The sequence below is a fragment of the Streptomyces odontomachicola genome (genome assembly GCF_039605595.1).
GTDB lineage: Bacteria > Actinomycetota > Actinomycetes > Streptomycetales > Streptomycetaceae > Streptomyces.
This window is the reverse complement of the sequence record NZ_JBCFOK010000001.1, coordinates 110,396-163,848: the sequence shown is the minus strand read 5'-3', so window position 1 is coordinate 163,848 and position 53,453 is coordinate 110,396. Positions and strand designations below refer to the sequence as shown.

Sequence of the window (53,453 nt, the reverse complement as noted above, 5' to 3'; positions counted from 1 at the left end):
CATGCTGTCCGGCATCCTGCAGCCGCTCGCCCGCGACATGGGCGTCTCGATCCCGCAGGCCGGGATGCTGATCTCCGCCTTCGCGATCGGCATGGTGGTGGGCGCCCCGCTGCTGGCCGCCGCCACGCTGCGGCTGCCGCGCCGCACCACGCTGATCGCGCTGCTCGCCGTCTTCGGCCTCTCCCAGGTCGCGGGCGCGGTGGCCCCCACGTACGGCGTCCTGTTCGTCTCCCGGGTGGTGGGCGCGCTCGCCTGCGCCGGGTTCTGGGCGGTCGGCGCCGCCGTCGCCGTCTCGCTGGTGCCGGTGACCGCGCGGGCCCGCGCGATGGCCGTGATGGTTGGCGGGCTGAGCGTCGCCAACATCGCGGGCGTGCCGGCCGGGTCCTTCCTGGGGCAGCACGCCGGGTGGCGGGCCGCGTTCTGGGCAGTGGCCGCGCTGTCCGCGATCGCGCTGGTCGGCGTCGTCACGCTGGTGCCCCGCACCCGGCCCGCGACCGGCGAGGACGCGCCCAGCCTGCGGCGCGAGGTACGGATCTACGCCGACAAGCAGGTGTGGCTGGCGCTGCTCACCATCGCGCTGAACGCGGGCGCCGTGTTCGCCGTCTTCTCCTACCTCGGCCCGCTGCTCACCAAGACGGCCGGGCTGCCGGAGAGCTGGGTGCCGACCGTGCTGGGGCTCTTCGGCCTCGGCGGGCTGATCGGCACCGCGATCGGCGGCCGCATCGCGGACGCGCACCTCTTCGGGACGATGTACGGGGGCATCGCGGCGTCCACCGTGGTGCTGGCGCTGCTGGCCGTCTTCACCTCGTACGCGCCCGCCGCGATCGCGCTGTCGCTGATGCTCGGGGTGACCGCCTTCACGACGGCGCCCGCGCTCAACGCGCGGATGTTCAACGTCGCGAGCGCCGCACCGACCCTCGCGGGCGCCACGACCACCGCGTCCTTCAACATCGGCAACACGGTGGGCCCGTGGCTCGGCGGCCTCGTGATCAGCGCGCACTGGGGGTACGGGGCGGTGGCCCTGACCGGGGCGGTGCTGGCGGGGCTCGGTGTGTGTGCGACGGCTGTGGCTTCGCGGGTGCAGCGCCGCGAGGCGCGCTCGCGACTCGTGGCCGGATCACATCCTGAGCCCGCCCATGTGAACGGCTGAGGGCCTGCGGCCCGGGCCCCGTCCCGCTGTGGTGGGGCGGGTGCCCGGGGCTGCGGTCCGCTGTGCCCACCCGTTCCGCCCCGCGGAACGATTGCCCACAGCTAATTGGATTTCAGTGGCGCTTCCCACGGCGCCGCAGGCCCGCCTCGTTCAGCCTGCGGACCAGTTCCTTGCTGCCCACCGGGACCGCTCCCGCCGCCAGGGCGTCCTCGTAGCGCGTGCTCGGTACGTCGTAGTGGTCGCCGTCGAAGGCGCGGGGCGGGCAGCCGACCGTCGCGGCGAACTCGTGCAGTTCCGCGAAGGACACGTCGCTGACCAGGTGTGACCACATCCGGCCGTGGCCGGGCCACTCGGGCGGGTCGATGTAGACGGTCATCGGTCAGATCCCCAGACCCTCAGAGCCGCTGTCCGAGTGCCCCCACCGGCGCCACCGAGGTGCTGGTCTTGGCGCACACCCAGTGCGGGTCCTCGCCCAGCTCGGGCTGGACGTCCAGCGCGTGCGGGTCCGAGCCCACGCACACCGGGCACAGCGGCCACCTCCCGTACCGGTCGAGAAGCGCGTCCTGCACGTCCTGGGCGATCAGCCCGTCCACGAAGGCGATGCCGTCCGGCCACTCGCCCACCCACCACCTGCGGTGGGTGACCGCCTCCTCGACGAGCGAGACCACGTCGGCGCGGCTCACATCGGTCGCCTGGAGATCGGCGAGCACGAGCGCACGCGCCGCGTGAAGTGCCTGCTCAAGCTGGTCCATATGTCAATTGCACCAGACGCGCGGGGCTTTCGGGGCCGCAGGGCACAGCCGGGGCCCGGCCACCGCGCACTCCGCCCCGCCTCTGCCCCGCCCCGGCCCCGCCCCGGCGGGTTCGGGACTTCCGAGGTCTTGACGCGCCCCCACCGCGAAAATAGCTTTCAGATGTGAGCAGCAATCTGAAGGAAACTTTCTCCAGCGAGGCGAGCGAGACGGCCGAGGCTGGAGAAGCAGGGGATTCCGAAAGCGGACACCACGGGCCCGGACCCCACGCGAGCGCCGCACACGGGGGCGGCGCTCGCTCCGCACGCGCCCACACCCCGCCCGCCCCCGGCGCCCTCGCCGCGAAAGTCCGTACGCTCGCGCCGTCCATGACCCGCTCCATGTACCGCGTCGCGGAGACCGTCGCGGGCGACCCCGCGGGCTGCGCCCAGCTCACCGTCACCGCGCTCGCCGAACGCACCGGCACCAGCGAGGCCACCGTCGTCCGCACCTCCCGGCTGCTCGGCTACCCCGGCTACCGCGACCTGCGCCTCGCCCTCGCCGGGCTCGCCGCGCAGCAGGCCAGCGGCGCCGCGCCCGCCGTCACCGCCGACATCGCCGTGGACGACCCGCTCGCCGACGTCGTCGCCAAGCTCGCGCACGACGAGCAGCAGACCCTCGCCGACACCGCCGCGGGCCTGGACACCGGCCAGCTCGAGGCCGCGGTCGCCGCGCTCACCTCGGCACGCCGCACCGATGTGTACGGGGTCGCCGCCTCGCACATCGTGGGCCAGGACCTCGCGCAGAAGCTGCTCCGCATCGGCCTCGTGGCCCACGCGCACGCCGACCCGCACCTCGCGGTGACCAACGCCGTGCAGCTCTGCCCCGGCGACGTGGCCGTGGCCATCACGCACTCCGGGCGCACCGAGGACGTCATCGAACCGCTCCGCGTCGCCTTCGACCACGGCGCCACCACCATCGCGCTGACAGGCCGCCCGGACGGCGAGATCGCGCAGTACGCGGACATCCTGCTGGCCACCTCCACGGCGCGCGAGAGCGAGCTGCGCCCCGCCGCCATGTCCAGCCGCACCAGCCAACTCCTGGTGGTGGACTGCCTGTTCGTGGGGGTGGCGCAGCGCACGTACGACCGCGCGGCGCCCGCGCTCTCCGCCTCGTACGAGGCACTGGCACACCGCCACAACCCCCGCTCCCGCTGACGACTCGCACCCCTCCCCGCACCTCCTCACCCCCCTCATCCCTCGTACGACAGGAAGCGCACATCCCCATGGCCATGCCCTCATCCGACGGCGACGGCGCGCTGCGCGCGCAGCTCGAGACCCTGACCACCGAGGCGTTCCGCAGCGAACTCGCCGAGATCGACCGGCTGCCGACCGCCGAGATCGCCCGGATCATGAACGGCGAGGACGCCACCGTTCCCGCCGCCGTGTCCGGGCAGCTTCCGCGGATCGCCGCGGCCGTGGACGCGATCGCCGGGCGGATGGCGCGCGGCGGGCGGCTGATCTACGCGGGCGCCGGTACGGCCGGACGGCTCGGCGTGCTGGACGCCAGCGAGTGCCCGCCCACCTTCAACACCGCTCCCGGGCAGGTCACGGGGCTGATCGCGGGCGGCCCCGACGCCATGGTCAGCTCCGTCGAGGGCGCCGAGGACAGCGCCGAGCTGGCCGCATCCGACCTGGACGCCATGGGCCTGACCGCCGAGGACACGGTGGTCGGCGTCTCCGCCTCGGGCCGCACCCCGTACGCGGTCGGCGCGGTCGAACACGGGCGCCGCGCGGGCGCGCTCACCGTCGGCCTGGCCTGCAACGCGGGGTCGCCGCTGGCCGCGGCCTCGGAGCACCCCATCGAGGTCGTGGTGGGGCCAGAGCTCCTCACCGGTTCCACGCGGCTCAAGTCCGGCACCGCGCAGAAGCTGGTGCTGAACATGCTCTCCACCATCACCATGATCCGGCTCGGCAAGACGTACGGGAACCTGATGGTGGACGTGCGGGCCTCGAACGAGAAGCTGCGGGCCCGCTCCCGCCGCATCGTCGCGCTCGCCACCGGCGCCGACGAGGAGACCGTCGAGCGCGCGCTGCGCGAGGCGGACGGCGAGGTGAAGAACGCCATCCTCGTCATCCTCGGCGAGGTGGACGGCCCGACCGCGGCCCGCCTCCTGGAACGCGAACACGGCCACCTCCGCGCGGCCCTGGCCACGGCCCCGGCCGACACGGCCTGAGCTCCCTCTCCCGTACGACCTCTCCGTACGGGATCCGCACCCTCATCGACGACTCAACGAAGAGCGACGCACATGAGCACCAACGGCAACAGCAGCGGCAGTGACCGCAGCAATCAGAACCGCGAGATCGCCGAGGCGATCCTCCCCCTCGTCGGCGGCCCGGAGAACGTCACCTCCGTCGACCACTGCATGACCCGGATGCGCCTCGGCCTCGCCGACCGCTCCCTCGTACAGGAGGCGGCGCTGCGCGCGCTGCCGGACGTGATGGGCGTGGTCGAGGACGACACGTACCAGATCGTGCTGGGCCCGGGGAAAGTCGCCCGCGTGACACCGGAGTTCGCGGCGCTGACGACGGGGGCGCCCGGTGCCGATGCGTCCCCCGCCGAGGAGACCACCCACCCCAAGACGGCCGAGGAGCTGGCCGCCGAGGGCGAAGCGATCCGCGCGGCCCGCAAGCAGAAGAACGCGACCCCGGTGAAGCTCATGCTGCGCCGCATCGCGAACATCTTCGTCCCCCTCATCCCCGCGCTGATCGGCTGCGGCATCGTCGCGGGCATCAACGGCCTGCTCACCAACGCCGGCTGGCTCCCCGGACTGTCCCCCGCGCTGGGCGCGGTCGCCTCCGGATTCATGACGCTGATCCCGGTGTTCGTCGGCTACAACACCGCGAAGGAGTTCGGCGGCACGCCCGTGCTGGGCGGCGCGGTCGCGGGCGTCATCGTCTTCGCCGGCGTCGAACAGGTCACCGTCTTCGGCCAGAAGCTCGCGCCGGGGCAGGGGGGCGTGCTGGGCGCGCTGTTCGCCGCGCTGCTCGCGGTGTACGTGGAGAAGTGGTGCCGCAGGTGGGTGCCCGAGGCCGTCGACGTCCTGGTCACCCCGACCCTGACCGTCCTGGTCTCCGGACTGGTCACCCTCTACGGCCTGATGTACGTGTGCGGCGAGCTGTCCACCGGCATCGGCCACCTCGCCAACTGGCTGCTCCAGCACGGCGGAGCGGGCGCCGGATTCGTCCTCGGCGGCCTCTTCCTCCCCCTCGTGATGCTCGGCCTGCACCAGGCCCTGATCCCGATCCACACCACGCTGATCGAGCAGGACGGCTTCACCGTGCTGCTGCCGATCCTCGCCATGGCGGGCGCGGGCCAGGTCGGCGCGGCCATCGCGATCCTGCTGAAGGTGCGCCGCAACGCCTCCCTCCGCAAGACGATCCGCTCGGCGCTCCCCGCCGGCTTCCTGGGCATCGGCGAACCCCTGATCTACGGCGTCTCCCTCCCCCTCGGCCGCCCCTTCATCACCGCCTGCGTGGGCGGCGCGTTCGGCGGCGGCGTGGTCGGCGCCTTCTACCAGCTCGGCACCTCGGTCGGCGCCACCGCCATCGGCCCCTCGGGCTGGGCCCTCTTCCCCCTCCTCAAGGGCAACCAGCCCCTGGGCCAGGTGGCCACGGTCTACGGCCTGGGCCTCCTCGCCGGCTACGCGACAGGCTTCCTCGCCACCTACTTCTTCGGCTTCAACAGACAGATGCTGGCCGAGCTGAACGCGCCGGAAGAGGAGCCTGCGGAGGAGCCCCAGGAGGACCCGGCCCCGCCGCCCGAGGACAAGCCGCACGCGTTGGCCAAGCCGTAGACAGTGCCCGCCACTCGTTCTGGTGAAGGCCGCACCGAGTGCGCGAGGGTGCTGCGCCCACCCGACAAAGATCCCGCCCATGGAATCCGAGCACGAAGCGCTCGTGCACAAGCAGTCCTGCTCACGCGAAGGCGGCTACACGGCCGACGACTTGGACCAGCTCCCCGGCCTCCGCGCGCACACGGAGCTGATCGACGGGAGCCTCGTCCCCAGACAGCCGCAGAACATGTTCCACATGCGCACCGTCACCGCGCTGGAACAGCACCTCATCCGCCGCACCCCAGCAGAGCTGGAAGTCATCCGCGAAATGACGGTGACCCTCGACCGCCGCAACCGCCCCGAGCCGGACCTCATGCTGGTGCGGGCCGACGCCGACACGGGGCTCGACCAGACCACGTACCACCCCGAGGACGTCCTCCTGGCCGTCGAGGTCGCATCCCCCGACTCCGTCGCACGGGACCGCGGCGCCAAGCCTCAGAAATACGCCGCGGCAGGCATCCGGCACTTCTGGCGCGTGGAGAACGACGAGGGTCGCCCCATCGTCTACGTCTACGAGCTGGACCCCGCCAAGAACGAGTACGTCCCCACCGGCATCCACCACGACCAGCTCAAGCTCACCGAGCCGTTCCCGATCGACGTCGACCTGAACGAGATCCGCGCGGGCCGCGCCCGCTAATCGCCATACAACGCCGAGGGCGGCGCCCCCTCGCGGGGAGCGCCGCCCTCGGTTCGACTGCTGGCGCAGTCCGTACGGAATCCGTACGGCAGCGGATCAGAAGTCCATGCCGCCCATGCCGCCGGCGGCACCGGCGTCGGCGCCAGCGGCGGCCTTCTCCGGCTTGTCGGCGATGACGGCCTCGGTGGTGAGGAAGAGCGCCGCGATGGAGGCGGCGTTCTGCAGCGCGGAGCGCGTCACCTTGGCCGGGTCGATGATGCCTTCCTTGACCAGGTCCACGTACTCGCCGGAGGCGGCGTTGAGGCCGTGGCCCGGGGTCAGGTTGCGCACCTTCTCGACGATGACGCCGCCCTCGAGGCCGGCGTTCACGGCGATCTGCTTGAGCGGGGCCTCCAGCGCGAACTTCACGGCCTGCGCACCGGTCGCCTCGTCGCCCTCGAGCTCCAGCTTCTCGAACGCGGAGGACGCCTGCAGCAGGGCCACGCCACCGCCGGCGACGATGCCCTCCTCGACGGCCGCCTTCGCGTTGCGCACGGCGTCCTCGATGCGGTGCTTGCGCTCCTTGAGCTCGACCTCGGTGGCGGCACCGGCCTTGATGACGGCCACGCCGCCGGCCAGCTTCGCCAGGCGCTCCTGGAGCTTCTCGCGGTCGTAGTCCGAGTCGCTGTTCTCGATCTCGGCGCGGATCTGGTTGACCCGGCCCTGGACCTGCTCGCTGTCACCGGCACCGTCGACGATGGTGGTCTCGTCCTTGGTGATGACGACCTTGCGGGCGCGGCCCAGCAGCTCAAGACCGGCGTTCTCCAGCTTGAGGCCGACCTCCTCGGAGATGACCTGGCCGCCGGTGAGGATGGCGATGTCGCCGAGCATGGCCTTGCGGCGGTCGCCGAAGCCCGGGGCCTTCACGGCGACGGACTTGAAGGTGCCGCGGATCTTGTTCACCACGAGGGTGGACAGGGCCTCGCCCTCGACGTCCTCCGAGATGATCAGCAGCGGCTTGCCCGACTGCATGACCTTCTCCAGCAGCGGAAGGAGGTCCTTCACGTTGCTGATCTTGGAGTTGACGATGAGGATGTACGGGTCCTCGAGCTCCGCCTCCATGCGCTCCATGTCGGTGGCGAAGTAGGCGGAGATGTAGCCCTTGTCGAAGCGCATGCCCTCGGTGAGCTCCAGCTCGAGCCCGAAGGTCTGCGACTCCTCGACGGTGATGACGCCTTCCTTGCCGACCTTGTCCATGGCCTCGGCGATCAGCTCGCCGATCTGCGAGTCGGCGGCGGAGATGGAGGCGGTGGAGGCGATCTGCTCCTTGGTCTCCACGTCCTTGGCCTGCTCCAGCAGCGCGCCGGAGACGGCCTCGGTGGCCTTCTCGATGCCGCGCTTCAGCGCCATCGGGTTGGCACCGGCGGCGACGTTCCGCAGGCCCTCCTTGACCAGCGCCTGCGCCAGGACGGTCGCGGTCGTCGTGCCGTCACCGGCGACGTCGTCCGTCTTCTTCGCGACCTCCTTGACCAGCTCGGCGCCGATCTTCTCGTACTCGCCCTCGAGCTCGATCTCCTTGGCGATGGAGACACCGTCGTTGGTGATGGTGGGGGCGCCCCACTTCTTCTCCAGCACGACGTTGCGGCCCTTGGGCCCGAGGGTGACCTTTACGGCGTCGGCGAGCTGGTTCATACCGCGCTCAAGGCCGCGCCGCGCCTCCTCGTCGAACGCGATGATCTTGGCCATGTGAAGTGGTCCTCCCGGACTGGGGGTGGATTACTCCGGACCGCGCTGGCGCCCGCGACGGACGGCCTCCGGACCTGGCGGTTCCTTCCCCACCGGGTCCAGCGGGCCTCACCGACCCGGTCCTTCCCTGGCACTCTCCGGTGGAGACTGCCAACGCCAATGATTAGCACTCGACCCCTATGAGTGCAAGGTGCTCACCTTTCCGAGAGATGTGCGCCCGGCCCCTCCTCCGACCCCCGCCCGGCGCGTGGCCACCGCCAGGGGCGGTGGTCGGGCGACGGGCGGGCGCAAGGCCCTTCGCGCGAGGGAGTGCTACGGCCCAGCCAATCCGCGAGCCCCCGCCCCGAGTTGCCCCGCACAACGCTGAGGGGGCGCCCCCGCCGCAGCGGAAGCGCCCCCTCGTGACGTTGCGAAGATCAACCGGTCACGCGGACCATGTCCGCCTGCGGTCCCTTCTGACCCTGCGAGATCTCGAACTCGACCCGCTGTCCTTCGTCCAGGGTGCGGTACCCGTCCATCTGGATCGCGCTGTAGTGGACGAACACGTCCGCACCACCGTCGACCGCGATGAAGCCGTACCCCTTCTCCGCGTTGAACCACTTGACGGTGCCCTGAGCCATTCCTAACTCCCCTATTACTGGCCCTTGCACGAGCCCGCACTTCACGAACCCGGGTCAGACCTCACTTCCGGACAAGCGGAGGCGTGCGCCGGAACCTGTCGACCGCGGCTGAATGTATCTGCACGACCGCCCTCTGCAACAGGTCAATCGGACGAGAATTCTGGGCACGGCCGATCGGCGATATGACCTCAAGTGCCGCTAAAACAGGGCAAGTCGGGTCAGACAAAGAGGAACAGAAGGGGCATAAGCCGCACCAATTTTGCGCACAACTTGTCCGCATCTCATATGCGTTCGATACGCGCGTGGGGCGGATGCGACGGAAGCGACATCAAACCTTATCGCTTCCCGGAACGCGGAATCGCCTCCTCCGGTGCTGCCGGAGGAGGCGATTCGAAGATTTTCGATCTGTTGACGATTCAGCGGAATTTCGGCCCGCGCGAAGCCCTTGACCGGCGCGTACCCGCGAATCGTTCGGTTATCGGCGCGACGAGGCGCCGGCGACGGCGACGGCCTCAGCAGCCGCCGGCGACCGCCGGGATGATCGAGACGCCGGCGCCGTCAGGCGTGGGGGTCTCCAGGCCCTGCTCGAAGCGGACGTCGTCGTCGTTCACGTACACGTTGACGAAGCGGCGCAGCTTGCCCTCGTCGTCCAGGACGCGGGCGCCGATGCCGGTGTGGTTCTTGTCCAGGTCCGTCAGCACCTCGGAGAGCGTGCCGCCCTCGGCGGTCACCTCGGCACGGCCGTCGGTGTAGGTGCGCAGGATGGTCGGGATGCGGACGTTGACGCTCATGGGGCTACTGCCTTCCGTGGTGCGGGTGCGGAGGGTTCGGGAGGAATGCGGCGTACGGGGATGCGGTGTACGGGGATGCGGTGTACGGAGATGCGGCGTGCGTACGCGGCGTACGTATCAGCGCGCGCGGCTCAGGCGAGGCCCGCCGCGCGGAACGCGTCCAGGTTCGGGCGGATCACGGCCGAGGGCCCGGTCGTCGGCGCGACCGCGTCCAGGGTCTTGAGCCCGTCGCCGGTGTTGAGGACGACGGTGGTCAACGACGGGTCCAGCGCGCCCTCTTCGATCAGCTTCTTCGTCACGCCGACGGTCACGCCGCCCGCGGTCTCGGCGAAGATGCCCTCGGTGCGGGCCAGCAGCTTGATCGCGTCGACGACCTGCGCGTCGGTCACGTCCTCCACCGCGCCGCCGGTGCGCCGGGCGATGTCCAGGACGTACGGGCCGTCCGCCGGGTTGCCGATGGCGAGCGACTTGGCGATGGTGTCCGGCTTCTGCGGCTTGACCACGTCGTGCCCGGCCTTGAAGGCGGCCGACACCGGCGAGCAGCCCTCGGCCTGGGCGCCGAAGATCTTGTACGGCTTGTCCTCGACGAGCCCGAGCGCGATCAGCTCCTTGAGACCCTTGTCGATCTTCGTGAGCTGGGAGCCCGAGGCGATCGGGATGACGAGCTGGTCCGGCAGCCGCCAGCCGAGCTGCTCGCAGATCTCGTACGCGAGGGTCTTGGAGCCCTCCGCGTAGTACGGGCGGAGGTTCACGTTCACGAAGCCCCAGCCCTCGCCGAGCGGGTCGCCGATGAGCTCCGAGCAGAAGCGGTTCACATCGTCGTACGTGCCCTCGATGCCGACCAGGTCGCCGCCGTACACCGCGGCCATCACGACCTTGCCCTGCTCCAGGTCGTGCGGGATGAACACGCAGGACCGCAGCCCCGCGCGGGCCGCGGCCGCGCCGACCGCGCCGGCCAGGTTGCCGGTTGAGGAGCAGGAGAGCGTGGTGAAGCCGAAGGCGCGGGCCGCCTCGACGGCGATCGCCACGACGCGGTCCTTGAAGGAGTGCGTCGGGTTGCCGGAGTCGTCCTTGACGTGCAGCTCGCCGGTCACGCCGAGCTCGCGCGCGAGGTGGTCGGCCTTGACCAGCTTGGTGAAGCCGGGGTTGATGTTGGGCTTCGAGGCCACGTCCTCGGGGACGGGCAGCAGCGGGGCGTACCGCCAGATGTTGTCGGGGCCCTCCGAGATCCGCTTGCGGAGGGCTTCGGGATCGCCGCCGGGAAGGTCGTACGAGATCTCCAGCGGCCCGAAACACTCGATGCAGGCGAAGACGGGGCCGAGCGGGAAGCGCTCCCCGCACTCGCGGCAGGACAGGGCGGCGGCGGGGCCGAGACGGACGGCGTCGGCGTTACGGTTGCCCTGTTCAGGAGCTTGCACAGCCATGAAGGCGAGGCCCTTTCTCCTCATCTTTCCCATGGCGTATCTCGCCATGAGACGGAATTGGCACCTTCCCGAGTCAGGGACCTCGCGATGACACGAACCTGACTGGAGGGTTGCCGGGGCTTCAACGGGCCGTTCCCTCTGCCCCTCTGGATGAGCTGTATGAAGTTTTCCGCGGTCGGCCTGCGGCCCTGAGCGGGCCGGACGCAAAGCGACCCCGACATGCGGTCGCCATCCGCGTTGTTCAAGACTGTAACCGACGCCACCGACTCTTGAGATAGTCGTCCGAACCGCGAGATGGATCACATGGGGAGCATGATTGGGCAGCCTGGGCCTGAGCAGGCCCTGCGGGCAGCGCAGCACGACGTGCGGGCGGCCGTTCCGGCCGCGGAGCACGACGTGCTGCCGGAAGTGGCGGAGTGGCTGGAGCGGCGCTCCTTCCCGGCGGACCGCCAACTCCCCCTGGAACGGCTGCTGTCCGCGAAACGCAGCACGGGCAGCAGCGTCAGCGTGGTGCTCCCCGCGCTCAACGAGGAACGCACCGTCGGCGAGATCGTCACCGTCATCCGGCGCGAGCTGATGAGCGAGGAGGCGCCGCTCGTCGACGAGCTCGTCGTCCTCGACTCCGGCTCGCACGACCGTACGGGCGAGGTCGCGGCGGCCGCCGGGGCGCGGGTCGTGCACCGTGACGAGGTGCTGCCGCGGATACCCGCGCTGCCGGGCAAGGGCGAGGTGCTGTGGCGCTCGCTGCTCGCCACCAGCGGCGACGTGGTCTGCTTCGTCGACGCCGACCTCGTCGACTTCTCCGCCTCCTTCGTCACCGGCATCGTCGGCCCGCTGCTGACCGATCCGCGGTTGCAGCTCGTCAAGGCCATGTACGACCGGCCGATGGGCTCCGACCCGGCGGGCGGCGGCCGGGTCACCGAGCTGATGGCCCGGCCCCTGCTCAACATGCACTGGCCGCAGCTCGCCGGCTTCGTGCAGCCGCTCGGCGGCGAGTACGCGGCCCGCCGCTCGCTCCTGGAGCGGCTGCCGTTCCCTGTGGGGTACGGGGTCGAGATCGGGCTCCTCATCGACGCGCTCCAGCTGTGCGGGCTCGACGCCCTGGCGCAGGCGGACGTGGGCGTACGCCGGCACCGTCACCAGAGCGGGCAGGCACTCGGCCGGATGGCGGCGGCCATCTACCGCACCGCGCAACTCCGCCTCTCCCGCGGCCACTTGGTGCGAGCGGCCCTGACCCAGTACACCCGAGCCGACTCCGGCACAGGCTTCACCCCCCACACCCACCCCGTGGACACGGAGGAGCGGCCGCCGATGGGGGAGATCGCGGAGTATGTACGGAGCAGGGCGGCGTAGCTTTTGCGCCGGCAGCTCCTTTTCCGCCCCCGCCTCCCCGCACGAGCTGTGGGCATTCGTTCCGTCGGGGCGAGGGGGGTACCTCCCTACTCGGAGCGAAGTCGAAGAGCTTGGGGGAGGGTGGGCACAGCGGACCGCAGCCCCCGCACCCGCGCCACCACGCACCCAACGGGGCCCGGGGCGCAGCCCCGGAAGCAGGGGCAGCCAGAGGCCACCCCGTAGCGCAAGGTGACCGAAGCAAGGCGGGGCTCCACGTTTCGCCACCCGGCGCGAGGGCTACGCTCCGAACCATGGTCCAGGAACTCGCCCGCGTCCTCGTCGCCTCGAACCGCGGCCCGGTGACCTACACCCCCGCCGACGACGGCACCCTGACCGCGAAACGCGGCGGCGGCGGCCTCGTCTCGGGCCTCTCGGCGATCGGCACGGACGCGGGCGCCCTGTGGGTGTGCGCCGCACTCGGCGAAGGCGACCGCGAGGCGGCCCGCCGGGCCGCGGCCCGGCAGCCGGACCGCCTCCCCCCGGAGGACACCGGCGACCAGCCGGTCCGCATGCTGGACATCCCCGAGCACACCTTCACGGCCGCGTACAACGGCATCGCCAACTCGGTCCTGTGGTTCGTCCACCACCTGCTGTACCAGACCCCCCTCGAGCCGTCCTTCGACGCCGGTTTCGAGGACATGTGGGCCTCGTACGAGCGCTACAACGCCGCCTTCGCCGCCGCCCTCGCCGAGGAGGCGGCGGAAGGCGCGGCCGTACTGGTGCAGGACTACCACCTCACGCTGGTGCCAGGGATGCTCCGCGAACGCCGCCCCGACCTGCGCATCGGCCACTTCTCGCACACCCCGTGGGCGCCCGCCGACTACTACCGGATGCTGCCCGACGCCGTGGCGGCCGAGGTGCTGCGGGGGATCCTCGGCGCGGACCGCGCCGCGTTCCTCACCCGCCGCTGGGCCGCGGCCTTCGCGGAGTGCTGCGAACGGGTGCTGGGCGCGGAAGTCGCGTACGGCGAGAGCGAGTTGACCGTCACGCACGAGGGCCGCAGCACCCGCCTCGGCGTGCACGGGCTCGGCGCCGACGCGGACTTCCTGCGCGAACGGTCCCGCCGCGAGGACGTGGACGAGCGGATGGCGCAGCTCCGCGAGCAGATCGGCACGGGTGCGGACGGGTCACGGCGCCGTACCGTCGTACGCGTCGACCGCACCGAGCTCTCCAAGAACATCGTGCGCGGCCTGCACGCCTACCGGCGCCTGCTCGCCGACCGCCCGGAATGGCACGGCGAGGTCGTCCACCTGGCCTTCGCCTACCCGTCCCGGCAGGACCTGGCCGTATACCGCGACTACACCGAGCAGGTCTCGCGCGTCGCCGAGGAGATCAACGCGGCCTTCGGCACCCCGGACTGGACCCCGGTCGTGCTGCATGTGAAGGACGACTTCGCGCGCTCGCTGGCCGCCTACCGGATGGCGGACGTGGCGCTGGTCAACCCGATCAGGGACGGCATGAACCTGGTCGCCAAGGAGGTCCCGGTCGTCTCCGACGAGGGCTGCGCCCTGGTGCTCTCCCGCGAGGCGGGCGCCTACGCCGAACTCGGCGAGGACGCCCTGGTGGTCAACCCCTACGACGTGACCGCCACAGCCGAGGCCCTCCACACGGCCCTCACCATGGAGCGGGACGACCGCGCGGAACGCACAAAGCGCCTGACAGCAGCGGCAACAGCACTCCCCCCGGAACGCTGGTTCCTGGACCAGCTACGGGCGCTGGGAGGGTGAGGGAGCGGGGTCGAAGGAGAGTGATCGGCCCTTGGGGGCCCTCCCCCTCCCCTACCCCTCCACCCCCTCCGCCACCCCCGCCAGCAGCTCGACCACGCCCGCCGGACCGTCGACCACCAGGTCTGCTCGGGCCGCGAGTTCGGTCACCTCGTCCGAGCCGCTGCATACCAGCAGGCCCCGTACTCCCTCTCCTCTCAGGTGTTCCACCGCGTCGAAGGCGGCGAGGTCGCCGAGGTCGTCGCCCGCGTACAGGACGGTCTCGGCTCCCGTCTCGCGCAGGAAGCCCTCCAGCGCCGCGCCCTTGTCCACACCCGGCGGGCGCAGCTCCAGCACCATGCGGCCGGGCTCGATGACCAGCCCGTGCCGTGCGGCGAACGCGGTGAGCGGCTCCCTCAGCAGGTCGAAGGCCGCCTGGGGCCGCTCGGCGCGCCGGGTGTGCACGGCGACCGCACGCCCCTTGTCCTCCGTCCAGGTGCCGGGCGGCGCACCCAAGTCCGTGAGGAGCGAGGGGAGTTCGGCCCTCGCGGCGGCCACCCCCGGCGGCTCCCCGGGCGCCCGCACCTCCCCGCTCGCCGCGTCCCAGCGCTCGGCCCCGTACGCGCCCAGCACCGTCAGGTGGTCCAGTCCCGGCGCGCCCGCGAAGCCTCCGTACCGCACGGCGGCGTCGGCGGGGCGGCCGGTGATCACCGCGACGGCCCGGAGCCGGGGCGCGAGCCGGGACAGGACGGGGACGGCGTCCGGGTGGGCGCGGGCCTGCTCGGGGTCGGCGACGATCGGGGCGAGGGTGCCGTCGAAGTCCACGGCGACGGCGGCCCGTTCGGGCGCGTGCAGGAGGGCGTCGAGTGCGGCCCGGCCGGCCGCGGTGCGGGGTGTGGGAAGGGCCATGCGGTGACCCTACCCACGCCCCGCCGCTGCCGGACGGGTCAGCGTATGCGGCGGCGCTCCTCGCGGCGTGCGCGCAGCCTGTTGACCGTGACGGGGTCGTGGGCGAGGGCGTACGGATCGTCGAGGAGGGCGTTGAGCACCTGGTAGTAACGGGTGGGCGAGAGGTCGAGCTGCTCGCGTATGGCGCGCTCCTTGGCGCCGGGGCCCGTCCAGGCGCCGCGCTCCAGCGCCAGGACGCGCGTATCGCGCTCGGAGAGGCCGCGGACCGGGATCGGTGCGGGCTCCGCTTCACGTACCTCAGTCATGACAACAACGTACTGGGGGCCACTGACAATCCGGCCCGTAAGGCCGTGACCTGCGGTGATGGGACTGCCAGTGGCCCGGGGAGCAGGCTGCGGGGTCAGCGGGAGGAGGACTCCTCCGCCTCGGCCTTGCGCTGGAGGGAGCCGAGCACGTTGGCGGGGTCGTCGGTGACGGCCTTGCCGATGTTCTCCTTGATGTCGGCGCTGACGTGCGCCCAGGAGACCTTGCCCGCCGGGTAGAACTCGGCGCTGGAGAGCTGGTCGAGGAAGCGCCACAGCTTCTTGTGGCTGCTGTCCTGGCGCATGCGGCGGCTGGCCGAGGTGGTGACCGGCAGCATGTCGTAGCGGTCGGCGAAGGCGTAGTGGTTCTTCTCGTCGTAGACGAAGTTGAGGAACTTCGCTATCTCCTTGCGCCGGCCGTTCTGCTTGAAGGCCATCAGCCAGTCGGCGACGCCCATGGTCGCCTTCGCCGTGCCGTCCTTGCCGGGCAGCTCGGCTGTGCCGTAGTCCACCCCGCCGCGCTTGGCCTGCTGCATCAGCGTGGGGTGGCCGTTGAGCATGCCGACCTCGCCGCGGCTGAACGCGTCGAAGAGGGTCTGCCGGTCGGTGCCGCCCGGGTCGGGGTTGGTCAGCTTCGCGCCGACCAGGTCGTCCTTGAGCCAGCGGAACGCCTCGACGTTCTCCTCGGAGTCGATGGTGTAGGTGCCGACCTCGTCCGCGTAGCCGCCGCCCGCGCTGAGCATCCACATCATGGTCTCGGCCGGCGCCTCCTCGGGCCCGAGCGGAAGCCCGTACGGGATCTTCACTCCGGACGACTTGAGGGCCTTGGCGGCCGACTTGAGGTCGCTCCAGCTCTTCGGCGGGTCGCTGGGGTCGAGCCCGGCCTTCGCGAAGAGCGTCTTGTTGAAGAAGAGAAGGCGGGTGCTGGCCGCGAACGGCAGCCCGTACTGGACCCTGATGACCTCGCCCGCCTCGGCGAGACCGGGGATGAAGTCGGCCTGGGTGGGGATGGAGAGGACGTCGCTGGCCGGGTAGAGCTTGTCCTGGCTGGCGTAGTTGGCGTACGCGCCGATCTGCGCGATGTCCGGGGCCTTGCCGTCCCGCACCAGGTCGGCGACCTTCTTGTCGACGTCGTTCCAGCTGTAGACCTCGACGTCCACCGTGATGCCGGGGTTCTTCTTCGTGAACGCGCGCGAGACCTGCTCCCAGTAGTCCCTTGAGCTGTTGTCACCGCCGGGGTCGCCGTAGTCGGCCGCGATCAGTTTGAGTGCGCCCTCGCCGGTGCCCGCCCCGGTGCCGCAGCCCGAAGCGGCCAGCCCGGCGGCCCCCGCAACTCCCGTCGCCAGCCCCAGAAAACGCCGACGCTCCACTGGTTTACCCCTTACGCCCGTTCAAGTCCTGACTGCACCGTGGTCACACTCACTCCCGACGGCCCGCACAGGACCCCCAATACCGGAACGTGAGTCTCCCCCCAATACCCCACAAGGTCTACACCACGGGCGGTGGCGATGCGGAAACGGGCCGCCGCGGAAACGAGCCCGTTCCGGACGCTCCGGCACGAACGGGGAAAGCCGGACCGGACCCGGCACAATGCCGCGAGTGGACTAGACCTCTTCCGGGTTCTCGCGGACACTTGGCGGTGTGAGTCGCCGTGAAGCCGAACCAACCCAGCGCTATGTCATCGCCCTCGACGTGGGCGGCACGGGCATGAAGGCCGCCCTGATCGGCCCGGACAACGAGCTGCTGTACGAGGACCGCCGCGCCACCGACCGCGAGCGCGGCCCGGACGCCGTCGCCGAGGGGATCCTCGGCTTCGCCGCCGAGCTGCGGGACCACGGGGCGCACAAGTTCGGCGCAGCGCCCGAGGCCGTCGGCGTCGCGGTGCCCGGCATCGTCGACGACGCCAACGGCGTGGCCGTCTACTCCGCGAACATCGGCTGGCGCGACCTCCCGCTGCGCGCCCTGCTCCAGGAGCGGCTGGGCGCGGGGCTCCCGGTGGCGCTCGGCCACGACGTACGCACCGGCGGTCTGGCCGAGGGGCGGATCGGCGCGGGCGACGGCGTGGACCGGTTCCTGTTCGTGCCCCTGGGCACCGGCATCGCCGGGGCGATCGGCATCGACGGGAGGGTCGAGCCGGGGGCGCACGGCAGCGCGGGCGAGATCGGGCACATCACGGTGCGCCCGCAGGACGGGCCCGAGTGCCGCTGCGGGCAGCGCGGCTGCCTGGAGATGCTGGCCTCGGCCGCGGCGGTCGGGCGCGCGTGGGCCGCGGCCTCGGGGGACGCCACGATGACCGCGGCCGACTGCGCCGAGGCCGTAGGGGCGGGCGACCCCGCGGCGCTGGCCGTGTGGCACGACGCGGTGGACGCCCTCGCGGCGGGGCTGGTCACCGCGCTGACCCTGCTCGACCCCCGTACGCTGATCGTCGGCGGCGGGCTGGCCGAGGCGGGCGACCTGCTCTTCGTGCCGCTGCGCGAGGCGGTCCGCGAGCGGGTCACCTTCCAGCAACTCCCCACGATCGTTCCCGCGGCGCTGGGCGATGCCGCGGGCTGCCTGGGCGCGGGACTTCTCGCCTGGGATCTTCTCTCCGCGGAGGTTTCGAGCCGATGAGCCCTACCGGCACTGTTCCGACCACCGGCGGCAAGGGGCCGCAGAGCGCGCGCACCGTGCTGGCCGGCGCCAGCGTGGTGCTGCCCACCGGGGTGGCCGAGGGGCGCAGGCTGACCGTGGAGGGCGCGCGCATCGCGGAGGACTCCCCCGCGCACGAGGCGGTGGACACCCTCGACCTGTCCGGGCACTGGGTGGTGCCCGGCTTCGTCGACATGCACGTGCACGGCGGCGGCGGCGCGTCCTTCTCCGCGGGTACGGCCGACGAGGCCATGAAGGTCATCGACACCCACCGGCGGCACGGCACCACCACCATGGCCGCCTCCACCGTCACCGGCGAACTCTCCGAACTCGCCCACCAGGCGGGCGTCCTGAGCGAGCTCGCCGAGCAGGGCGAGCTGGCCGGCGTGCACTTCGAGGGCCCCTTCATCTCGCAGCACCGGTGCGGCGCGCACGAGCCGACCCTGCTGCGCGACCCCGACCCGGCCGACGTACGCAAGCTGATCGACGCGGCGCGCGGCTCGGCGGTCATGATGACCCTCGCGCCCGAACTGCCGGGCGGGCTCGACTCGGTGCGGCTGCTGGCCGAGCACGGGGTGCTCGCCGCTGTGGGGCACACGGACTCCTCGTACGACCTGACGCTGGAGGCCGTCGAGGCGGGGGCGACGGTCGCGACGCACCTGTTCAACGCGATGCCCGCGCTCGGACACCGGGCCCCGGGTCCCGTCGTGGCGCTGCTGGAGGACGAGCGGGTGACCGTCGAGCTGATCAACGACGGGACCCATCTGCACCCCGCCGTGGTCGAGTTGGCCTTCCACCGCGCGGGACCCGGGCGGGTCGCGTTCATCACCGACGCGATGGGCGCGGCCGGCATGGGCGACGGCCGCTATCCGCTCGGCCCGATGGAGGTCGACGTGAAGGACGGCGTCGCGCGGCTCGTCGAGGGCGGCTCCATCGCGGGCTCGACGCTGACCCTGGACACCGCGTTCCGCCGGGCGGTCACCGTGGACGGGCTGCCGGTCGCCGACGCGGTGCGCGCCCTGTCCCTGAACCCGGCGCGGCTGCTCGGCGTCGACGACCGCGTCGGTTCGCTGGAGCCGGGCAAGGACGCCGATCTGGTCGTGCTGGACGGCGAGTTCACACTGCGCGGGGTCATGCGCAAGGGCGAGTGGGTGGTCCGCCCCTAGGAGGCCGGACGAGGGCCGGGCATCCCGTACGGGGTGGTCCCGGCATCCCGTACGGGGGTGATCCCGGTATCCCGTACGGGGTCGGCCCGGATGTCCCGTACGGGCCGGCCCGGGCGATCCGTACGGGGGCGCCCCTCAGGCCCCGTACGCGGTTACCCCGGGTCGCCAGCGCGCGGCGCCGATGGCATGATCGCTCGCGCAGTTGTCTACGGGGCGAGCATGTCAAACCAGGGGGTGGCTCCCGGTGATCCTCACCGTCACGCTCAACTCCGCGCTCGACCTGACCTATCGGGTGGCGGGACTGGCCGTGCACGGCTCGAACCGTGTCGAAGAGGCCTCCGAGCGCCCCGGCGGCAAGGGCCTCAACGTGGCCAGGGTGCTGGCCGGGCTCGGGCACGACGCCGTGGTCACGGGTCTGGTGGGCGGCGGCACGGGAGCGGCGCTGCGGGCGATGCTCGCCGCCGAGGGCTCCGTGACGGACGCGCTGGTCAGCGTCGACGGCGCCACCCGGCGCACGGTCGGCGTCGTGGACACCGCGACAGGCGACACCACGCAGCTCAACGAGCCGGGCCCGCACGTCACTTCGCACGAGTGGGAAGCGCTGCTGGAGCGGTACGCGGACCTGCTGCCCGGCGCCGACGCGGTCGCGCTGTGCGGCAGCCTCCCGCCGGGAGTGCCGGTGGGCGCGTACGCCCGCCTCGTACGGGATGCCAGGGACGCCGGCGTGCCTGTGCTGCTGGACACCAGCGGCGAACCCCTGCGGCGCGGCCTCGCGGCGCGCCCCGACGTGGTCAAGCCGAACGCGGAGGAGCTGGCCGGGGTCACCGGCATCACGGGGAGCACGGCCCCGCTGCGCGCGGCGCGTGCGGCGCAGCGGCGCGGGGCGCGCGCCGTCGTCGCCTCGCTGGGCGCGCAGGGGCTCATCGCCGTGACACAGGAGGGCAGTTGGCGTGCCGTGCCGCCGGAGTCGCTGTCGGGGAATCCCACCGGCGCGGGCGACTCGGCGGTCGCCGGACTGCTGTCGGGCCTGGTGGAGGACCTGCCCTGGCCCGACAGGCTGGCCCGCGCCGTGGCGCTGTCGGCGGCGACCGTACGGGCGCCGGCCGCGGGCGAGTTCGACCCGGAGACCTATGACGCGGTGCTGCCGCGGGTGAAGGTGAACGAGCAGCTGCCCTAGGGGGCTAGGGAGCTAGGGCCCTAAGGGGCCTCCCCTAGGGGGCCGGCTCGTCAGGGGTCGGCTCGTCAGCCGCCGTTGGGCGGACCGATCCAGACCTGGTCGAGGTTGACGTCGCACTTGTCGCCGTCGCCGCAGGAGAGCTTGAGGGTGTTCACGCCCTTGTTGAGCTGCACCAGGGACCAGGAGTTCTGCCAGCCCTTCCAGTCACCGTCGGACGTGTTCATGTAGTTCTTCATGTCCATCCCGGTCTGGTGCGGCCGGCCGTTCACAGCGAGCGAGAGGTGCATGTCCTTGCCGGGGGTGGCGTACTGCGTGTACAGCCGGTACTGGCCTGGCTTGTCGACCTTGACGGTCCAGGTGGCCGCGGCGCCGGGCTTGTTGAAGCCGGTCACATAGGTGCCGCCTGCGGCCTTCGCGCCCGGCTCGTCCGAGGCGGTGGTGGGGCCGCCCGCCAGGCGCAGCTTGGCGGCGTCCTCCTTCGGGAGGGCCTTCGGGTCCTGCTTCGCCTGGTCCTTGGAGCTCTGCTGCTGGGTCTGCTTCGGGGACTTGCTGGGCTCTCCGCCCGCCTTGTCCTGCGCGTTGCCGTCGTTGTTGAAGACCACGGCGGTGCCTATGCCTATGACCACCGCTGCTACGACCGCCAGCGCGCCGATCAGCAGCCCGTTGTGATTGCGGCCGCCGCCCCGGCGTCCGCCACCGCCGTGGCCGCCGTGCGCGCCGTGGCCGTTGGGCGGCGGCGCGGGCGGGCCCTGGCGCGCGGCGGCGCGGCCGCCGGGCATGGTCTCGGGCGCCGCGTAGTGCGCGTTGGGCTGCGGGCGCTCGCCGTACTGCTGCCCGCCGTACTGCCGCTCACCGACGGCGCGGACCTGGTTGTACGAGCGACGGGGGACGTTGGCGTGCTGCTGCTGTGCCGTCGAGCCGTCCCCGCCGTCCTGGCGGTAGAGGTAGGCGAACGGGTCGTCGCCCTCGGGCGCGTCCGTGCCGTTGTTCTCGGCGGTCATCCCCTGTCACTCCTTACTGCGTCAGGTATCCGGCCGAGCCTACCTCTCTATCAGGGGGCGGTAGCCAACGCCGAAATGATCAGGGGCGGTACACGGTGTGAAACCCGCCATGGCGCATCACGGCGGCATCACGGGGGCATTACGGGCGGCCGGTCAGCCCGCCCGCCGCGCGCTCTTGGACCGTGACCGCTTCTCCACGTACATCCGCTGGTCGGCGGACTGCAGCACCTCTTCGGCCGTCATGCCGCAGCACGCCCAGCCGATGCCGAAGCTCGCTCCGACCCGCACCGCGCGCCCGTCCACCCGGATCGGCGGGATGATCGCGTTCCGCAGGCGTACGGCGAGGTCCTGGGCGTCAGCCGGGCCGAGCCCGTCGGCCAGCACCACGAACTCGTCGCCCCCGAGCCGCGCCACCGTGTCGTTGTCCCGTACGCCGTCCGAAAGCCGACGGGCCACCTCGACCAGCACCGCGTCGCCGCAGTGGTGCCCGAAGCGGTCGTTGATCGACTTGAAGCCGTCCAGATCGCAGAAGAGGACAGCGAGCCCCTTCTCGCCCTGCCCGCCCTCCGGGGGTACGGCGTGTACGTGGTGGTCGTACGGGGTCTTGCCGGGGCCGAGGGGGCCGGGGGCGCCGCGCCGCGGGCCCAGCGCGTCGATGCCGGCGGGGCCGTCGAGCAGGTCGAGGCCCTCCACCTCGTCGGCGCCGTAACCGTGCCCGTCGACGCCGTATCCGTGGCCGTGCCCGTTCGCCTCCAGCACGTCGCCGGCGACCGGGCCGGGGTTGGCGCACAGCCGGGCGTTCAGCCGGGCGCGGAGCTCGGCGCTGTTGGGCAGCCCGGTCAGCGAGTCGTGGCTGGCGCGGTGCGCGAGGGCCAGCTCGTGCCGCTTGCGCTCCTCGATGTCCTCGACGTGGGTGAGCAGGAAGCGCGGCCCGTCCGCCGCGTCCGCCACCACGGAGTTGCGCAGCGAGACCCACACATAGGAGCCGTCCCTGCGCGCGAGCCGCAGCTCGGCCTGGCCGCCCTCGGCCGAGGTGCGCAGCAGCGTGCCGATGTCCTCGGGGTGCACCAGGTCGGAGAACGAATACCGGCGCATCGCGGAGGCGGGGCGGCCCAGCAGCCTGCACAGCGCGTCGTTCGCGCGTATGAGGCGGCCGTGCTGGTCGCCGCCCATCTCCGCGACGGCCATGCCGCTCGGCGCGTACTCGAACGCCTGCCGGAAGCTCTCCTCGCTGGCCCGCAGCGCTGACTGCTCGCGCTCCAGGCGTACGAGGGCGCGCTGCATGTTGGAGCGCAGCCGCGCGTTGCTGATCGCGATGGCGGCCTGGAACGAATACATCTGCAGGGCCTCGCGGCCCCAGGCGCCGGGGCGGCGGCCGTTGCGCGGGCGGTCCACCGAGAGCACGCCGAGCAGCTCGCCGTCGGAGGCGTAGAGCGGAGCGAAGAGGCGGTCCATCGGGTGCCACTCGTCGGCGAAGCGGGGCGCGGGTCCGGTGGGCCGCCACTGCGGCACATCGTCGTCGTCCAGGACCCAGCCCTCGGTGTACGGGATGAAGCGCAGCTCACCCCACTTCTCCCCCATCGCGAGGCGGCGGTCCCAGGAGGCGCGCGAGCCGACCCGGCCGGAGAGCATCGCCTCGGCGCCCGCGCTCCCGGCGACGGCGGAGACCACCAGATCGCCGTCGGGGCGTACCAGGTGGACGGCTGCCATCTCGAATCCCAGCCCTTGCACGACGCCGTTGGCGACGGTCTGCAGGGTGTCGGCGAGGCTGCGGGCGGTGTTCAGCTCGGCGACGACGCCGTGCAGCTGACGCAGACTGGCGAGGCGGACATAGGGCTCCGACTCGGTTTCCATCGCCCTCCCCCTGAGCCGTGATTCTTCAACTCCAGGTATGCGTGGTTACCCCTGGTTCGTGGGTGTGCAGGACGCCGTCGTCCGACTGCCAACGGCCACTGAATCACAGCGAGCTGTTCACTCGGTACACAGGGTCAACAATTCATGCCGTCTGTGACTCAAGTCACAAGCTCACATGGTGAGTTGGTGTTCCCTTCCGGTTTCCGGAGTGTTCATTCCGGGGATTGGGGTTCTTCTGCGTTCTTGCAGGTCCGAGCGCCGGGGCCCGAACCCGCCCCGCGCTCCGGATGCGGGCGCGCGCGAGCCGACGGCGGGCGCCCCCGAGTCACGCACGAGCGCCCCTGAGTCCCGTAGGGGTACGAGTGCCCCATGAGCCTCTTGCGGAGTGCGGGTCCCCCGCGTCCCGTACGGGGTTCCGTACGGGACCCGAGTGCCCTTACGGGGCGCCCCTGACTCCCCCGCGGGCGCCCCCGAGCTCTCCCCCGCGGGCGTCCCCGACGTGGGTCCGAAGTCCTACGCGGGTGGTCCCGGAGCCCGATGCGGGCGCGGAACGGCGGCCGTTAGCGTCTTCGCCGTGTCCAACGCAACGCAGCAGCCCGCACCGTCTCCGTACGCCCCGGACCCCGTCTCCGCCCCGGTCCCGGCGCCGGCCCCGGCGCCCTCGCCGTCGCCCGGAGAGCCCGCACCGGAGGCGCGCGCCCCGATGCCCCATGCTGGAGGGGTGAGCGAGGACGAGTTCCGGGCGGCGATGGCACGCCTGGCAGCGGGCGTGGTGCTGGTGTCGTCGTACGACGAGGAGGAGGGCACGGGCGGCGAGCCGGTCGGCATGACCGCGACCGCCTTCGTCTCCGTCTCCCTGGAGCCCCCGCTCGTGATGGTCAGCCTCCGCGAGGGCTCCCGCATGGACGAGCTGCTGGAGCGCCAACCGCTGTGGGCCGCCTCGCTGTTGACCGACGGGCAGCGCCAGACCGCGGGCCGGTTCTCGATGAAGGGGCGGCTCAGCGACCGGCTGCTGTTCTCCGAGCTCCCGCACACGGTGGGCGAGCAGACCGGCGCCCCGCTGGTGGACGGCGCCCTCGCGACCCTGGAGTGCCGCACAGAGCAGCGGGTGCGGGCCGGCGACCACAACCTGATCATCGGGCGCGTGCTGAGCGCCGCGCTGCCGCACAAGGACGACGCGGGGCCGCTGCTGTACTTCCGTGGGCGGTACCGGACGCTGGGCTGAGGGCCGCTGCGCGGGGGTGGGGCCGCGCGGGGCGCCGGACGGCTGGGGCCGCACGGGGCGCCGGGCGCCGCGTTTCGTACGCGGTCCGCGAGGAGCGGGCGCGGGGTCAGTCCCAGTCGCGGCCCGTGCGGCCCCGCTTGATCTGTCCGCGGTGGCGCTTGCTCTGCAGCCTGCGCTCGTTGACCCCGCGCGGAACCTTCTTCTTGCGGCGCGGCCGGGGCGGCGGCGCCGTCGCCTCGGCCAGCAGCGAGGCCATCCGCACCGCGGCGGTCTCCCTGTTGCGCCACTGCGAACGGTGCTCCGACGCACGCACCGTCAGCACCCCGTCGCCGGTCAGCCGGCCCGCGAGGCGCTCCAGCGCGCGCTCGCGCCACACCTCGGGCAGCGCCTGCGTACGGGCCAGGTCGAAGCGCAGCTCGACCTGGCTGTCGCTGGTGTTGACGTGCTGGCCGCCGGGGCCCGAGGAGCGGGAGAAGCGCCACTCCAGCTCGGCCTCCGGCAGGGAGACCGCACCGCGGATGACGTAGGGACCGGACATGTGTCCATGGTCGCGCGCCGCCCCGCCGCACGTCACGGGGTTTTCGCCGGTACGGGGCCGAAGCGGGGGCGGTACGGGGCAGGGAGCGGGGCACCCCTTCGGGTGGCTCGGTAAAGAACGTAAAGAAAGGCACCCGTCACTGGAACCTCCCGCGCCCTCACCCGCGTTGAGGAGGGTGGAGGATACGGACACCCTCACCAGAACCTCACGAGAGAAGGGCATCCCCATGGCTGTCAGCCTGTCCAAGGGCGGCAACGTCTCGCTCACCAAGGAGGCACCGGGCCTCACCGCCGTCACGGTCGGCCTCGGCTGGGACGTCCGCACGACCACGGGCACGGACTTCGACCTGGACGCCAGCGCCATCGCGGTGAACCCCGGCGGCAAGGTCTACTCCGACCAGCACTTCATCTTCTTCAACAACAAGCAGTCGCCGGACCAGTCGATCGTCCACACCGGCGACAACGTCACGGGTGAGGGCGAGGGCGACGACGAGCAGATCAAGGTCAACCTGGCCGGCCTGCCCGCCGACGTGGACAAGATCGTCTTCCCGGTCTCGATCTACGACGCCGAGTCCCGCAGCCAGAACTTCGGCCAGGTACGCAACGCCTTCATCCGCATCGTGAACCAGGCGGACGAGAGCGAGATCGCCCGCTACGACCTCAGCGAGGACGCCGCCACCGAGACCGCCATGGTCTTCGGCGAGCTGTACCGCAGCGGTCAGGAGTGGAAGTTCCGCGCCGTGGGCCAGGGTTACGCCTCGGGCCTGGTCGGCATCGCGCAGGACTTCGGCGTCAACGTCTGACGCAGCGCCGCGTACGCACGGCGTTCCGGCACGGCGTAGGCCGCCGTGCCGAGGCGCCCTGCGCCCTTCCGTGACCCGGCCGCCCCGTCCGCATCCAGCGGGCCGGGCGGCCGGTCCGCGCGGCCCCGCCCCCACGCCGCCGCACCGTCACGCCCCGCCGCGGCAGGCCCACCGCCGCCGCGCCCTCGCTCCGCCGTCGCCACCGTCCCACCGGTCGTCGCCGCCGTCCCACCGGTCACTGCCGTCCCGGCGGCCGTGGCACCATCGGGGCGTGCTCGACATCGGCTATTCGCTCTCCCACCGCTTCCCCGACCCGCCGCAGACGGACTACCGCACGGCGGACGTACGGGCGCTGCGGCACGACCTCTTCTGCGGAGACGTGTATCTGGCCGACACCGAGGAGGACCGCGAGCTGTCCACCGCCTGGGGATGGCTCCCGGTGCTCGACTTCGCCTGGGCGCTCTGCGACATCGCCGAGCAGGTGGACCAGGACCCGCGCGGGAGCCGCTCCCCGGGACCGCAGCGCGCCGAGCTCGACTTCACCGAGAGCGACAGGCTGCTGCGCTTCGAGCGCCGCTTCGGCTGGGTGGACATCACCGCAGACTGGTCGCCGGCCGACGAGCCCCCGCTCTCTTTCCCGCACGACGTGCTGCGCAGGGAGGCCAGGGACTTCCTGCACGACCTGATCGCCGACCTCACGGACATGCACGAGGGGCTGGCCGACAACCCGGTGCTGTGGACCCTGCGCAGCCGCCACCCGCGCGTGTAGGCGTGCAGGGGTACAGGCAGACGTGCAGGCCCGTGCAGGCGTGCGGGCGCACAGGCCCCTGTAAGCGTGCAGGCGCGCAGCCCCTCGCCGGCTCCGCCCCGCGCTCCGTCCCGCCCCGCCCCGCCTCAGTCGCTCACCCGCACCCCCAATTCCGCCGCGAACACCGGTGCCAGCTCCATGAGTTGGGCCGCGCTGATCACCGCGCCTGAGAGCCTGCCGGCCCCCGAAGCGATGCCCAGCTCCGTCGCTCCGCGCAGGTCCACGTCCTTCAGCCCGGCCTGCTCCAGCCGCACGCCGCGCAGCACGCACCCCTCGAAGGACACCCGCTCCAGCGTGGCCCCCGCGAAGTCCGGCTCGACCAGCACGCAGCCCTCGAACGCCACGTCCTTGAGCACCGCCTGACGGAAGTTGGGCACATCGAGCTTGCCCCCGCGCACCCGCACCCTGGTCAGCCGCGCCCCGTGCAGCGCGGCGCCGCCCAGCCGCGCGTCGGCCAGCTCCACGTCCCGCAGCTCGCCCGAGGACAGGTCGGTGCCGACGCCGTGCACCCGCTCCAGCACCGTGCCGATCAGCCGGGACCGCCCCAGGCCCGTGCCGTCGAGCCCGCAGTCGTACAGACCGCACTCCAGGAAGCGCGAGCCCGCCCCGTCCGCGCCCGCGAAGTCCAGCCCCTCGAAGGCCACTCCGTCGTGGTCGCCGTCCGGGCCGAGCCCCGCCGCACCGCTCCCTCCCGCGTAAGGACGCAGCTCGGCCAGGGCCGTCTCCGGCAGCCGCACCCGCGGCATGGCTCTCTTCCCCGCCGTGTTCACCATGGACCTCATGGTGCACGGCGCCACTGACAATGCCTCTCCGTACATTCTCAGCGGTTAGGTTGCCCCCATGGCCACGAAGCGGAAGCGATTGCTCATCGGGCTCGCGGCACTCTGCGTGCTGGGCGGCGCGGCGGCCCTGCTGGTCACCCAGCTGCTGGGCGGCAACGGCCGGGGCGAGGCGCTGGTGATCACGGAGGGGCAGCGGGCGTCCCAGGTGTACGAGGACGCCGACGAGGTGCTGAACGTCCCGAAGGGCAGCACGGAGAAGGCGGTACAGAAGGCCGCGAAGCGGGGCGAGTTGAAGCTGCCGGAGGCGGCGGACGGCGACCCCGAGGGCTTCCTGTATCCGGCCACCTATCCGGTGGACGACAAGACCACTCCGAAGTCGCTGGTCAGCCGCATGGTGAGCACCGCGAAGGAGCGCTTCGCGCGGTACGGGGACGACTCGTACGACACCGTCAAGATCGCCAGCATCGTGCAGGGCGAGGCCGACAACCCCGAGGACATGGGCAAGGTCGCGCGGGTGATCCAGAACCGCATCCAGCAGGGCCAGCTCCTGCAGATGGACTCCACCATCAACTACGCGCTGGGCCGCTCCACCCTGAACACCACGCACGCCGACACCCGGCTGGACAGCCCGTACAACACGTACCGGCACAAGGGGCTCCCGCCCACGCCCATCAACAACCCCGGCGAGGAGGCCCTGAAGGCGGCGGCCGATCCCCCTAAGGGCGACTGGCTCTTCTTCGTGACGGTGAAGCCCGGCGACACCCGCTTCACCAGCAGCTACAAGCAGCACATGAAGTGGGTCGACGAGTTCAACAAGAACCAGCGAGGGTCCGGGTCCGGCTCCTGAGCGCCGGCTGAACCCACCGCCCCTAGGGAGCTCCATCACCTAGGGGCGGTGGGGGTTCGGGGGCCCGAGGCCCTTACGGGACCTAGGGGCCGTAGGGGACCTAGGGGTGCTCAGACCCCTAGGTGACCTAGGGCCCCTACTGCCCCTACGGGTCCTACCTGCGCGCCGCGATCTCCGCCTTGTCCGCCGTGTGCTGGAGCCCGGACAGTACGGAGGACGGCTTGCCGCCCGGGAGTACGGCCTTGCCGATCCGCTCCCGCACGGCCGGCTTCACGGTGTCCCACGAACTCCGGCTCACCGGCTGGAACTCGGCGTCCCCCATGTCGTCGATGAACTTCCACAGCTCGCGCTGCTCCCGGTCGTCCCGCAGCTTCTCCAGCGTGGAGGTGCGCACCGGGAGCGTGCCCTGTCCCCCTAGGTACCCCATCGGGGACTTCATGTCGGCGTACAGGGCGGTCAGGAACTTGCCCGCGTCCTTGCGCCGCCCGCCGCTGCGGAACGCCATCATCCAGTCGTTCAGCCCGACCGGCGCGGCAGGACCGCCGCGCCGCGCGGGGAACGGCCCGTGCCCGTAGGGGACATGCGCCGCGTGCGCGGTCCCCAGCAGTACGGGGTGCGCCAGCAGCATCCCCACCTGGCCGCGCAGGAAGCCCCCGTACGCCTGGGTGCGGGTGAGCTTGGCGGGGTCGGGGCCCGCGAGGCCCGGCTCGACCAGCTCGTCGCGCAGCCACTCCAGCGTCCGTACGTTGGCCGGGCTCCGGAAGTCGTAGCCCCCGCTGCTCACATAGCCGCCCTCGCCCGCCGTCATCCAGGCCAGCGCCTCGTCCTCGGCGGCCTCGGGGCCGAGCTGCAACCCGTAAGGGATGCGCACGCCGGAGGACTTGAGGGCGCGGGCCGCCGAGGCGAGCTCCTTCCAGCTCCCGGGCGGCCCCGGTATCCCGGCCTTCGCGAACAGCTTCCGGTTGTAGAACAGCCGCGGCACGCTGGCCAGGCAGGGGATCCCGTACTGGGTGAAGCTGACCTCCCCCGCCCGCGCGAAGGAGGCGATGAAGTCCGCCTGGGCCGGGATGCTGAACAGCTCGGGCGCGCTGTAGAGCCGGTGCTCCTCGGCGTAGTCGGCGAAGCTGTTGGACTGCGCGATGTCCGGCGCCCTGCCGTCCCGCACCCGCTGCGACAGCACCTTGTCGATCTTGCTGAAGCTGACGAACTCCAGGTCGACGGCGATGTCGGGGTGCTTCTTCTCGAAGCGCGCCGCGAACTCCTTCCACTGCCGCACGATCGAGGCGCCGACGCTCTTGTCGTAGCTCGCCGCCAGCACCTTCAGCGGTTCGCCGTCGCCCGCCTCCGCGCCGCAGCCGCCGAGCCCGAACGCCGCGGCGCCGGCCGTCCCGGCAGCACCGGCCGCACCTTGCAGAAACCGCCGCCGACGCACCGGTCCGTCCCCTCTCTCGCTCCGCTTCCTCACGACGCCCACCGGCTTCCGTGACCACGTCAAAAGGCACCGTACGCCTCAGGTGGCACATTGTGCCAAGCAGGCATACCCTGCTGCACATGCCCGGCACCAGCACCTCTCCCTCCCTCACCGAGCGGCGCAAGGCCGAGACCCGGCTGGAGATCGCACGGACGGCCGCGGCCCTGTTCATCGAGCACGGCCTGCGGGCCACCCGCGCCGAGGACGTCGCCCGCGAGGCGGGCGTCGCGCCGCGCACCTTCTACCGCTACTTCGCGACCAAGGAGGAGGCCGTCGCACCGGTCTTCTCCGTCGGCGTACGGCGCTGGGTCGATGCCGTAAGGGACGCCCCCTACGGGCTCACGGTCCCCGAGGCCCTGACCCACGCGGCCCGCGCCGCGCTCTCCGCCGACGACGAAGAGAACGCCCGGGCCATGGGCTGCGTACGGCAGTTGCTGCGGCAGGCGGAGGAGGCGCCCGCGCTGCGCTCGGTGTGGAACGACGCGCACTACGAGTCCGAGGTGGCGCTCGCCGGGGTCCTGGCCGAACGCACCGGCCACGACCCGGAAGGGCTCCCCCTGAGACTCGCCGCCGGCACCGCCAACACCGCGGTGCGCATCGCGGTGGAGAGCTGGGCCGCCGCCCCCGACGCCCCGGCCGACGGCCCCGAGGGCCCAGCGGCGCTGGTGGCGCGCACCATCGAATCCCTCAGCACCCCTCCCTGGAGCCTCATATGAACTCGCTGACCGGCAAGACGGTCCTGATCACGGGCGCGGCGCGCGGCATCGGCGCGGAGACAGCGCGGCGGGCCGTGACCGCCGGCGCGCAGGTCGTCCTCACCGACGTGCTCGACGAGACCGGCCAGGCCCTCGCCGCCGAACTCGGCGACAGCGCGCGCTTCGCCCACCACGACGTCACCTCGGAGGAGGACTGGCGGCGGGTCGTGGAGTACGCGGTCGCCGAGTTCGGCGCGCTGCACGGCCTGGTCAACAACGCGGGCATCGCCATGGGCCAGCCCCTGGAGACGGTCTCCGTCGAGGACTTCCGCCGCGTCGTCGACATCAACCTCAACGGCGTGTTCATCGGCCTCAAGGCCGTGCTGCCCGCGCTGCGCCGGGCCGGCGCCGGATCGATCGTGAACATCTCCTCGGCCGCCGGCCTGATGGGCCTCGCGATGACCGCCGGGTACGGCGCGTCCAAGTGGGGCGTGCGCGGCCTCTCCAAGATCGCCGCGGTCGAGCTCGGCGAGGAGCGCATCAGGGTCAACTCCGTGCACCCCGGCATGACATACACGGACATGACCGCCCAGGTCGGCATCCAGAAGGGCGAGGGCAACTTCCCCGGCGCCCCGATGGCCCGCGTCGGCGAGCCGCACGAGATCGCCGACGCCGTGTGCTTCCTGCTCTCCGACTCCGCCGCGTACGTCACGGGCGCCGAGCTCGCCGTCGACGGCGGCTGGACAACGGGCCCCACCGTGAAGTCCGTGGTGGGCGGCTGAACTTCGGCGCCCCGGCCCCTCTACTCTGTACGGGCCAGATTGCCGAGCAGCCGGAGGAAGGCTTCCGTGGCCGACATAGACGCAGCACGCAAGACGTTCGAGAAGTTCGACCGGAACGGCGACGGTTACGTCACCCCGGTCGAGTTCCAGCAGGCCATGGTGGAACTGGGCGACCGCCACTACACCGTCGCGCTGGCCGAGGCGATCCTCAAGACCCGCGACGACAACGGCGACGGCGTCCTGTCCTTCGACGAGTTCTACCAACGGGCCCAGGAAGTCTGAGCCCCCTGCCCCTGGCAACAGCGGCCCCCGAGTTCCCTCGGGGGCCGCTGTGCGCCCACCCCGAGAAACCCCCACCCCGCCCCGTACGGGCACCCCGCACCGCACAACGATGCCCCGTTCCAAGCACCTCGGAACGGGGCATCACTGCTATGACCTGGAGCCGCCTGTCGGATTCGAACCGACGGCCTTCTGTTTACAAGTCGGAGAATGATCATGATGACGACTGACGCCGACTGACCACAGGTGCCGTTCCCGCTGGTCAGAGGCGGTGTCCCGGATGCGTCGTGGTGGCCGATGGTGGCCTGTCACGGCGCATCCGGGCTCACTTCGGGCTCACGTCGAGCTCACTGAAAGCCCTTGCTCACCTGCAATAACGGCTTACGCCGCCTTCGGCGGCTGCCAGCGCTGGACCCATCCGCGGCCGACGACGCGGTCGAGGTAGTCGTTCATGCCGGCGCAGAACTCTTCGGTGGCGTGGTCGCGGTGGACGAGCCAGACGAAGGACCCCGCGCGCTCGACGGGCACGCACAGCGCGCCGAGGGGCAGTTCGTCCTCGGCGACCCGCTCCCACCGCACGCACGCCTTGCCACAGGGGTCGGTCTGGCTGGCGAGGTCTTCCGCTTCGGGGTCCCAGCGCTGCACCCACAGGCCGGTTCCGAGGATGTGCGCGTGCAACTCGTTGAGCTCGCGGCACAGTTCGTCGGTGATGTGCCCCGGCCGGACGCGTACGACCACATATCCCGGCTCGTCCGCGCTGTGCACGGCGACGCCGTCGGGCCAGCATCCGTGGTCGATCTCGAAGTGCGTCCCGGTGGACTCGTACACCTCCATGGCAGGCGCCCCCTCAGCTTCGCCCCATACGGTCAAGTGTTCGAACAGGGGGCCACTCTCGGCCACACGCCCCCGTTGCCTGCCCCATCATGCACACCAAGCGCCTCTGTGACCAGCAGGTACGCTCGTCACCCCGCGTGGGACTCTTCTCGATCTAATGCACCGGACCATGTGTCGACGATGCCTTGGAGCCTCCGCTGATCCTCGGGGGACATCTGCCGGTAGCGCCGCACGAGCACGCGCACGTCATCCTCTTCACCCCAGACGGAGGCGAGCCCAAAGAACTGGCTTCCCGCAGCATCCTGCAAACGCCCAAGCGGGCAGTCGAGCCCGGCGGCGAGCGCGCGCAGCTCGGCGAGTTTCGGGGGCTTGATGTCGCCCTTTTCCAGGTTGGCGAGGGTGCTGCGCTTCCACAGGGAGCCCTCGTCGGGGTTGTCCGGGTCGAGGCAGCGGTCGGCGAGCTCGCGCAGGCTCAGGCCGAGTTCCGCGCGCCTTTCGCGCAGCAGGTCGCTGAGTTCTGTCGCGTGGTCGGCGGTCATGACCGTTCGTCCCTCCTGGCCGTGGGTGGCGAGCGCGCGTCCGCCCGAGCGGTCGACTGTGTGGCGATATCACCTGGACAGTGCGTCCAGATTTCTGGGCATGCTACGCGACCCGGCCGGGTCGCGTAGCCAGGCAGAACAGATTGGCTAAAAATATGGACAGCATGATCACGGGCTTGCCATGCTGTCGCTGTCCAATTATTTGGCCAACTGCCTCGGGGGGCGACGCATGGCTGTTCCTCTGTACCGATACCGGCTGGTGAGCCCGGATCTGCTGCGGCGCCTGATGGAGCGCACCGGCACCGGCTCCCGCATCAGCATCCGTGATCTTGCCGCCGCGGCGGGCGTCTCGCACGGAACGATTCACGCCCTGGTGCAGGGCGAGACCCGTACCGCCGCACCGCAGGTCGCGCACGAGGTGTGCCGCGTGATCGGCGTGGATCTGCTCATCCTGTTCACGCCGACCGGCCGCGCGGTGCCCGCCGACGAGAGCGACGCCCTGTGCGCGGGGGCCGCGGCATGAGCCGCGCCGCTTCCTGCGCCGCGCCGGCCGCGGTGGTCATCGCGACGCCTGGCCTCAACCGCGAGGACCGCGAGGCGTGGCTCGCCGTACGCCGCGGGGGTATTGGCGGCTCCGAAGTCGCGGCGGTGCTGGGCATGGACCGCTACCGCAGTCCGCTTGAGGTCTACCTCGACAAGGTCGGCGAACTGCCGGACCTGCCGCGCGACCCGGTGCTCGACGAGGCCGCCTATTGGGGCCGCACCCTCGAACCGCTGGTCGCCGATGCGTTCGCCGAGCGCACCGGGCTGCCCGTGACCGAGGGGCCCGGCACCCTGGCGCACAACCAGCGGCCGTGGATGCTCGCCAACCTCGACCGCCTCGTAACCGACCCCGAACAGCCCGACGAGCCAGCGGTTTTGGAGGTCAAGACCCGCTCGGCGTTCCAGGCCGAGGAGTGGCGCGAGAGCGTGCCGGACGGGCCCGCGCTGCAATCGCACTGGTACCTCGCGGTGACCGGCTACCGCCGCGCGCACGTCGCCGCCCTGGTCGGCGGTCAGCGCATGGTGGTGCACACCGTGGAGCGCGACGAGTCCCTCGTCGCTCATTTGGTCGAACTGGTGGGCGAATTCTGGCGTCACGTGCAGGAGCGCACGCCGCCGCCCGCCGACGGCTCTCCCGCGACCGCCGACCTGCTCGCCCACCTCTACGAGGTGCGGCCGGACGCGGTCACGGTCGCCGACCCGGACGAGGTCGAGCCGCTGCTCGACGAGCTCGCCGCGCTCAAGACCCGCGAGCAGCAGCTCGCCGACGAGCGCCGCCTCGTCGAGAACCGGCTCAAGACCTTGGCGGGCGAGGCCGAGGTCGTCCGGTGCCGCGACGAGGTCGCGTTCACCTGGAAACAGAACGGCCCCCTGTCGGCGAAGCGCTTCCGGGCTGCGCACCCCGTCCTCGCCGAGCAGTACACGCGCTCCGCGCCCGCGCTGGACACCGCGCGGCTTGCCGCCGACCACCCCGAGACCTACCGCGCGCACCGTGCGCGCCGCCTGATCGTGCCCAGCCCGAGGGGGAAGAAGTGACCACGGACCTGACGCAGCGCGTCGCGAAGAAGGCCGCGGCCGGCAAGCAGGCCGCGAAGCAGCCAGCCGGCGGGCAGCCCTCGCTCGCGCAGTTCGTCGAGTCGATGCGGGGCGAGCTCGCCCGTGCGCTGCCTGAGCACATCAGCCCCGACCGTGTCGCCCGGATCGCGCTTACCGAGCTGCGGCGCGTGCGGCACCTGTCGGAGTGCACGCAAGCCTCGTTCGGCGGGGCGCTGATGACGTGCGCGCAGCTCGGTTTGGAGCCCGGCGGGGCGCTGGGCGAGGCGTATCTGCTGCCCTTCTACAACCGCGAAGCGGGCGCCTACGAGGTGCAGCTCGTCATCGGGTATCAGGGCATGATCAGGCTCTTTTGGCAGCACCCGCTCGCCGCCGGCCTCGATACCCAGACCGTGTACGCAGGCGATGAGTTCGACTACGCGTACGGCCTCGACCCGGTGCTGCGGCACGTGCCCTCGATGAGCGCCGACCGCGGGCAGCCGGTCGCGTACTACGCCGTCGCCCGGCTCAAGAACGGTGGCTCGGCGTTCGTCGTGCTCTCCCCCGGCGACGTCGAGCGCATCCGGCAGCGCTCCACGGCGAAGAGCTCGGGCCCGTGGCGCACCGACTACGACGCCATGGCGAAGAAGACCACCGTTCGGCAGCTCTTCAAGCTGCTGCCGAAATCGGCCGAGCTCGCGCACGCCGTCGCGCACGACGGCAGCGTGCGCCGCGACGTATCCGAATCCGGTCTCGACGTCGTGCCCGACTACGTCGAGGGCGAGCTCGTCGACCAGGACGAGCCCGCAGACACCGAGGAGAACACCGGCGCCTCTGCGGCAGCCGCGGCGTAACCCGCTCCTTCCTGGCCCCGCCTGTGCCGCGGGGCGGCCCTCTCACCTGCCGAACCACACTGCAAGGACGTTGCGTTGAGCGTGGATGCTTCGGACTGGGTATGGACCCGGTCCGCTTCCAAGGGCGTCGCCCGTACGGTGCTGCTCGCGATCGCGGACAGGTGCCGTGACGAGCGGTGCGTCGCCTACGCCGGTACCGCAATGCTCGTGCGGCGCACGAACGCCGCCCGCTCTTCGGTCATCACTGCGGTTGACCGACTCCTCGCCTCGGGCGAGTTGGAGCTCGTCCAGGGCAGGACGGGGCCGCGCGGGGAGAGGTGCTACCGGCTGCCGCACGCCGTCGGGCACGTGCGCGCCGAGGCGGACACGGCCTCGCAAGGGGGTCCGGAATCCGGACCGGTACAGATCCCGGACCGGTCCGAAAACGAGACCCCCGGTGCGGAACCCGGACCCCCGGGGTCCGGAAACCAGACCCCCGAGGGGGTACGGAATCCGGATCCGGGGGGTACGGAAACGAGACCCCGGGGGTCCGAGAACGACACCCCGGGGGGTCCGAGAACCGGACCCCAGAACAGCAGCTCTCTTCTTCTAGAAGAGCAGCAGCCGCACGCGCCCGCGCGCACGAGCCGCTCCGCGGTCATCGCGGAACTTCGCCCGCTCGCCGACGCGCTGGTCGCCGCCGGTGTCGAGGTGCGGTGGATGCTCGGCCTCGGCGAGCAGCGCGACGTATACCGGCTCGTCGAGCAGCACGGCATCGAGCGCCTCGTCGAACTCGCCGCACACCGCACCGCCCCCGGCGACTCGCCCAAGTCCGCCCGGTACTGGCTCAAGGTCTGGGGCGACCTCGACCACTCCCCCGCACACCCGCCCGCCGACCCCGCTGTCGGCGCCGCCGGGAACGTCGTCCCGCTCCGCAGCCGCGCCTCGCCGCCCGCCTCACACACCGACTCCCTGCTCGCCGGCCTGCGCCTGCTTGAGGAACAGGAGAACACCTGATGAACCGCCGCGAGGTCGCCGCCCTGCTCAACTACGCAGGAGCGCTCGACAGCCGGATCGGCCGCGTGGTCGCCGACCAGCAGCGCGCCGCCCACGCCATCGGCCGATGGACCGAGGCCCTCACCGATGTGCCCGCCGTGGCGCCGGACGGCAGTTGGGACGCCACCCACGTCGTACGCCGCTACTACGAACAGCGCGGCGACAACTCCGCCCGCTACTACGCCATCGACCCGCACCACCTGCTCGCCGCCTGGGCCCGCCACCGCGCGACCGTCATGGACCGGCACACCGACCCCACCCCGAGCGCCGACCCGGACAACGAGCGGGCATGGCGTGCCGAACTGCTCGCGACCCGTCACGCGGTTGCCGCCGGGCAGGCAGCGCCGACCACGCACCGCCAACTCACCTCCGGCGGGCCGCAGTCCACGGTCACCGCGCGCCTCGCCGACGTCGGCTCACCGATACCCGCACGGGTCCGTGAGCAGCTCGCCGCTTACCGGCCGCGACGGGCGGAGCGCGAGGTCCGCCTCACTGCCGGCCGTCCCGACCCGCTGAGCGTGCCGTGCGGCTGGTGCGGGGCCCACGTGGGCAAGCCGTGCCGCTCCCGCCGCGTCGCGCCCAATGGCGCCGCCACCGGCAGCGCGCACCGCGAGCCACACCCCTCCCGCACGGAGGCAGCCCAGGCCAAGCGCGGATGACGCCGCCCGTCTCTGCGGCCGTGCTCGCCCTCGTCGCCGGAGCGCTGCACGACCTGCACCCCACCGCCTACGACCCGACCGCACACCCAGTCGATCCGGCCGCCCAGCAGGACGCCGAGCACCTCCTCGCCGCCCTCGCCGAGCAGGGCGTGACCCTCACTCCGCCCCCGGCCCCGCAGCCACCCACGCACACCGACGAGCCGCCGTCCTGAGCGGCACCGAGCGACCGGTCGATGCGCCGCCCATGCGCGCGCGAGACCGAATCCAGATTTCGGAGGAACACCGCTTGTCTGCTGTACCGATCCGACACCGCCGCCTCGTCGAGTACGCCCTGCACCTGCCCGCCCCGTTGACGGCCGTGGCCGAGCTACTCGACACCGCCCGCGGCGCGCTGCGCGCCGACGGCCGCCCGCTCACCGAGGCGACCGTGCGCCAGGTGGGCGGCGAGCTCGTCGTCTCCTACGCCCTCACGCCCGAGGCCGAGCAGACCGAGGCGGGCGCCGTGGCACGCCGGACGCTGGGGTTCGCATGAGCCCGCGCAGGAAGGCGACGACGACCGCGCGCACCGAGCGCCGCGAGACCCTGCTCGCGCTGCTCGCCCGCGCCGAACGCGGCGTGCTCACTCCCGCCGAGGCTGCGCGGCTGCGGGCCCTGGTCGAGGCCGAGCTCGACGACGCCGACACCGCGCGCCGGTCCGCCGGCGGGCAGCAGGCCGCGGTGCGCCGTGCACAGCACAGGCTCGATGCGGCCGAGGAAGCGATACGGGAGATCGAGGCCGACCGCGACCAGCTCGCCCGTGAAGTGCTCGCCGAGCGGCGACGCCACCGTGCCGAAGTGGACGAGGCCCGCGCAGCGCGCACCGAGCAGCAGCACGCGCCGTGCGACCACTGATGTGACAAGGGGAGGACCCGCGCCCTATGCCGAACTCCGACACCGTTCGCCGTGAGACCGCCGCCGCGCTGCACACCGTTCGTAAGCAGTGGGGCGAGCTGATGCTCGCGATTGATACGCCGCCCGCGGAGCCGTGGCCGCCGCGCCAACTCGTGCACACTATGCGGCCGGTGGACGACGAGCCGCTCGTCGAGCGGGCCCCGCTGGTGTTGCGGGAGCATCCGGCACCGGCGAACCTCGACGCCCTCGACGCTGGGCTGTTCGTCGAGCAGGCGGTGTTCGACCTGGCCGACACCCTCGCCGCCGCGGTGCAGCGCGCACCCCTCGACCACCCGCGGCGGTGGAATTACCGCAGCCCAACAGGGCCTGGGTCCCGGGCGCATGGGCTGCACTGGGCCGCGCTGTTCGTCGAGGGCCGTGTGCTGGACGAGGACACCGAGCCCGAGCAGCAGCTCGACGGCACCCTCGACGAGTCGCCGTTCCTGCCCCTGCCCGAGCACCTGCTGCACGAGGCGCACCGCGTCGCCCGTGCCGCGGAGGGGCGCGTGCTGCGCGCGTTGGGCCTCGATGAGCGCACCGTGCCCGTGCCCGAGCGTCCGTGCCCGTGGTGCGGCGGCGAGCTGCTGCTGCACACCGGCCCTGACGAGCCGCCGACGGTCACCTGCTCGACCGGGCCGAGCTGCACCGCGCCCGTACCGCACAACTACTGCGGCCGGCGAGTGTGGGAGTGGCACGCGCTGCCCGCCCTAGTGACCGCGCTCGACACTGCGCAGCAGCGCGCGAGTGCACGGGCGGCGTGATCCGTAGCGCCTTGCGGTTACCGGCCCTTGGCGAGCTGGTCTACGCGGCCGATGGAGAGCTTGTATAGCTCGGCAACTTCGCGCAGCTTCATGCCCTGGCCCTCGCGCAGTTCTTGAACGGCTTCCTGTCGTACGGCTTTGACCCGTCGGCTCGCCGTCGGCAGTAGGTCGTCGGCGAGCACGCGGGCGGCGAGTTCCCGCTCAACCGGGTCGCTGATCTCGTCGAGGCAGGCGAGGGCGGCATCGACGTGGTCAGCCATCCGGGCCCGTAGGGCGGCGCGTGCGTCGTCGGGGTCGGGTGTCTCGGTCATGGCAGCAGGCTACGGCTTTCCCAAGATCTTTTTCTAGGGGGCCTTGACGTAGATTTATAGGACCCCTAGAAATGGTGGTGCGTGGCCGGACTCCACCCGGCGACGCACCACCGACTGACAGGGAGCAAACCCCATGAACGTCACGGCCCACGTGAGCCGCTCATCCCACCCGCACCAAGGCACCGAACAGGCCGAACGTGCGCAGCACATCGTGCTCGACCAGCCCCTGCACGCCGGGCGCCTGCACCGCGAAGCGGGCGACGCACTGTGTCGCCCGGCCGTCGACTTCTACGAGCTGGAAGCCGAGCACCTCAACGCCGAACCCACCTGCACGCGCTGCCTCGACCGCGCCAACCGCTACGGCGTGCACATCGCGCACCCCGAGCAGTCCACCGTCACCGAGCAGGCCGACACCAGCGAGGCGGAGCTGCATGACACCGTCGCCGTGATCGAGCAGGCCGAGGCCGACGACGGCACGTGGCGCGGCGGCTGGATCGCAGCAGCGCCAGCGACTAGCGATGACGTGCTGTTCGTCCTCGACGAGAGCGAGGGCGAGCAGGGCGCCCTCTTCGGCTGACTGCTACCGGCACCCGGCGCCCGCTCGCGCTACGCGGGGCGGGCGCCCCCGTAATGCAAGCGGCCCGCCACGCGGTGACTCCACCACCGGGACGGGCCTGACCACCGAGGGAGCAAACCCCACCATGGCTACGGCCAACCCTAACGACGAGCGGCCACAGCACGGCCCGCCCGCGGTCGGCAAGCGCGCGAGCGTGCGCGTGGACGAGAACCTGCATGCCGACCTCGTCGCACTCATGCGATGCGGCATCACCGCGTCCGACGCCATCCGCGACGCCGTCGCACTGCTGGCCGACATCCACCGCGCAGCGTGGGACATGGGCGGCTACCCCGAGGGCGCCCCGCCCGTGATCCAGTCCGCCAACCTGGCTGCGTATGACACTGTCCGGCGCACTGACCAGCACGTATGACAGCTTGCCCGACATCGTCTCCGGCCAACTTCACACGCTCGGGCATGGCGTCGGACAGCCACCGAGCACCGTCCTATGTCCCTCCGGTGGCGCAGCAGTATGGCCGTCGCACGTCCCCCTCCATACCGTCGAAGGCGTGACGAGCTACGCAACTGCCATCAAGACCCATGCTGAGCGCGAACCCACTTTCGGGGAGAGCAATTACATTCACGGCTTCTTTGATGCAGGCGACGTTCACGCCGTGGTGTGGCCAGATCCGTGGGGGCGGACTTGGGAGGAGGCGGAAACAGTGTGCGGGCGACCGACGCGCGGCATGGAGCAGTACATCCATCCCAATCCTGCTCAGTGGCCACAGCCGCGGTTTCAGCTCGATGCATGCGATGCGTGCGACAGAGGCGTGCAGGCCGCAACTGGTGGCTGACCGGCGCGGGCCCGTGCGCAAGGTAGCAATGCAGGTTGCGATTCGATAACAACCTGCCTTAGTGTCGGCGGCGCATCCAGCGTGCCCAAAAACGGTGCGCCGCCCCTAACTTGATATGCCTGAGCGCCCGCCATGCCTCCCCCGTCGTGGCGGGCGCTCGTCTGCGCCCGGGAGGTGACCGCCCATGGCCCGTCGGCCGGTCACCGAAGCCGAGCACGACGAGGTGCGCCGCAGGCACGCCGCCGGGGAGCCCCGTAACGAGATCGCCCGCGCGCTAGGCCGCTCTGCCTCGACCATCTCGCGCATCGCACGCGAGGAAGGCCTGCGGTTCGAGGGCGGCGCCCGCGTTGCCCCGGCAACCGAGGCACGGACACTCGACCTCGCCGAGCAGCGGCAGCAGCTCGTCGCCCGTCTCCACGCACGGGCCGCTGCGAACCTCGACCGGGTCGAGGCCGGGGCGTACGTGCGCGTCGAGTTGCTGCCCGACGGCCGCGCCCGGAAGATCACGACCGATGATCCGCCGGCGCAGGATGAGCGCCACCATGCCCAGGCGCTCAGCTCGTACCTAAGCAGCGCTGCGCGGCTCGCCGAGATCGACGCCAACCAGGGCGCCGCCGAGGTGCGTTCGATGCTCACCGACCTTGCCCGCGGGATTCGCGACGCGTTCGCCGACGACAGTGACGGGGAGTAGGCCCGTCCAACGAGGCCCGGCACCGGCCGTGACGTGCGTCGACACCGCAGTGCATGCCGTAGGGTGGGGTTCATCGACGCGGGGTGGAGCAGCTCGGTAGCTCGCTGGGCTCATAACCCAGAGGTCGCAGGTTCAAATCCTGTCCCCGCTACTCGATGGAAGCCCCTGGCCTATGGGCCGGGGGTTTTCTCGTGCCTGGCCCCGTCTCGGACAGATCGCAGAGCGGGGGTGTGGTCAGCGTGCTGGACCCCGGCTGGTTGCCGCTCTCCCGTAAGCAGTTGCGCAGCATTGCGCAGGCGGAAGCGCGTGTCTGCCTATGGCACGGTGCGGTGCGATCGGGGAAGACGATTGCCTCACTGCTGGCATGGCTGCTGGCCATCGCCACGGCCCCGCCGTCCGGGCTCATCCTCGCTGTGGGCAGGTCGCTACAGACCATCGAGCGGAACATCTTCGAACCACTCCAAGATCCCGACTTGTTCGGGCCAGTCGCCAAGCAGGTACGGCACACGCGCGGTGCCACCACGGCGACAGTGCTCGGCCGCACCGTGCACCTGATCGGCGCCGCCGACGCGCGGGCCGAGGGCCGGCTGCGCGGGCTCACGGCCTCGCTCGCCTACGTCGACGAGGCAACCCTGCTGCCCGAGGCATTTTGGACGCAGCTCCTCGCCCGCCTCTCCGTGCCCGGGGCACGGCTGCTCGCCACCACGAACCCGGATTCGCCGCGGCATTGGCTCAAGCTCGGCTATCTCGACCGCGAAGGCGAACTCGACCTCAAGTCGTGGCACTTCGCGCTCACCGATAACCCGTCGCTGCCCGAGGCGTACGTTGAAGCGTTGCGCGCCGAATACGTCGGGCTGTGGCGCCGGCGGATGATCGACGGGGCGTGGGTGGTCGCTGAGGGCGCGATCTTCGACATGTTCGACGAGGCCGAGCACGTCGTCGACGAGGTGCCCGAGATGCGGCGCCGGTGGGTGGGCATCGACTACGGCACGACGAACGCCACCTCGGCCGTGCTGCTCGGGCTCGGCGCCGATGACCGGCTGTACGCCGAGGCTGAATGGCGCTGGGATTCACGCGTCACGCATCGGCAGTTGACTGACGCGCAGTACAGCGCCCGTATCCGGTCATGGCTGCGCGAGCGCGACGTCGAGCCCGAGTGGACGTTCGTCGACCCCTCGGCCGCGAGCTTCATTGCGCAGCTCTGGGCGGATGGGCACCCCGGCGTCGCCCGCGCCCATAACGACGTGCTCGACGGCATCCGCAGCACCGCGACCACCCTCGACTCCGGGCTGCTGCGCGTCCACCGCTCGTGCGCCGGCCTGCTCGATGAGCTGCCCGCGTACGCATGGGACCCGGACGCGTCCGAGAAGGGCGAAGACAAGCCGATCAAGCGCGACGATCACAGCGTCGACGCGCTGCGCTATGCCGTGCACTCCACCTCGCACGAATGGCGCCACCTGCTCACAGCGGCGGGGTCTCCAGCACTGAGCGGACCTCGTCCGTGAACTGAGCTCGCCTCTCGTAGGCCCGCATGCCGAATCGGTCGTGATCGCGTTCCCAATGCCGCGGCACCGTCGTCTCGTCACAGAGGATGCGCAACGACATGATGCGAGCGACAAGGGAGCCGCTGACCAACTGCCCTGCCTTAACTACTGCTTTCGGTCCGGCCATAGCTACGCGTGTGTTCAGTCTCTTGAGGTCCTCAAGAGCCGACATGATCTCGTCGAGGCGGCTCTGCTGAGCCGCCCAGTCTGGCGCTGGCCCCTCACCCCGGACGAAGTCGATGACCTGTCTGTAGACCTCTTGCAGGTCATCGTCGATGGACTGTGCTGCGTTCAAGAACGCGCCGTAGGCGTTGATGCGCTCTTCACGCAGCTTGCTCCCGTGGTCGACCCTCCCTTGATCCCGTACTTGCCAACGAGCCGCGGCGTATCCCAAGTACGCCGAGCCGATGGTGCCAATGACGCCAACTCCCGCCCCCAGGACGGCCGCTGTCCCCTGATCCATACGCGCCATGTTGCCTGCCGGTCAGCGAAGGAAGGTGATCCGCAGTGCCGCTGCCTGAGAACGGCGCCCCGTGGCCGCCGCCCGCGTTCGCCACCGAATACCGCGCCATGCAGGTTGATGACGCCTGGTACAGCGGCGACCGTGACCGCCTGGCGCGTGTGTACGGCCGCGAGCAGGTCCGCACGGACGGTAAGCGCTGTTTCTGGGGGCGACGCCCGCAGCAGGGGCAGAGCGATACCCGCCTGCACGTCCCTCTCGCCGCGGACATCGCGAACACCTCGGCAGCGCTGCTGTTCAGTGAGCCGCCGGTGTTCACCGTTGAGGACTCGGCGACGCAGCAGCGCCTCGACGAGCTCACCGAAGCAAGCGGCGCCGCAAACACGCTGCTGGAGGCGGCCGAGGTGGGTGCCGCGTTGGGCGGGGTGTTCCTGCGGGTGACGTGGGATGCGCAGCTTGCCGCGCGTCCGCTGCTCACGGTGGTGCACGCCGACTCGGCGGTGCCTGAGTTTCGGTTCGGGCTGCTGCGGGCTGTCACGTTCTGGCACGAGCTGGCGAGCGACAGTGTGACGGTATGGCGTCATCTTGAGCGACACGAGCCCGGGGTGATCCTGCATGGGCTCTACCAGGGCGACCGCGAACGCCTCGGCATGCGCGTGCCGCTGACCGAGCACCCCGACGTCGCCAATCTCGCCGACTCCCTCGGCCCGGATGGCGACGCCATCGAGACCGGTCTGCCCGACGCGCTGACTGCGGCTTACGTGCCCAACCTCAAGCCCAACCGGCAGCGCCGCGGCTCACCTCTGGGCCGCAGCGACTATGCAGTGCCAATTCACGACCTGTTCGACGCGCTCGACGACGTGTGGTCGAGCTGGATGCGCGACATCCGCCTCGCCCGCGCCCGGCTGATCGTTCCCACCGGCTACCTGCGCGACAACGGACCCGGTCAAGGCGCCAACTTCGACGCCGACCGGGAGATTTGGCAGCAGCTCAACATCCCGCCTACCGAGGCCGGGAACGCCGGTATCACGTTGGCGCAGTTCGGCATCCGCGTGCAGGAGCACAGCAGCAGCGCCGAGGCGATCGTGCGGCAGGCGACGCAGAGTGCCGGCTACTCCGCGCAGACCTTCGGGCTCGGCGACGCGCCGGCCGTGACCGCAACCGAGGTCACCGCTCGCGAACGCCGCAGCATGATCACGCGGGACGTGAAGGCGCGGTACTGGGCGCCAGCGGTCGCCGACATGCTGCACGTGATGCTGCGCCTCGACCGGGCGTTGGGCTTCTCCCGCGTAGCCGTCGACGAGCGGCCAGCGATCGAGTTCGGCGACTCCGTCAGCGAGGACCCGCAGACCACTGCACAGACCCTCTCCCTGCTCACGCAGGCCGAGGCCGCAAGCATCGACACCCGCGTGCGCATCCTGCACCCGGACTGGGACGACGATCAGGTGCAGGCCGAGGTCGAGCGCATCCGCGAGGACTTCGGCACCGGCGTGCCCGCCGACCCGCTACAGGCCCGGTCTCTGGGTGCGAACGCCTCGCTACTCGACCCTAAAGACAATCCGAAGTAGACGTTCCGCACGGGCTCTTACCTCTGGAATCGGGTGCGCCAGCGCCACCAAGAGGATCAGCGCCATGACGCCCATGAGCAGCGGAAGCCCCGAAGCAAAGACTCCAGTCAAATCAATTCCCATGGAAGAAGACTATCTAGCGATCTCCGCCGCCAGGCACGAGGAATGCGCGCACTCTGTTGCACAACTCTCCAAACCGCTGTATTCTCGATTGCCTTCTAAGGTACGAAGGTGCAGGTCATAGACGGAGTTGGCACCACGTCTACGCTGCACCCATCCGGGGGTGAGAGTGACTGGTTTCATTATTCGAAACCTGCCACTTGATTCCATTTCACCCAGTTAGTCAACCTAGCGAAAAAAGTTCCGGGAACTCCATTTCCCACATTCTTTTAGTTGACGCATAAATAAAAATGGGAGGGGGTACATGCCCACCTCCCCTGAGCTAGTGGAAGATTTGTCGACCGGCGTGCGGGACCTGTACGCGGATGCCGAGGAACGGCTGCTCGGCATCATGGCGCGGCAGTTGGCCGCCGGGCACGAGGCTCCGGGTTGGGCACAGCGCAAGCTCGCTGCGATCCAACCGCTTCGGCGTGCGTCGCAGCGCGTCGTCGACGAGCTCGGCCGCGCGGTGACGCTTGAGGTTTTTGACGTGGTCGCCGATTCCTACAACAGGGGGCATCGTGCGGCCGTGGCCGAGCTCGGCGCGCTGCCTGATCATGAGCGGCGACTCGTCGACGAGGTGACGCCGAATGCACAGGCTGTGGACAGACTCGCGGCGGAGGCAGTGCAGTTGGTGACTGCCACGCACCGCGGGATTCTGCGGGCCGTGGTTGACGGGTACCGGGACGTCGTCGCGCGGGTGACGGCAACGCCGCTGCTCGGTACGGGCACGCGTCGGCAGGCCACGCAAGACGCCATGCGCGCGTTTGCTGACCGCGGGATCTCGGGTTTCACCGACCGGGCCGGCCGGCGCTGGCAACTCACCTCGTACGCGGAAATGGCCGTGCGCACCTCGACGGCCCGCGCTGCGATCGAGGGGCACACTCGCACGCTGACTGAGGCCGGCCTCGACTACGTGCTCGCCTCGAACGCGCCGCGCGAGTGCCCGCTCTGCCGCCCCTGGGAAGGAAAGCTACTGTCCATCAGTGGCCCGGATGGGCGCCGCACGGTCGAGCTCGAACACGCCACCCACGACGGGGAAATGCTGCGCGTGGTGGTGCAGGGCAGCCTCGACGAGGCGCGGCTCGCCGGCTTCCAACACCCCAACTGCCGCCACTCCGTCTCGGCCTACATCCCGGGCGTGACCAGCCTCATTCCGCCGATGCGCTCGGACGGTTCGGGCTATGAGGCCACGCAGCGGCAACGCGCCATAGAGCGCAACATCCGCAAGCACAAGAAGCGCGCCGCCGCGGCGACCACGCCCGAGGCGAAGCGCGCGGCCGAGGCGAAGGTGCGCACCTGGCAGGGCAGGATGCGCGAGCACCTCGCCGAGAACCCCGGGCACCGGCGCAAGCGGCAGCGCGAGCAGATCGGCGCGGGCGACCTTCCCCCGCAGCGCACCGAGGCACCGGCCGAGGCGGTTGAAGCGGCGCGGCTGCGCGCCGGCGACGCGCACACCCCGGCCGAGATGAACGAGCAGCAGCTCGGCGACGCGATCGGCTCGGGCATCCCGGACGAGCGCGACCTCGACCGCGCCGCCCGCGAGCTCGACCGTCGCGACGAGCAGGCCCTACTCGACCGCGTCCGCCCCGGCGGACAGCTCGAACACGACCTCACCCCCTACAGCGACCGCGAGCTCGCCCGCGTGCTGCCGCACCTCGACGACGGCCAGGTGCTCACCGTCGCCGCCGAGCTCGACCGGCGCGACGTCGCCGCCCAACTCCCCCGCGTGCGGCGCGACCTGGTCGAGTTGTCCGAGCAGGACCTCGCCGCCCGGGTGCGCCACGCCAGCGACGAGGTCGAGCTCGCCCAGCTCGCGGCCGAGGCCGACCGGCGGCAGATCCTCGCCGAGCTGTTCCCCGGCGGGCGGCTTGCCGAGCGGCTCGACGAGGTCGACGACGAGGTGCTCGGCTGGGCCGTTCCCTACGCGACCGCGGCCGAGGCCGAACGCATCGCGGCCGAGATCGACCGCCGGTATCCGGTGCAGCCGCCCGAGCTGCCGCGGACCGGTGACCCCGTCGAGGACCTGCTCGCCGACCGTCGCCTCGTCGACGAGACACTCGCCCCCGTGCCGTCTCCGGATGAGTGGGGGTGGCTGGCGTTCGACGACGAGCCCGACCGGTTCGTGGGGATGTCGCGAACCGAGCGATGGATCGCCGAGCAGGAAGAGGCGCAGCAGGCGCAGCGCTCCGCCTACAGCCGCGAGCAGGTACGCGAGATGTACCGCGAGCACGTGTTCCGGCAGTTCCTCGAAGCCGAGGACGCGCTACGAGGGGAGCTGCTCAGCCGCCGCGCTGAGGCCGACGGCGTCCACCCGTTGAGCTTGTTCTCAGGTCCGGCGCACGTCGCCTACGCTCGCGCGAGCGAGGAACTCAAACGCTGGTGGGCGGATCATCCGCGCATTACGCTTGCTGAGTTCACCGAGCAGGTAGCCGGAATGCGCAGCGATGCCGCTGAGACCGCGCGCCGCGCCCGTAACGAGCGCGACAACGACCTGTAGTTGAAGGGGGCATCCGTGGCCGAGCAGCCCCGCGAGCGCCTCGTGCGCGCGCTGAACGCTGGCGCCGCAGCCGGCCGCGGAGGGACCGAGCCGACGAGCTGTCCGTACCCGATCCGTTCGCCTGAGTGGGCCGCGTGGGTGCGCGGATACGCGAAGACTGCGCGTCTGCCGCACGAGGCCGACAGCTAAGGCTTGTCCGGGGGATCGCGCATGGTCTGACCCCAGAGGGGCAGACCATGCGCTACTACGCCCCGGTGAATTATTCCTTGGGCTGGACGACGCAATCAGGGCCTGGGAAAACCAGACCCTCATGCCCGTCGGGATACCTCACCAGGTAGGGCGGCGCTCCTTCCGCCCCACGGACCTCGACGACCTCGAATTCGCGGCCCTGTAGCCCAACCGCACGGCTGTGAAGCAAAATCCGGTCACCGACGTTTGCACGCATATATGCGCGGCTCCCTTTATCTCAGTTGTTGCCTTGGCTTTCCCTGATCCGACTACGGCTTGATGTCATCAGCAACCCGATCCCTGCACCGGACACGCCGTGGGTCAACGCCCAGGCCCCAGGCAGGTACGGAACTCGGCACCGCCCCAACCCGCGGAAGAAGCAAGGCCGGGCGGTGCCGAGCGCGGCCCTACAAAGCGATGATGTTCACAGCCGAGCGGCCCCTCTCGCCGGTCGTGACCTCGAACTCGACTCGCTGCCCCTCAGCAAGGGTTTTGAAGCCGTTGCTCTGGATCGAGGAGAAGTGCGCGTAGACGTCCTGACTGCCGTCCTCCGGTGTGATGTATCCGAGTCCCTTGGACTCGTTGAACCACTTCACGGTGCCCTTGATTTTTGCCATGCGCGCTCCTTCATTCAGGGAGACAGGCGGTCAGCCTGCGGACCTTTCTGGTCATCTCTACCGGAATCCTGCCAGGCAGAGATGATCTCCATGCGTATTTCACGGTCCCCTACGTCTGCTGAACCACGACCCGCCCACCTGACGGACGCTTTCCCATGCCCAGAACGCTCGGAGGACTTGCCATGCCCCCAGAGGCCCACGATGCCCCCGCCCCGACCACCGACCCGGACAGCAACGGGCCGACCGAGCACACCACCCCGCTACCGCCTGGGCCGCCCGCTCCCGATACGGGCGGCGAGCAGCAACTCGCCCAGGCCGAGCAGCGCGCCACCGAACAGGAGGAAAAGGCACAGCAGTTGCAGGCCGCCCTCGACGCCGTGCAGAAGGCACTCAACCCGGACGGGGGTGCAGGCGAGCAGGACCCCGCGCAGCTCGCCGCCGCTGTGGCCGACCGCGACAAGCAGCTCGATCAGGTCGCCGCCGAGCTGCGGACGGCACAGGTCGAGCTCGCCGCCTACAAGAGCGCCGGCGCGCACGGTGCGCGAGCCGATCGGCTACTGAACTCCCGCAGTTTCCTCGACTCCGTCGCGGGGCTTGACCCGAGCGGGCCGAAGTTCGAGCAGCAGCTCGGCGCCGCCATCTCCGCCGCGGTCGAGGCCGACCCCGATCTGTACCGCGCCGCCGCCCCGGGGCCCGCGAAGGGCGGAGCGGAGTTCAACGGTCCGCCAGCCGGCGAGCAGCACCCGAAGAGCTTGCAGGAAGCCGTCGCTGCACGTCTCAGCTAATAACCGCATAACAACTGAATAGGGCACAACAACTGAATAGGGGAACTCTGAGTGATCACGCTCGCCGACGCGCACCTCAACGCCCTTGAGGACTTGGATCATCTCGTCATCGACGAGTTCCGGAAGTCGAGTTGGCTGCTCGACAACCTGAGCTTTCACGACGCGGTCAACCCCGCCGGGGGCGGCGCGACGCTCTCGTACACCTATCTGCGCACCGTGCACGAGCGGCCCGCCAACTTCCGCCCGTACAACACCGAGTACGCCGTCGCCGAGGCCAAGCGCCAGAAGTACGGCGTGGAACTGGCGCCACTCGGGGGCGCGTTCGAGATCGACCGCGTCCTCGCCAACGTGGGCCCTGCTGCAACCAACGAGGTCACGTTTCAGATGCAGCAGACCATCAAGAGCGCCCGGGCGTTCTTCGCTGACCAGGTCATCAACGGCATCAGGGTGCGTACGCCTGAGCACGAGATGGGCGAGCAGGGTTTCGACGGGCTCGACTTCGCGCTCGCCGGCAGCTCGACCGAGCTCGGCGTCGGCGAAGTGACCGACTGGACCGGCCCGGCCATGGACACGCGCGCCGAGATTCACCAGGCGCTCGACCTGCTCGACGAACTCGTCTCGACCGTCGACGACACCCCGAGCGCGATTCTCGGCAACAAGCGCACCATCGCGCGCGTGCGCAGCCTGGCGCGCCGGAGCGGCTACTACACGAGGGCGGAAGACGCTTTCGGTCGGCCCGTCGAGCAGTACAACGGCATCCCCTTTGTAGACCTCGGCGCCCGCGCCGGCTGCTCCGATCCCGTGATCGGTGTCGAGTCCCGCGTCATCGACACCGACGGGGACGGCACCGGCGCCACCGTGCCCGGCCTGTCTGACCTCTATGTCGTGCGACTCGGGCTCGACGGCTTCCACGGCGTGAGCACGGCCGGCGGTCAGCTCGTGCGCCAGTGGCTCCCGGATTTCGACACCGCCGGCGCGGTCAAGCGCGGCGAGGTCGAACTCGGCCCCGTCGCCGTCGTACTCAAGGCGACCAAGGCGGCGGCCGTCCTGCGCAACATCCGCGTCCGTTAAGGAGAAACGTTCATGCATTACCGGATCACTGCCCCTGTGGGCTGCACGGGCCTCGTCGCCGGCGTCTCGTTCGCCAACGGCTGCGGCACCCTCTGCCACCCGCACCCGCCCATGGGCGCAATCGAGTTCCTGCGCCGGCACGGGTACACCGTCGTTGCCGTCGACCCCGACCCGTGCCTCGACGAGGGCGAGGTCCTCGTCGTCGACGACGCCCCGCCGGTCACCAAGACCACCCGCACCCGCCGCAACAAGGCAACCGGCGAGGCCACCACGACCACCACCTCGACGACCACCGAGGACGGGTAAGGCGTGAGCCGGACCGTCGCCGTCAGCGCCGAGCAGTTCGCCGCGTGGTGCCGACGTCCGGCCCCGCCCGAGATTGACCTGCTGCTCGACCGCGCCGCCGAGGACGTCGAGGCCGCCCTGCTTACCGCCGTCTATGACGCCGCGTCGCCAGGCGTGGCCGAGGCCCTCGTCGGCGCCATCTGTGCGCAGGTCGAATGGTGGCTCGCCACCGGAAGCGACGGGATCACCACGGGTGAGGAGTGGGACAGCGTCTCTATCGGCCCCGTCTCGCTGTCCGGCCGGACCGCGCCGGCGGCCGACCCGGTGCTCGTCGTCGGCGTCGAGCTCGCCCCGCGCGCGTACCGCCGGCTGCACCGTGCTGGGCTGCTGCCGGGCGAGGTGTTCGACGCGTGGTGACGCGCGTGCCGGGCCGGTACCTGCGGCACCGCGTCGACGTCGAGCCGTATCTCGGCGACTCCGCGTACGGCCCGCGCTACGGGCCCCGCGTCGAGTCCGTGCCCGCCCTGGTCGCCGCCGTGCGCAAGCAGGTGGCCGACAAGGAAGGTCGGCAGATCCTCGCTACCGCGCAAGTGATCGCCGGCCCCGAGCTGGAATGCCCGCCCGGATCGCGCGTGACGCTGCCCGACGGCCGCGCCGCGACCGCCATATCAACCGCCGAGCACACGGCCCCCGGGTTGCCCGCGCCCGCGTGCGTGGAGGTGATGTGTCAATGACGCAGCGCACCCGGTTGCGGTGGAACGGCGAGGCTGCGCTGCGCGGTACGCACGAGGGCGCCGCCCGTGGGCTGCGGCTCGCGGCCGAGCACGTCCTCGCCAAGTCCCGCGAGCGCGTCCCGCTCGACGAAGGCCCGCTCGAACGCTCCGGCGTCGCCACTATCGACGAGTCCAGCCTCGACGCTGCGGTCTCCTACGACACCCCGTATGCGGTGAGGCAGCACGAAGAGCTCAGCTACCGGCACGATCCGGGCCGTACAGCGAAGTACCTTGAGGACCCGCTCAATGAGCAGGCCGATACGGTCGCCGAGTTGATCGCCGCCGAGGTCAGGCGGTCGCTGCGTGGTTGAGCCGCTCGACTACCTCGACGCGCTCGCCCGCTACCTGCACAAGCACGAGCTGCTCACCTACGACCCGACCGGCATCGCGGGTGACTGCTTCATCGAGACCATGCCGCCCGCCCCGGACCAGGCTGTGAGCCTCTCCCTGTACGGGGCCGGAGCGGTCGACGCGCGCAACGGTTGGGACGAGCGTCGTGTGCAAGTGCGCTGCCGCGGTACCGCCGATCCGCGCATCTCGCGTCGGCGCGTTGAGTCGCTCTACTCCGAACTGCACGGGCTCGCCGGGGTCGAACTGCCCGGCGCGGTGTGGCTTGTTCTAGCCGCTGCGGTGACGGCGCCTAGCCCCATCGGGGCGGACGAGAAAGGTCGTCACGAACACGTCGTGAACATCCGTCTCGACCTCGAAGCGCCGTCACCGCGGCGTCTCTCGTGAGTCTTTACGCTTGCTTGTCGCGAGCGCTTGCTCTCCGCTCAAGCTTACGGGCGTGAGCGACTCCCCATATGACGCCAGCCGCGATGGGCAGAATAATTACCGTCAGGAATTCGAACGGCGCCAAGTACTCGCGGAGGGACAGCACGAGCACCAGTGCGGCCACCACGCCCGCCAGCATTCGCCAGAGCACGGACATGCTGCATTAACCCCTTTTCATCAGCTCAGTGGGTACGGTTTTCTGCGCCGGGCACTCATCCGGCCTTTCCGGAAGTGGAATACTTGCCGTTCCCCTTCACCGTAGTCTTGATGTAAGGATAACGGGTGTTGTAGCAGCCGTACTTGAAGGCGCAGTAGTCGACGCGTCGCTGCATTTGCGACGTGGCCGACTTGCGCTTGACGCCGGACTTGGTGTTAATGGTCTGCGGGCCTATTTGGATTCCCCACTGTACCCGCGTGAACTTGTCGTACCGCTGCCCCCACTTCGTCACCTTCTTACCGTTGTAGTAGAACTCGGTGTACGTGTAATAGCGGTACACGATGGTTCCGGTAATGGAGTGCCGAGTCCGATACGTGGTGACTCTCTTGCGCTTGGCCTTCTTCTTGGGCTTCTTCTTAGCCTTGGCCTGCATCAGAGAGGGACTGGTGTCACCCTTCACCGGCAATTCGGTGGCTTCCGTGTGCACCTCTTCGTCTTCACGTGGGTCGGGCACACGTTCCGCGATCTTGGGGTGCGAACGAAGCAGTGAAAGGTCCGCGTCCGTCCAGGTGCCGTCGCTGACCCGCTGCAAGGCTGCCGCAATCTTCGGGTCCCGCTGTTCCCCCGCAGATCCCTTAGTTGCCTCCGTGCTCTGTGAGGAACCGGTTGCGGCAGCGGCAGTACCGGCTCCACCTAGCATCAGAGGGAAGGTTAGAGATATCGCTGCTCCAGCGATAGCGAGTTTCTGCAAAGACATTAAAATGTCTCCCCGTTTTGAAGCTCATCGGAAACGATCGGACACGGGCGAACTCCAGACGCACTTCCCCCATGGAGCATTGACGCCGCGCATAGAACAAGACCTTACCCACGGCCGGGCCGACGATCAAAATTCTTACCTTCGCACACTTGTCCAATGCTCAACTATTTCTCCAGTGTTGTGACCCAGCACACATCCGATACTCTTAGGAAGGTGATTGACCCTTGGGCCGCCCAATTGACGCGCGAGGATGGATATTTGAGGTCCTCGATCAGTCTCGCCCCGACGGGAAGTGGCTGCCGATTGAGAACCTCACGTCGTGGACGAACAACCCGAGTGAGAACGAAGAGGCCGCCGAGACCATGCATTTCGGTTCCGGCGGTTGGTACGAGCAGGACGTGATGCAGCGCGGCGGGCAGATCGAGCTCGAAGCGCAGTACGCCATCGACCCCGTGACCGGCAAGCAGGTTCCCGGGCAGGCTTACGTCGATTGGTACTGGGGGCAGCGCCTCGGTATCGACTCCCGGAACCTGGTGCGCTGGCGCCATGAGTCCCAAGACACGTGGGTGATCTGGGACGCCACCTGCACCCCGGATGAGTCCGAGGGCGAGGTCAACGATAAGGCGACGTGGACCGCGAGCTTTGTGCAGTGCGGTCCGCCGCGGTTCGAGCCCGTGTACCGCACGTACAAGGGGGCCGAGGCCGCATGAGCCATCACGACCAGGTCGCCCCCGAAGTTGCGGACTTTGACGCGTTCTTCGCCGAGCAGTCCGCACCCCGCTGGGGTGCGACGCTGCGCCTGTACGGGCGCGAGTACCACCTGCCGTCGAGTCTTCCGCTCCTGT

Annotated in this window: 64 protein-coding genes, 1 tRNA gene and 1 riboswitch (2 of these 66 running past the window's edge); of the genes, 44 read left to right on the top strand and 21 right to left on the bottom strand. The window is 70.8% G+C overall.

The window, feature by feature from the left end:
- Nucleotides 1-1,150 carry the 3' portion of a Cmx/CmrA family chloramphenicol efflux MFS transporter gene (locus ABEE00_RS00880; RefSeq protein WP_345743198.1) on the top strand. The gene continues 59 nt to the left of window position 1, outside the view, so the window shows 1,150 of its 1,209 coding nt (coding positions 60-1,209); the start codon falls outside the window, past its left edge; the stop codon is at nt 1,148-1,150.
- A 112-nt stretch (nt 1,151-1,262) separates the two neighbouring features.
- Here ABEE00_RS00880 and ABEE00_RS00875 read toward each other — a convergent pair whose 3' ends face one another.
- Nucleotides 1,263-1,526 carry a DUF4031 domain-containing protein gene (locus ABEE00_RS00875; protein ID WP_345743197.1) on the bottom strand — a complete coding sequence of 88 codons (264 nt, stop codon included), beginning with the start codon at nt 1,524-1,526 and terminating at the stop codon, nt 1,263-1,265.
- Between the two features lie 19 nt (nt 1,527-1,545).
- Complete coding sequence (locus ABEE00_RS00870; RefSeq protein WP_345743196.1) at nt 1,546-1,902, bottom strand: hypothetical protein; 357 nt, start codon at nt 1,900-1,902, stop codon at nt 1,546-1,548.
- Between the two features lie 164 nt (nt 1,903-2,066).
- Here ABEE00_RS00870 and ABEE00_RS00865 point away from each other — a divergent pair, with 164 nt between their 5' ends.
- The 4 genes from ABEE00_RS00865 to ABEE00_RS00850 all read left to right on the top strand — a co-directional run bounded on the left by ABEE00_RS00865 (nt 2,067) and on the right by ABEE00_RS00850 (nt 6,413).
- Complete coding sequence (locus ABEE00_RS00865) at nt 2,067-3,098, top strand: MurR/RpiR family transcriptional regulator (protein WP_451918466.1); 1,032 nt, start codon at nt 2,067-2,069, stop codon at nt 3,096-3,098.
- Nucleotides 3,099-3,172: 74 nt separating this feature from the next.
- Nucleotides 3,173-4,117: an N-acetylmuramic acid 6-phosphate etherase gene (gene murQ / locus ABEE00_RS00860; protein WP_345743519.1), complete on the top strand. Its 945-nt coding sequence runs from the start codon at nt 3,173-3,175 to the stop codon at nt 4,115-4,117.
- Between the two features lie 72 nt (nt 4,118-4,189).
- The gene (locus ABEE00_RS00855; protein ID WP_345743195.1) at nt 4,190-5,737 is read left to right on the top strand and encodes a PTS transporter subunit EIIC; all 1,548 of its coding nucleotides are present in this window, start codon (nt 4,190-4,192) and stop codon (nt 5,735-5,737) included.
- Between the two features lie 79 nt (nt 5,738-5,816).
- Complete coding sequence (locus ABEE00_RS00850) at nt 5,817-6,413, top strand: Uma2 family endonuclease (protein ID WP_345743194.1); 597 nt, start codon at nt 5,817-5,819, stop codon at nt 6,411-6,413.
- 96 nt (nt 6,414-6,509) lie between these two features.
- Here ABEE00_RS00850 and groL read toward each other — a convergent pair whose 3' ends face one another.
- The 4 genes from groL to thrC all read right to left on the bottom strand — a co-directional run bounded on the left by groL (nt 6,510) and on the right by thrC (nt 10,973).
- Nucleotides 6,510-8,138 (bottom strand): chaperonin GroEL, encoded by a 1,629-nt coding sequence (gene groL, locus ABEE00_RS00845; RefSeq protein WP_345743193.1) that lies wholly within the window; start codon nt 8,136-8,138, stop codon nt 6,510-6,512.
- Between the two features lie 416 nt (nt 8,139-8,554).
- The gene (locus ABEE00_RS00840; RefSeq protein ID WP_016472377.1) at nt 8,555-8,758 is read right to left on the bottom strand and encodes a cold-shock protein; all 204 of its coding nucleotides are present in this window, start codon (nt 8,756-8,758) and stop codon (nt 8,555-8,557) included.
- A 512-nt stretch (nt 8,759-9,270) separates the two neighbouring features.
- A complete protein-coding gene (locus ABEE00_RS00835) occupies nt 9,271-9,549 on the bottom strand; it encodes a MoaD/ThiS family protein (RefSeq protein ID WP_345743192.1) in 279 nt (92 codons plus the stop codon).
- Between the two features lie 131 nt (nt 9,550-9,680).
- Nucleotides 9,681-10,973 (bottom strand): threonine synthase, encoded by a 1,293-nt coding sequence (gene thrC, locus ABEE00_RS00830; RefSeq protein WP_345743191.1) that lies wholly within the window; start codon nt 10,971-10,973, stop codon nt 9,681-9,683.
- Between the two features lie 17 nt (nt 10,974-10,990).
- Nucleotides 10,991-11,130: riboswitch (SAM riboswitch) on the bottom strand.
- Between the two features lie 239 nt (nt 11,131-11,369).
- Between thrC and ABEE00_RS00825 the strand changes: the two genes are divergently transcribed.
- Nucleotides 11,370-12,326 (top strand): glucosyl-3-phosphoglycerate synthase, encoded by a 957-nt coding sequence (locus ABEE00_RS00825; RefSeq protein ID WP_345743518.1) that lies wholly within the window; start codon nt 11,370-11,372, stop codon nt 12,324-12,326.
- Between the two features lie 290 nt (nt 12,327-12,616).
- Entirely contained in the window at nt 12,617-14,092 is a 1,476-nt protein-coding gene (locus ABEE00_RS00820) for an alpha,alpha-trehalose-phosphate synthase (UDP-forming) (protein WP_345743190.1), read from the top strand.
- 51 nt (nt 14,093-14,143) lie between these two features.
- On the opposite strand, the gene otsB is transcribed toward ABEE00_RS00820, so the two are convergent.
- The 3 genes from otsB to ABEE00_RS00805 all read right to left on the bottom strand — a co-directional run bounded on the left by otsB (nt 14,144) and on the right by ABEE00_RS00805 (nt 16,649).
- Nucleotides 14,144-14,977, bottom strand: coding sequence for a trehalose-phosphatase (gene otsB / locus ABEE00_RS00815; RefSeq protein ID WP_345743189.1), 834 nt, complete (start codon nt 14,975-14,977; stop codon nt 14,144-14,146).
- A gap of 38 nt (nt 14,978-15,015) precedes the next feature.
- The gene (locus tag ABEE00_RS00810; protein ID WP_345743188.1) at nt 15,016-15,282 is read right to left on the bottom strand and encodes a DUF3263 domain-containing protein; all 267 of its coding nucleotides are present in this window, start codon (nt 15,280-15,282) and stop codon (nt 15,016-15,018) included.
- 95 nt (nt 15,283-15,377) lie between these two features.
- A complete protein-coding gene (locus tag ABEE00_RS00805; RefSeq protein ID WP_345743187.1) occupies nt 15,378-16,649 on the bottom strand; it encodes an extracellular solute-binding protein in 1,272 nt (423 codons plus the stop codon).
- Between the two features lie 337 nt (nt 16,650-16,986).
- Between ABEE00_RS00805 and ABEE00_RS00800 the strand changes: the two genes are divergently transcribed.
- The 3 genes from ABEE00_RS00800 (at nt 16,987) to ABEE00_RS00790 (ending at nt 20,250) form a co-directional block, all read left to right on the top strand.
- Nucleotides 16,987-17,889, top strand: coding sequence for an ROK family protein (locus ABEE00_RS00800; RefSeq protein ID WP_451918480.1), 903 nt, complete (start codon nt 16,987-16,989; stop codon nt 17,887-17,889).
- Entirely contained in the window at nt 17,886-19,073 is a 1,188-nt protein-coding gene (gene nagA / locus ABEE00_RS00795; protein WP_345743185.1) for an N-acetylglucosamine-6-phosphate deacetylase, read from the top strand. Before ABEE00_RS00800 ends, nagA begins: the two co-directional genes overlap by 4 nt.
- Before the next feature lie 244 nt (nt 19,074-19,317).
- Nucleotides 19,318-20,250, top strand: coding sequence for a 1-phosphofructokinase family hexose kinase (locus tag ABEE00_RS00790; protein WP_345743184.1), 933 nt, complete (start codon nt 19,318-19,320; stop codon nt 20,248-20,250).
- A gap of 65 nt (nt 20,251-20,315) precedes the next feature.
- On the opposite strand, the gene ABEE00_RS00785 is transcribed toward ABEE00_RS00790, so the two are convergent.
- Together ABEE00_RS00785 and cdgB are read right to left on the bottom strand one after the other, a co-directional pair.
- Nucleotides 20,316-21,251, bottom strand: a complete 936-nt coding sequence (locus ABEE00_RS00785) for a carbohydrate-binding protein (protein ID WP_345743183.1) — start codon at nt 21,249-21,251, stop codon at nt 20,316-20,318.
- Between the two features lie 153 nt (nt 21,252-21,404).
- Nucleotides 21,405-23,105: a diguanylate cyclase CdgB gene (gene cdgB / locus ABEE00_RS00780; RefSeq protein WP_345743182.1), complete on the bottom strand. Its 1,701-nt coding sequence runs from the start codon at nt 23,103-23,105 to the stop codon at nt 21,405-21,407.
- A 703-nt stretch (nt 23,106-23,808) separates the two neighbouring features.
- Here cdgB and ABEE00_RS00775 point away from each other — a divergent pair.
- Nucleotides 23,809-24,330, top strand: coding sequence for a flavin reductase family protein (locus ABEE00_RS00775; protein WP_345743517.1), 522 nt, complete (start codon nt 23,809-23,811; stop codon nt 24,328-24,330).
- Between the two features lie 106 nt (nt 24,331-24,436).
- Here ABEE00_RS00775 and arfB read toward each other — a convergent pair whose 3' ends face one another.
- Nucleotides 24,437-24,868, bottom strand: coding sequence for an alternative ribosome rescue aminoacyl-tRNA hydrolase ArfB (gene arfB / locus ABEE00_RS00770; protein WP_345743181.1), 432 nt, complete (start codon nt 24,866-24,868; stop codon nt 24,437-24,439).
- 226 nt (nt 24,869-25,094) lie between these two features.
- Between arfB and ABEE00_RS00765 the strand changes: the two genes are divergently transcribed.
- Together ABEE00_RS00765 and ABEE00_RS00760 are read left to right on the top strand one after the other, a co-directional pair.
- Complete coding sequence (locus tag ABEE00_RS00765; RefSeq protein WP_345743180.1) at nt 25,095-25,670, top strand: TerD family protein; 576 nt, start codon at nt 25,095-25,097, stop codon at nt 25,668-25,670.
- Nucleotides 25,671-25,941: 271 nt separating this feature from the next.
- Nucleotides 25,942-26,439 carry a hypothetical protein gene (locus ABEE00_RS00760; protein ID WP_345743179.1) on the top strand — a complete coding sequence of 166 codons (498 nt, stop codon included), beginning with the start codon at nt 25,942-25,944 and terminating at the stop codon, nt 26,437-26,439.
- A 125-nt stretch (nt 26,440-26,564) separates the two neighbouring features.
- On the opposite strand, the gene ABEE00_RS00755 is transcribed toward ABEE00_RS00760, so the two are convergent.
- Complete coding sequence (locus ABEE00_RS00755; RefSeq protein WP_345743178.1) at nt 26,565-27,251, bottom strand: pentapeptide repeat-containing protein; 687 nt, start codon at nt 27,249-27,251, stop codon at nt 26,565-26,567.
- A gap of 67 nt (nt 27,252-27,318) precedes the next feature.
- Here ABEE00_RS00755 and mltG point away from each other — a divergent pair, with 67 nt between their 5' ends.
- Entirely contained in the window at nt 27,319-28,107 is a 789-nt protein-coding gene (gene mltG, locus ABEE00_RS00750; RefSeq protein ID WP_345743177.1) for an endolytic transglycosylase MltG, read from the top strand.
- Between the two features lie 154 nt (nt 28,108-28,261).
- On the opposite strand, the gene ABEE00_RS00745 is transcribed toward mltG, so the two are convergent.
- Nucleotides 28,262-29,539: an extracellular solute-binding protein gene (locus tag ABEE00_RS00745; RefSeq protein ID WP_345743176.1), complete on the bottom strand. Its 1,278-nt coding sequence runs from the start codon at nt 29,537-29,539 to the stop codon at nt 28,262-28,264.
- A gap of 119 nt (nt 29,540-29,658) precedes the next feature.
- Here ABEE00_RS00745 and ABEE00_RS00740 point away from each other — a divergent pair, with 119 nt between their 5' ends.
- The 3 genes from ABEE00_RS00740 to ABEE00_RS00730 all read left to right on the top strand — a co-directional run bounded on the left by ABEE00_RS00740 (nt 29,659) and on the right by ABEE00_RS00730 (nt 31,337).
- On the top strand, nt 29,659-30,294 hold the full coding sequence (locus ABEE00_RS00740; protein WP_345743175.1) for a TetR/AcrR family transcriptional regulator: 636 nt from the start codon (nt 29,659-29,661) through the stop codon (nt 30,292-30,294).
- On the top strand, nt 30,291-31,055 hold the full coding sequence (locus ABEE00_RS00735) for a glucose 1-dehydrogenase (protein ID WP_345743174.1): 765 nt from the start codon (nt 30,291-30,293) through the stop codon (nt 31,053-31,055). The genes ABEE00_RS00740 and ABEE00_RS00735 overlap by 4 nt, the downstream gene beginning before the upstream one ends.
- 66 nt (nt 31,056-31,121) lie before the next feature.
- Nucleotides 31,122-31,337 carry an EF-hand domain-containing protein gene (locus tag ABEE00_RS00730; protein ID WP_345743173.1) on the top strand — a complete coding sequence of 72 codons (216 nt, stop codon included), beginning with the start codon at nt 31,122-31,124 and terminating at the stop codon, nt 31,335-31,337.
- Between the two features lie 378 nt (nt 31,338-31,715).
- Here the strand turns inward: ABEE00_RS00730 and ABEE00_RS00725 are convergent, their stop codons facing one another.
- Both ABEE00_RS00725 and ABEE00_RS00720 read right to left on the bottom strand, forming a co-directional pair.
- Nucleotides 31,716-32,168 (bottom strand): hypothetical protein, encoded by a 453-nt coding sequence (locus tag ABEE00_RS00725; protein WP_345743172.1) that lies wholly within the window; start codon nt 32,166-32,168, stop codon nt 31,716-31,718.
- Between the two features lie 128 nt (nt 32,169-32,296).
- Nucleotides 32,297-32,707 (bottom strand): helix-turn-helix domain-containing protein, encoded by a 411-nt coding sequence (locus tag ABEE00_RS00720; RefSeq protein ID WP_345743171.1) that lies wholly within the window; start codon nt 32,705-32,707, stop codon nt 32,297-32,299.
- Nucleotides 32,708-32,936: 229 nt separating this feature from the next.
- On the opposite strand from ABEE00_RS00720, the gene ABEE00_RS00715 reads away from it, so the two are divergent.
- The 9 genes from ABEE00_RS00715 to ABEE00_RS00675 all read left to right on the top strand — a co-directional run bounded on the left by ABEE00_RS00715 (nt 32,937) and on the right by ABEE00_RS00675 (nt 38,521).
- The gene (locus tag ABEE00_RS00715; RefSeq protein ID WP_345743170.1) at nt 32,937-33,230 is read left to right on the top strand and encodes a helix-turn-helix domain-containing protein; all 294 of its coding nucleotides are present in this window, start codon (nt 32,937-32,939) and stop codon (nt 33,228-33,230) included.
- Nucleotides 33,227-34,285 (top strand): YqaJ viral recombinase family nuclease, encoded by a 1,059-nt coding sequence (locus ABEE00_RS00710; RefSeq protein WP_345743169.1) that lies wholly within the window; start codon nt 33,227-33,229, stop codon nt 34,283-34,285. Before ABEE00_RS00715 ends, ABEE00_RS00710 begins: the two co-directional genes overlap by 4 nt.
- Complete coding sequence (locus tag ABEE00_RS00705; protein ID WP_345743168.1) at nt 34,282-35,136, top strand: recombinase RecT; 855 nt, start codon at nt 34,282-34,284, stop codon at nt 35,134-35,136. The genes ABEE00_RS00710 and ABEE00_RS00705 overlap by 4 nt, the downstream gene beginning before the upstream one ends.
- A 699-nt stretch (nt 35,137-35,835) precedes the next feature.
- Nucleotides 35,836-36,132, top strand: coding sequence for a hypothetical protein (locus ABEE00_RS00700; protein WP_345743167.1), 297 nt, complete (start codon nt 35,836-35,838; stop codon nt 36,130-36,132).
- Nucleotides 36,132-36,830 carry a zinc finger domain-containing protein gene (locus ABEE00_RS00695; RefSeq protein WP_345743166.1) on the top strand — a complete coding sequence of 233 codons (699 nt, stop codon included), beginning with the start codon at nt 36,132-36,134 and terminating at the stop codon, nt 36,828-36,830. Before ABEE00_RS00700 ends, ABEE00_RS00695 begins: the two co-directional genes overlap by 1 nt.
- Nucleotides 36,827-37,042 carry a hypothetical protein gene (locus ABEE00_RS00690; protein ID WP_345743165.1) on the top strand — a complete coding sequence of 72 codons (216 nt, stop codon included), beginning with the start codon at nt 36,827-36,829 and terminating at the stop codon, nt 37,040-37,042. The genes ABEE00_RS00695 and ABEE00_RS00690 overlap by 4 nt, the downstream gene beginning before the upstream one ends.
- Nucleotides 37,043-37,116: 74 nt before the next feature.
- Complete coding sequence (locus ABEE00_RS00685) at nt 37,117-37,362, top strand: hypothetical protein (RefSeq protein WP_345743164.1); 246 nt, start codon at nt 37,117-37,119, stop codon at nt 37,360-37,362.
- A complete protein-coding gene (locus ABEE00_RS00680) occupies nt 37,359-37,721 on the top strand; it encodes a hypothetical protein (RefSeq protein WP_345743163.1) in 363 nt (120 codons plus the stop codon). The genes ABEE00_RS00685 and ABEE00_RS00680 overlap by 4 nt, the downstream gene beginning before the upstream one ends.
- 26 nt (nt 37,722-37,747) lie before the next feature.
- The gene (locus ABEE00_RS00675; RefSeq protein WP_345743162.1) at nt 37,748-38,521 is read left to right on the top strand and encodes a hypothetical protein; all 774 of its coding nucleotides are present in this window, start codon (nt 37,748-37,750) and stop codon (nt 38,519-38,521) included.
- Nucleotides 38,522-38,538: 17 nt separating this feature from the next.
- On the opposite strand, the gene ABEE00_RS00670 is transcribed toward ABEE00_RS00675, so the two are convergent.
- Nucleotides 38,539-38,832 carry a hypothetical protein gene (locus ABEE00_RS00670; protein ID WP_345743161.1) on the bottom strand — a complete coding sequence of 98 codons (294 nt, stop codon included), beginning with the start codon at nt 38,830-38,832 and terminating at the stop codon, nt 38,539-38,541.
- 133 nt (nt 38,833-38,965) lie between these two features.
- On the opposite strand from ABEE00_RS00670, the gene ABEE00_RS00665 reads away from it, so the two are divergent.
- From ABEE00_RS00665 to ABEE00_RS00640, 6 genes are all read left to right on the top strand, one after another.
- Nucleotides 38,966-39,409: a hypothetical protein gene (locus tag ABEE00_RS00665; RefSeq protein WP_345743160.1), complete on the top strand. Its 444-nt coding sequence runs from the start codon at nt 38,966-38,968 to the stop codon at nt 39,407-39,409.
- Between the two features lie 124 nt (nt 39,410-39,533).
- Complete coding sequence (locus tag ABEE00_RS00660; RefSeq protein WP_345743159.1) at nt 39,534-39,818, top strand: hypothetical protein; 285 nt, start codon at nt 39,534-39,536, stop codon at nt 39,816-39,818.
- A 136-nt stretch (nt 39,819-39,954) separates the two neighbouring features.
- Entirely contained in the window at nt 39,955-40,239 is a 285-nt protein-coding gene (locus ABEE00_RS00655) for a hypothetical protein (RefSeq protein WP_345743158.1), read from the top strand.
- A 184-nt stretch (nt 40,240-40,423) separates the two neighbouring features.
- Nucleotides 40,424-40,930, top strand: a complete 507-nt coding sequence (locus ABEE00_RS00650; RefSeq protein WP_345743157.1) for a helix-turn-helix domain-containing protein — start codon at nt 40,424-40,426, stop codon at nt 40,928-40,930.
- A 77-nt stretch (nt 40,931-41,007) separates the two neighbouring features.
- Nucleotides 41,008-41,081, top strand: a tRNA-Met gene (locus ABEE00_RS00645).
- Nucleotides 41,082-41,169: 88 nt separating this feature from the next.
- Nucleotides 41,170-42,435, top strand: coding sequence for a PBSX family phage terminase large subunit (locus tag ABEE00_RS00640; protein WP_345743156.1), 1,266 nt, complete (start codon nt 41,170-41,172; stop codon nt 42,433-42,435).
- Here the strand turns inward: ABEE00_RS00640 and ABEE00_RS00635 are convergent.
- A complete protein-coding gene (locus tag ABEE00_RS00635) occupies nt 42,392-42,937 on the bottom strand; it encodes a hypothetical protein (RefSeq protein WP_345743155.1) in 546 nt (181 codons plus the stop codon). The genes ABEE00_RS00640 and ABEE00_RS00635 overlap by 44 nt on opposite strands.
- Nucleotides 42,938-42,981: 44 nt before the next feature.
- Between ABEE00_RS00635 and ABEE00_RS00630 the strand changes: the two genes are divergently transcribed.
- From ABEE00_RS00630 to ABEE00_RS00620, 3 genes are all read left to right on the top strand, one after another.
- The gene (locus ABEE00_RS00630; protein ID WP_345743154.1) at nt 42,982-44,502 is read left to right on the top strand and encodes a phage portal protein; all 1,521 of its coding nucleotides are present in this window, start codon (nt 42,982-42,984) and stop codon (nt 44,500-44,502) included.
- A 424-nt stretch (nt 44,503-44,926) separates the two neighbouring features.
- The gene (locus ABEE00_RS00625) at nt 44,927-47,161 is read left to right on the top strand and encodes a phage minor capsid protein (RefSeq protein WP_345743153.1); all 2,235 of its coding nucleotides are present in this window, start codon (nt 44,927-44,929) and stop codon (nt 47,159-47,161) included.
- 15 nt (nt 47,162-47,176) lie between these two features.
- Nucleotides 47,177-47,350, top strand: coding sequence for an Rmf/CrpP fold protein (locus ABEE00_RS00620; protein WP_345743152.1), 174 nt, complete (start codon nt 47,177-47,179; stop codon nt 47,348-47,350).
- Between the two features lie 70 nt (nt 47,351-47,420).
- On the opposite strand, the gene ABEE00_RS00615 is transcribed toward ABEE00_RS00620, so the two are convergent.
- Together ABEE00_RS00615 and cspE are read right to left on the bottom strand one after the other, a co-directional pair.
- Nucleotides 47,421-47,606, bottom strand: coding sequence for a DUF1918 domain-containing protein (locus ABEE00_RS00615; RefSeq protein WP_345743151.1), 186 nt, complete (start codon nt 47,604-47,606; stop codon nt 47,421-47,423).
- 190 nt (nt 47,607-47,796) lie between these two features.
- Nucleotides 47,797-48,006 (bottom strand): transcription antiterminator/RNA stability regulator CspE, encoded by a 210-nt coding sequence (gene cspE, locus ABEE00_RS00610; protein ID WP_345743150.1) that lies wholly within the window; start codon nt 48,004-48,006, stop codon nt 47,797-47,799.
- Nucleotides 48,007-48,188: 182 nt separating this feature from the next.
- Between cspE and ABEE00_RS00605 the strand changes: the two genes are divergently transcribed.
- Genes ABEE00_RS00605 through ABEE00_RS00575 form a run of 7 tightly spaced genes read left to right on the top strand, consistent with a single transcriptional unit; the run spans nt 48,189 to nt 51,655 of the window.
- On the top strand, nt 48,189-48,791 hold the full coding sequence (locus tag ABEE00_RS00605) for a hypothetical protein (protein WP_345743149.1): 603 nt from the start codon (nt 48,189-48,191) through the stop codon (nt 48,789-48,791).
- Nucleotides 48,792-48,842: 51 nt separating this feature from the next.
- Nucleotides 48,843-49,862 carry a major capsid protein gene (locus ABEE00_RS00600; RefSeq protein WP_345743148.1) on the top strand — a complete coding sequence of 340 codons (1,020 nt, stop codon included), beginning with the start codon at nt 48,843-48,845 and terminating at the stop codon, nt 49,860-49,862.
- A 12-nt stretch (nt 49,863-49,874) separates the two neighbouring features.
- A complete protein-coding gene (locus ABEE00_RS00595) occupies nt 49,875-50,168 on the top strand; it encodes a hypothetical protein (protein ID WP_345743147.1) in 294 nt (97 codons plus the stop codon).
- Nucleotides 50,169-50,171: 3 nt separating this feature from the next.
- Entirely contained in the window at nt 50,172-50,564 is a 393-nt protein-coding gene (locus tag ABEE00_RS00590) for a hypothetical protein (protein WP_345743146.1), read from the top strand.
- A complete protein-coding gene (locus tag ABEE00_RS00585) occupies nt 50,558-50,881 on the top strand; it encodes a hypothetical protein (RefSeq protein WP_345743145.1) in 324 nt (107 codons plus the stop codon). The genes ABEE00_RS00590 and ABEE00_RS00585 overlap by 7 nt, the downstream gene beginning before the upstream one ends.
- On the top strand, nt 50,878-51,231 hold the full coding sequence (locus ABEE00_RS00580) for a minor capsid protein (protein WP_345743144.1): 354 nt from the start codon (nt 50,878-50,880) through the stop codon (nt 51,229-51,231). Before ABEE00_RS00585 ends, ABEE00_RS00580 begins: the two co-directional genes overlap by 4 nt.
- Nucleotides 51,224-51,655, top strand: a complete 432-nt coding sequence (locus ABEE00_RS00575) for a minor capsid protein (protein WP_345743143.1) — start codon at nt 51,224-51,226, stop codon at nt 51,653-51,655. Before ABEE00_RS00580 ends, ABEE00_RS00575 begins: the two co-directional genes overlap by 8 nt.
- Nucleotides 51,656-51,906: 251 nt before the next feature.
- Here the strand turns inward: ABEE00_RS00575 and ABEE00_RS00570 are convergent, their stop codons facing one another.
- Nucleotides 51,907-52,608 carry a hypothetical protein gene (locus tag ABEE00_RS00570; protein WP_345743142.1) on the bottom strand — a complete coding sequence of 234 codons (702 nt, stop codon included), beginning with the start codon at nt 52,606-52,608 and terminating at the stop codon, nt 51,907-51,909.
- A 224-nt stretch (nt 52,609-52,832) separates the two neighbouring features.
- Here ABEE00_RS00570 and ABEE00_RS00565 point away from each other — a divergent pair, with 224 nt between their 5' ends.
- Both ABEE00_RS00565 and ABEE00_RS00560 read left to right on the top strand, forming a co-directional pair.
- On the top strand, nt 52,833-53,318 hold the full coding sequence (locus ABEE00_RS00565) for a phage tail tube protein (RefSeq protein ID WP_345743141.1): 486 nt from the start codon (nt 52,833-52,835) through the stop codon (nt 53,316-53,318).
- A protein-coding gene (locus ABEE00_RS00560; RefSeq protein WP_345743140.1) for a hypothetical protein crosses the window boundary here: on the top strand, nt 53,315-53,453 show its beginning. The gene runs 299 nt beyond the window's last position; only the first 139 of its 438 coding nucleotides appear in the window; it begins with the start codon at nt 53,315-53,317; the stop codon falls past the right edge of the window. The genes ABEE00_RS00565 and ABEE00_RS00560 overlap by 4 nt, the downstream gene beginning before the upstream one ends.

Bases quoted from the DNA above. Each gene is read 5' to 3' on its own strand.
- ABEE00_RS00615 (WP_345743151.1), bottom strand. From the start codon at position 47,606: ATGCGTGCAAACGTCGGTGACCGGATTTTGCTTCACAGCCGTGCGGTT.
- thrC (WP_345743191.1), bottom strand. From the start codon at position 10,973: ATGGCTGTGCAAGCTCCTGAACAGGGCAACCGTAACGCCGACGCCGTC.
- ABEE00_RS00675 (WP_345743162.1), top strand. From the start codon at position 37,748: ATGCCGAACTCCGACACCGTTCGCCGTGAGACCGCCGCCGCGCTGCAC.
- ABEE00_RS00695 (WP_345743166.1), top strand. From the start codon at position 36,132: ATGAACCGCCGCGAGGTCGCCGCCCTGCTCAACTACGCAGGAGCGCTC.
- ABEE00_RS00800 (WP_451918480.1), top strand. From the start codon at position 16,987: ATGAAGGCCGCCCTGATCGGCCCGGACAACGAGCTGCTGTACGAGGAC.
- ABEE00_RS00715 (WP_345743170.1), top strand. From the start codon at position 32,937: ATGGCTGTTCCTCTGTACCGATACCGGCTGGTGAGCCCGGATCTGCTG.
- ABEE00_RS00755 (WP_345743178.1), bottom strand. From the start codon at position 27,251: ATGGTGAACACGGCGGGGAAGAGAGCCATGCCGCGGGTGCGGCTGCCG.
- ABEE00_RS00775 (WP_345743517.1), top strand. From the start codon at position 23,809: ATGCCCCATGCTGGAGGGGTGAGCGAGGACGAGTTCCGGGCGGCGATG.
- murQ (WP_345743519.1), top strand. From the start codon at position 3,173: ATGCCCTCATCCGACGGCGACGGCGCGCTGCGCGCGCAGCTCGAGACC.
- nagA (WP_345743185.1), top strand. From the start codon at position 17,886: ATGAGCCCTACCGGCACTGTTCCGACCACCGGCGGCAAGGGGCCGCAG.
- ABEE00_RS00870 (WP_345743196.1), bottom strand. From the start codon at position 1,902: ATGGACCAGCTTGAGCAGGCACTTCACGCGGCGCGTGCGCTCGTGCTC.
- cdgB (WP_345743182.1), bottom strand. From the start codon at position 23,105: ATGGAAACCGAGTCGGAGCCCTATGTCCGCCTCGCCAGTCTGCGTCAG.
- ABEE00_RS00660 (WP_345743159.1), top strand. From the start codon at position 39,534: ATGGCTACGGCCAACCCTAACGACGAGCGGCCACAGCACGGCCCGCCC.
- ABEE00_RS00595 (WP_345743147.1), top strand. From the start codon at position 49,875: ATGCATTACCGGATCACTGCCCCTGTGGGCTGCACGGGCCTCGTCGCC.
- ABEE00_RS00625 (WP_345743153.1), top strand. From the start codon at position 44,927: ATGCCCACCTCCCCTGAGCTAGTGGAAGATTTGTCGACCGGCGTGCGG.
- ABEE00_RS00850 (WP_345743194.1), top strand. From the start codon at position 5,817: ATGGAATCCGAGCACGAAGCGCTCGTGCACAAGCAGTCCTGCTCACGC.
- ABEE00_RS00680 (WP_345743163.1), top strand. From the start codon at position 37,359: ATGAGCCCGCGCAGGAAGGCGACGACGACCGCGCGCACCGAGCGCCGC.
- ABEE00_RS00605 (WP_345743149.1), top strand. From the start codon at position 48,189: ATGCCCCCAGAGGCCCACGATGCCCCCGCCCCGACCACCGACCCGGAC.
- ABEE00_RS00820 (WP_345743190.1), top strand. From the start codon at position 12,617: ATGGTCCAGGAACTCGCCCGCGTCCTCGTCGCCTCGAACCGCGGCCCG.
- ABEE00_RS00650 (WP_345743157.1), top strand. From the start codon at position 40,424: ATGGCCCGTCGGCCGGTCACCGAAGCCGAGCACGACGAGGTGCGCCGC.
- ABEE00_RS00735 (WP_345743174.1), top strand. From the start codon at position 30,291: ATGAACTCGCTGACCGGCAAGACGGTCCTGATCACGGGCGCGGCGCGC.
- ABEE00_RS00785 (WP_345743183.1), bottom strand. From the start codon at position 21,251: ATGACCGCCGAGAACAACGGCACGGACGCGCCCGAGGGCGACGACCCG.
- ABEE00_RS00580 (WP_345743144.1), top strand. From the start codon at position 50,878: ATGACGCAGCGCACCCGGTTGCGGTGGAACGGCGAGGCTGCGCTGCGC.
- ABEE00_RS00700 (WP_345743167.1), top strand. From the start codon at position 35,836: ATGCTCGGCCTCGGCGAGCAGCGCGACGTATACCGGCTCGTCGAGCAG.
- ABEE00_RS00875 (WP_345743197.1), bottom strand. From the start codon at position 1,526: ATGACCGTCTACATCGACCCGCCCGAGTGGCCCGGCCACGGCCGGATG.
- ABEE00_RS00765 (WP_345743180.1), top strand. From the start codon at position 25,095: ATGGCTGTCAGCCTGTCCAAGGGCGGCAACGTCTCGCTCACCAAGGAG.
- groL (WP_345743193.1), bottom strand. From the start codon at position 8,138: ATGGCCAAGATCATCGCGTTCGACGAGGAGGCGCGGCGCGGCCTTGAG.
- ABEE00_RS00720 (WP_345743171.1), bottom strand. From the start codon at position 32,707: ATGACCGCCGACCACGCGACAGAACTCAGCGACCTGCTGCGCGAAAGG.
- ABEE00_RS00810 (WP_345743188.1), bottom strand. From the start codon at position 15,282: ATGACTGAGGTACGTGAAGCGGAGCCCGCACCGATCCCGGTCCGCGGC.
- ABEE00_RS00570 (WP_345743142.1), bottom strand. From the start codon at position 52,608: ATGTCTTTGCAGAAACTCGCTATCGCTGGAGCAGCGATATCTCTAACC.
- otsB (WP_345743189.1), bottom strand. From the start codon at position 14,977: ATGGCCCTTCCCACACCCCGCACCGCGGCCGGCCGGGCCGCACTCGAC.
- ABEE00_RS00840 (WP_016472377.1), bottom strand. From the start codon at position 8,758: ATGGCTCAGGGCACCGTCAAGTGGTTCAACGCGGAGAAGGGGTACGGC.
- ABEE00_RS00710 (WP_345743169.1), top strand. From the start codon at position 33,227: ATGAGCCGCGCCGCTTCCTGCGCCGCGCCGGCCGCGGTGGTCATCGCG.
- ABEE00_RS00725 (WP_345743172.1), bottom strand. From the start codon at position 32,168: ATGGAGGTGTACGAGTCCACCGGGACGCACTTCGAGATCGACCACGGA.
- ABEE00_RS00835 (WP_345743192.1), bottom strand. From the start codon at position 9,549: ATGAGCGTCAACGTCCGCATCCCGACCATCCTGCGCACCTACACCGAC.
- cspE (WP_345743150.1), bottom strand. From the start codon at position 48,006: ATGGCAAAAATCAAGGGCACCGTGAAGTGGTTCAACGAGTCCAAGGGA.
- mltG (WP_345743177.1), top strand. From the start codon at position 27,319: ATGGCCACGAAGCGGAAGCGATTGCTCATCGGGCTCGCGGCACTCTGC.
- ABEE00_RS00635 (WP_345743155.1), bottom strand. From the start codon at position 42,937: ATGGATCAGGGGACAGCGGCCGTCCTGGGGGCGGGAGTTGGCGTCATT.
- arfB (WP_345743181.1), bottom strand. From the start codon at position 24,868: ATGTCCGGTCCCTACGTCATCCGCGGTGCGGTCTCCCTGCCGGAGGCC.
- ABEE00_RS00690 (WP_345743165.1), top strand. From the start codon at position 36,827: ATGACGCCGCCCGTCTCTGCGGCCGTGCTCGCCCTCGTCGCCGGAGCG.
- ABEE00_RS00855 (WP_345743195.1), top strand. From the start codon at position 4,190: ATGAGCACCAACGGCAACAGCAGCGGCAGTGACCGCAGCAATCAGAAC.
- ABEE00_RS00740 (WP_345743175.1), top strand. From the start codon at position 29,659: ATGCCCGGCACCAGCACCTCTCCCTCCCTCACCGAGCGGCGCAAGGCC.
- ABEE00_RS00665 (WP_345743160.1), top strand. From the start codon at position 38,966: ATGAACGTCACGGCCCACGTGAGCCGCTCATCCCACCCGCACCAAGGC.
- ABEE00_RS00670 (WP_345743161.1), bottom strand. From the start codon at position 38,832: ATGACCGAGACACCCGACCCCGACGACGCACGCGCCGCCCTACGGGCC.